Origin of the sequence: Pseudoalteromonas sp. Angola-7, assembly GCF_028599255.1 — a bacterium.
GTDB lineage: Bacteria > Pseudomonadota > Gammaproteobacteria > Enterobacterales > Alteromonadaceae > Pseudoalteromonas > Pseudoalteromonas atlantica.
In genome coordinates, this window is record NZ_JAQREL010000009.1 from 115,344 (window position 1) to 160,593 (window position 45,250).

Here is a 45,250-nt window from a genome sequence, read left to right on the forward strand (position 1 = left end):
GCCATTAGTTACGCTCAGTTAGATTGCGCACCTGTGCAATTTGCAAAAGCAATAAACGCCCTTGCCCACCCCCATTTAATAGGCATACGGGATATCACCGAAGGCGCAGACGCACAGCGATTATTAAACCCAGTGTGCTTTAGTAATTTGCAAACCCTTTGCCAGCAAGGGCTGCATTATGAAGCCCAGTTTGAGCTTGAAAATACTGCAATAGCCGCTCAGCTTGCTAGTTACGCTAAGGCGCTGCCTCAGCTAAAAATAATAATAAACCATGGCGGCCTACCTAATAATATTAATAACTGGCAGCAAAGCATTCGCATGCTAAGTGCGCACAATAATATAGCGATTAAGTTTTCGGGTTTTGAGCTTTTAGCGTTGAATTTACAACAGCAACAAGATTGTTTTGAAACTATGCTCTCGTACTTTGGCGAGCAGCGCATTATGTTTGCGAGTAACTTTCCGGTTTGCCAAATTAACGCAAGCTATAATGATGTTTGGCATAGCCATCAAGCCTTGTGTAAAACAAATAAAATATGGCACAACCTTAGCTACGCAAATGCTAAGCATTTTTATAACATACCCTAGTTAAGCTATATTAAATTTAACCACTTACGTAAATGCGGCAATGACTATGACATTACATTCGCAATTATCAGCCCTTGGCATCTTAACTATTTTAAGTGGTTGCGCATCTAACACGCAGCCTACTCCTAAGCTGCACCACGCCTTACTTACCGAGCCAAATAGCCAAGCGGTAGAGCGTGTTATAGAGCGCTTAATGCATATAAAAAACGTAACGCTTGCTGACGATATCTTTATTCACACCAGTACCTTTACTCTTAAAAACACAAACCGTAGCGATATAAAGCCCAATCACCAGCTTAACTTTCCCGATCAATTTGAGTTAATGATAAACAATAATCGCTGCTATATACGCCACCTTGATAGTAAAGCCACCGCTGAGATAAAAGGCGTTACGTGTACAATTAATCTTGCCAATTAAACTCACTAACTATTCAAATGGTATTGCTCATCGGTATTAGAGAAACACAGCTATAAAAAAGCCGGTAAGTGAGCTATCACTTACCGGTTTTTACTTTAAACAATAGTATTTAAATAACGCTCTTTAAATAAAGCTTAAATTATTTAATTTCTACACGTTGCGAGCGCATAACAATCTCATCATTTAATTCAATGCCTAAGCCTGGCTCTTCTGATACTTCAAAAAAGCCATTTTTTGGTTGTGGATCTTGTAAGCACAGCTCTCGGTTCCACTTTTTAATGGCATAAGTATGATGCTCATGAATCAAAAAGTTAGGAATGGCGGTTTCTAAATGTAACGACGCGGCAGTGGCAACTGGCCCGCCACATACATGCGCCTGAATTCGCACATCAAAAATATCGGCGTAGTCACACACTTTTTTAGTTTCAGTAAAGCCACCACATAAACCGATATCGGGTTGAAGTACATCAATGCTTTGATCTTCTAAATAAGGGCGCACACCCCAGCGGTTGTATAAACGCTCACCGCCTGCAATCGGCACTGCCACTTTATCTGCTACTTTTGCATGTAAAGAATGGTTTAAGTAGTTAACTGGCTCCTCGTAGTACATGCAATCAAACTCTTCGGCTATTTCACCAATTTGTATAGCAGAGGTTGCGCCAGGTAAGCTGTGGCATTCAAAAATAATATCCACTTCATCACCAACTGCTTCACGTATAGCTTGCATACGAGCACGGTATAGCTTCATTTCACCACGAGAAATTATTTTAGTACGGTCGTAATACGTATTGCCGTCTTTATCGTATTGGATAGGGTCCACTTTTACTGCATCATAACCTTCGCCAATCGCTTTTAACGCCGCTTCTGCGTATTCTTGCGGTTGTACTAACGCTTTAAATTCGCTGTCCCAATCAAACTGTAGCTGCGATGCGTAAGTACGCAGCTTATCGTTTACTTTACCGCCTAGTAATTGGTATACCGGTAAACCAAGTGCTTTACCTTTTATATCCCAAAGTGCTGTATCTATGGCGCTCATTGCTGCATAAACAACAGGGCCGCCACCTAAACCCCAAAAGCTTTCGCGTAACATACGCGACCATAACTTTTCGGTTTGAAACGGGTCGTGCCCAATTAAAAAAGCATCAGCCATTTCTTTTATCATTGCTGCTGCTGCGCTGTGGCCTAAATCGTAAGCCAAACCAGCCTCACCTACACCACTAATACCTTCATCGGTATGAATACGTACAAAAACCGGCGTCCAAGCTGGACGCTCTGGGCAATGAATATCAAATACTTCTACGCGATTTACTTTCATTAAAATTCCTTATTAGCCACGCAGGCTATTGTGCAAAACTGGGATCAAGTCGGTACGCTTTTCGCAGCATGGCAGGCCACGCTAATTGCCCACCTGTGCTGCCGCTATGTACCACATTAGCTTGGTTATAAATATTGTCGATAATTGGCTGCGGCACCGGAATAACCTCTTGTGAGCTGGCTTGTAATGCAAGCTGAATTTCGCAGGCACGTTGCAAGTCATAAAAACGCATAAAGGCATCGCCTACGGTTGGACCTACGGTTAAACCACCATGATTTACCAATAGCATATGATTGGTATTGCCTAAATCCTCTTGTAATACTTTGCGCTCGTCATCATTTACAGCCAGCCCTTCATAGCCATGGTACGACAGCGAAGGGAGCGAAAACATAGAGTATTGGCTTAGTGGCAATAGGCCATTTTTTTGTGTAGCAACGGCAATGGTTTCTTTTGTATGTAAGTGAATAACACAATGAGCATCTTCACGCACTTCGTGAATTGCGCTATGAATAGTAAAACCTGCTGGGTTAATGCTAAAGGGGGTGTCGTCAATAATATTGCCGTGCAAATCAACCTTTACCAGGTTTGATGCAGTTACTTCGTCAAACGTTAAGCCAAACGCATTTACAAGGTAGTGATCAGTGCCAGGTAAACGTGCCGATAAATGCGTGTATATTAAATCCCCCCAACGAAAATGCTCTACTAATCGGTAGCAAGCTGCTAAATCTACGCGCAATTGCCACTCTTGCTCCGACACTTTATTTTTTAAATCTAGTTGGGGTAAATCAATCATAATCAGCCTTTTAAAATACGTACAACAACTCAAGTACGAATAGATGTTTAGAAGTCTAAAGCAGTATTAATTTTATAGCAAACACAAACAAAACAGCCACACAATTGTGTGGCTGTTTACGCTGCGCTTTAATTTAAAACGATAATACGTTTTTAAACGCGGTGCTTTATTTTACCTTTGAAAGGTAGTCAGCAATTGCTTCAAACTCTTCGTCCGTTACCGTTGCAACCATTGCTTTCATTGCGGCAGTCATACCATTGCTACGCGCGCCCGATTTAATATCTTTCATTTGGGCCACTAAATAGTCTTTGTTTTGACCATTAATTTTAGGGTATGCGCCCATAATAGGTGCTTTACCTTCTGCACCGTGACATGTTTGACACATTTTTTGGGTGTAAAGGGCTTCGCCATCAGCAGCGGCGGCGTTAAACGAAAAACTTGCGGCTAAACTAATACCCGCGCCTACTATTAGTGCTTTCATCTTGCTCATTATATTCACTCTTCTTTTTGACGGTTAGAAAATAGTCTATTGATTGTAGTAAACAATCTAGTAAAAAGCATACGTATCAATTTACGTTAGGCGATCAAACAAACACGACTACGTTTTCAGCCATTGTTGTTAACTTTAGCAAACAATACTGAACAGACACTTACCATACTAAATCATCTGGTACTTCAAAGTCTGCATATGGGTCGTCTTCATCTTTTGGTTTGTTTTCAGGTTCAACATGAAAAACAATGTACTTTTCATCAACTTCTGCGACTTTACGCGCCGGCTCATCATCGAGTACGTAAAACTGCCCTTCCAGTACACAAATAGCTAAACGACCACCCGATAACGCTTTTTGGGTTTTCTCGTTTACGTCTATCCCTTTTACTTTGTTATCGTAAGTAAAATTAAAGGTACGCTCACCGCGGATAGAGTCTTGGTTATGGTGCTCAAGTATTTGCTTAACACGAGCAACTTGCTCACGTTGCTTAAGCTCTTCTTGGCGCGACTGGTTAAGTTCTTCAGCCTTTTTTTGCTGCTCTAATTTAGTTTGCTGTATGTGCTTTTGCAGATCGCTTGGGTTACTGGTAGCCCCTTTTTTTTGCTTTTTTTGTTGCTTACGTTTTTCTGACTTAGCAACTTTAGCTTTGTGCGATGTTGTTAACCCTGCTTGCAGCAATTGGTCTTGTAATGAACCCATGGCTTTGTTCCACTAAAAACTTATATTAGGTTTATTTTAATCACCAACGAGTACAAATAACAGTGCTATTAGCATTAATCTAGCAAAGGGCTGAATATACACTTTGATTTAGCGCAATTGTTAATGATTTAACCTATGAAATATAAGCCATTTTTCATATACTTTGGCTAACTTATCAGCTTATGTTTTAAGCCCTACAATGCGTTTTGCTCACTTACTTATTTGCTCGGTGTTTATATTTTTTGTGCTGTACGCACCTCAGCCTTTATTGAGCTTATTTGCTAGCGAATTTAACGTCTCCCCTGCGCTTGCCGGCAGCTTAATGAGCGTAACCATGCTGCCTTTAGCAATTGCACCTTTGGTTTATGGGCTATTTTTAGCCAAGCAAAACCCGCTTATTATTTTACGTATTGCTATGTTTATTTTAGGAGTGAGCTGCATACTGTTTACAGTAGCGCCAAGTTTTGAGCTATTACTTTTGGTGCGTTTTATACAAGGCTTAACCTTACCTGCCGCGCTTACCGCGATGACAAGCTTTATTGGTATACGTTACAGCGCAGATGCCTTACAAAAAAATATGACCTTATACATAGGCAGTACCATAGCTGGGGGCTACTTTGGCCGAGTATTGGCCGCTTTATTTAGTGATGTATGGCATTGGCAAAGTTTTTATTATGTTATTTCGATTGTGCTTATTGGCCTGGCTATCAGTATAAAGCCCACGGGCTTTGTGGTATCTAATCAATCAGCGCTTACGCCGTTAACATATATTAAGCAGCTAAAAGATGCGGCAGTACTAAAATTGTATGGCGCCGTTTTTTGTATGTTTTTTTGCTTTGCAGCCTTATTAAATTACCTACCGTTTATTTTGCAAAACACCTTTTTAATTACAAACACACGCGATATTGGCTTAGTGTACAGCGGCTACTTAATCGGTGCTTTAGCATCTATTGCAACACCTTGGCTTGCTAAAAAAGTGCCTTCAGCTTGGCATTTACTTGCTGCGGTTTTTATCGTGTATAACTTAAGCATTGTATTACTTTTAAGCCAGCAACTGAGTGTATTTTTAATCGCGTTTACGTTATTTTGTGCTGCTATGTTTATTATACACTCAAGCGCTGCTCCGCTTGTTAACAAGATTAGCAAAGCGCCTGCAAGTGTAACAAATGGCGGGTATGTATCGTTTTATTATAGTGGCGGGGCACTGGGCTCGTTATTGCCTGGTATTGTTTATCAACACTCAGGGCAAACTGCATTTATGCTTTGCTTACTGAGTGTGTGTTTTATTGGTTTAGTCTTAGTCACTTTAGGCTATCGAGAAGGTAAAAACATTACCCGAGGCTGATGCCCTGTATGCTCAAAAAAGGTATTTAAATCATTTTTTGAAAGCAGCCAAGTTTGGGTGTTTTCAAACGGGTGACAATGATACAGCTCGTTAAACCAAATATCTTGATCAAGCCACAAAGTAACATTGCTTTGTTTATCGTTTGCTAAAGCAAGCATAGACACACACCCGGGCGCCACTTTTAAATAACGTGCTAACCGCTCGCTAGAGGCAAACCCCAACCGAGAAAGCCCCTGTTGCTTAGATAGGGTTTTTAAATCGAGCTGTTTGTCGTGTGCGGTAATTACTAAAAAGTGCTTTTTGCCCTCGTTATCACGCAAAAACAAGTTTTTAAGTCGCGTACCTGGGCGCTCCACCATAAATGCATCAGCATCTAAACTGGTATGTAACGCAGGGTGTTCTATTACATCGTAATTTATACCTAATTGCGCTAACAACTGCGCAAGCTTTGCTTTATCGGCCAACATACTACAAACAACGCCCTCTTAGCTGCACACTTAAGTCACGCCATAGTACTTGTGTAATTTCGTGTTTATTTTCACAATAGTTATTTTCACTAAGGGTTTCGTTTAAAAACCTGACGGCTTCATCCTCAAGCTTAAGTTTTAACACACTAGAGTCTTCGAAGTGTTCTTGTTCTATGTAACGTTTTACATCAGAGCGGCTCGGTCTTTTTTCGCCTCGCCCGCCGTTATTTAAGTTTATGTTACTGCGATGCTCAGCCTTTACCGATACAACATAAGCAAATATTTTGTTACCTTGCTCATCCACGTTCTCATAAAACTGCTTGTTATTTATTTCATAAGGAGGCGCTTCATTACTTGCACACCCTGCAAGTAGCAAAGCAAGTATACAGATACTTTTTTTCATTGTTTTTGTCGTTTCGCGAGGTATTTTTCTCGAGTCTATCAAAAATAAACGATAACAGTTAAATATTGCTAAAAAATACTTGACCAAATTTATAAAAATATTTAAAGTTCACCCCGCTTGGAACTCAGCAGCCAAGTAATTACAACTATGTAATTTAGGAATGTGGGGCTATAGCTCAGCTGGGAGAGCGCCTGCCTTGCACGCAGGAGGTCAGCAGTTCGATCCTGCTTAGCTCCACCACTTTCCTACTCTTCTATTACTTCCTATTTTTCATCGTCTTATTATTCTTTTATCTTCTACAAAATAACTTTTATATTTGCCCATTCCTTGTTTGTTTAGTCTTTGTTGGCTATAAATTATCTCATCTGTAGCAATCATACTTTTGGCTTAAACAATGGATACCCCTAAACGCACCACGTTAAAAAAGCTCGCTGTCATCGGTTTAACCGCGGGTGTAGTTACACATGTACCATATGTGTTTGCCCGAAAAAAAGTAACCCTAAGAGTCTTAGGAACACATGTAACGCTACAAGAAGCCATTCGTAAACAAGCAATGCTTGATTTAGGCATAAATATAGAATTTTCCCCTGCAGGTAGTGCTGCCGTATTACAAAAAGCCTCCATGGACCCTGGCTCATTTGATTTATATGAGCAATGGTCAAACAGTATAAATGTGCTTTGGCGGGCGGGGTCTATTCAGCCCATAGAAAAAAAACGGCTAACCTACTTTAATGAAATAAATTCTCTTACCAAAACAGGGAAACTCACTCCCGATGCAAAATTAGGTGCAGGCGACGCCCCTTATAAATTACTCAACGTACAAGAGGACGGCACACTAAGCGCAAACGAAAGCGATTACATTAGCTTTTTACCTTATGTACATAATGTTGACTCTTTTGGCTATAACACCGCCAAAATAAAACCTGGTATTGCCTACGAAACTGAAAGCTGGGGCTGGTTACTTGATGATGCCCACCGAGGTAAAGTAGGTATTGTAAATGCACCCACAATTGGCTTATTTGACCTTGCCTTGGCAGCACAAAGCAAAGGGTTAATAACATTTAAAGATATTGGTGCGATTACTCGCTCCGAGCTTGACCGTTTATTTAGTATTTTAATTGACTATAAACGCCAAGGGCATTTTGCAGGTTATTGGAACTCGGTGCCAGAGTCTGTTGAATTTATGAAAAGCCAACGCGTGCACATAGAAAGTATGTTTTCCCCCGCTGTGTCCGCGCTCAATAGTCAAAATGTTAACGTGCGATTTGCCGCTCCAAAAGAGGGCTACCGTGGCTGGCATGGGGTAATGTGCTTATCGTCACAGGTTAATAATAACCAAAAAGATGCCGCATACGATTACATGAACTGGTGGCTTTCGGGTTGGGCCGGCGCATTTATTGCTCGCCAAGGGTATTACATTAGTAATCCACAGCGCTCAAAAGCAATGCTTTCACCAAGTGAATGGAATTACTGGTACTTAGGCAAGCCCACTACGGTTGACTTACTAAACACCCAAAAACAAGTCGCAGTAAAAGCCGGCGAGCAGCGAAATGGTGGTAGCTATTTAAAACGCTTAAGCAATGTAGCTGTTTGGAATAGCGTTATGCCGACTTACGATTACAGCTTGCAAAAATGGTATGAGTTAATAAGCAGATAATGATAACCCGTTCAATAAAATCAAAAATAATAATTGCTCTATGCGTATTAATTACTTTATTAATTTTGCAAAGTTACCTATTCAATTATTCGCAAAAATCACTTTTTGAGCTGCAAAATGCGCAGCACAAAGCTTTATTACAAAGCGAGTCCGTTACCCGTTTAGAAAACGATGTGATTTCTTTACAAAGCCAAGCCATTGCTTATCTAGATCATGCTAATAGCAATACCATTGAAAAGTTTAATATGCACTTAAATGCTGCAAAAATGAATTTAGACACGCTAAGTGAAAATTTAAACGAGTATGATGAAAGTTACCAAAATAAGGTAAAGCGCCTAAACGAGTACTTAAATAATTACCAAGATACATTTAAACGTGTAGTCGTTAATAGAACCAAACGAGAGCAGCTGTACATTACACAGTTCAAACAACCTATTGAAGCGCTAAAAGCACAACTTAATGAGCTTAAAAAGAACACGCTAACCAGCAAGCAAAATAAAATAGTGAATACCCTTTTAACTATTAGCAATATAGAACAAGCAACAACCAATTATTTACACAAGCCAAATTATGATGAAGCACAAAATGTGCAAGATAACCTAGCACACTTAAATACCCTACTGGCGAGTATTGAAACCGCTAATGTTAACCTACTTAATAATACTGACGAGCTTGAGCAAGCGTATAGCCAATTAGTTATTTTAACCCGCAGCTATACGTTTTCGATAAATGTAGTTTTAACAGGAATAGAAAACGAGCTGCTTTACCTAGCCGAAAAAATAAGGGATGTAGAGAAGCAAAAGCTCACCCAGACCGAGCAGCAGCTAAGAGACCACGTATTAAAAAGTACCGAAATGGCCAACCTTTTTGCCGCGCTGATCACTGTTATCATAATAGTAATTACCTTTTTTATATTTAACTCTGTCATTAAGCCCATTGCGAAATTAACTAAGCTGTTAAATGATATGAGCAATGAAAAGCAAGTAACACTAAATAGTGATGAGCATCATCAAAATGAAATTAACTCGGTTATTACCGCGGCTAATGCACTGTATTTAAAAAATAAACAAACAAAAGAGCTACTAGCAGAAACCCAAGCGCTTAATTCTAAAATGGAATTAATGAACAAAGAGCTTACACTTGCCATCACGCAAGCAAAAAATGCCAACCAAGCGAAAGGTGACTTTGTAGCTAATATGAGCCATGAGCTTCGCACTCCAATGAACGGTATTTTAGGTATGCTGCAGCTATTACAAAGCAGCGCTCTTCCAGCAAAACAAAAACACTATGCAGATAAAGCGTTTTCAAGTGCTCAAAACTTACTGCAAATACTTAATAACGTACTCGACTTTTCAAAGCTTGAGTCTGACAAAGTAAAGCTTGAATCAATCCCTTTTACTTTGCATACCGTGGTTTCTAATGTAAAAAATTTATTTTCGGTAAATGCGAAACAAAAAGGGTTGCGCCTTAATTTTGTATTGCATGTTGATTCAGGGCTTGAGCTGATGGGCGATCCACTGCACTTGAGTCAAGTTATCAATAACTGTGTAGGTAATGCCATTAAATTTACAGATCGCGGTGAAGTAACTGTAACAATTGAAGCCACAACACAAGATGAGCAGCAAATACAGTTACGCTTTGGTATTAAAGATACAGGTATAGGCATGACGCCAGAGCAAACCGCCTCAATTTTTGACTCGTTCTACCAAGGCGATTCCAGTACAACACGTAAGTATGGCGGCACCGGATTAGGTTTAACTATTTGTAAGCAACTAACCAAGTTACTAGGCGGCGAAATACAAGTACGCAGCACACCCCACGTCGGGAGTGAGTTTTATTTTACACTACCGTTTAAAATGACAAGCAAAGAAACGCTTAAAAAGCATGCCTTACTAATTACTCCCGATACTGAGCAAATAAAATCACTCACTAAGTTATTAAGTAGCGCTGATATTACTGCAGAAATTACCCAAGAGCCGCTACGTGCAATTGCAAAAATGTCTCAACCGAGTAACCCTTTTAATATTGTGATCATGACGTTGTCACACAAAGAACTAAAAGATAATTTTATTTTGCAGCAACTGTACTTACAAAAACAAAAAAATAAACACAAACTACTGCTTATTTTACTCATTAACGATCAAGAGCATCCGCAGGCAGTCCCCGATAGCGATCATATTGATATTATAACAATAGGTAATACTCACACTGATTCTCAGTTAATGCGTTTATTATTGCCCGACTCAACACAGCTTAAAGAAGGAGAGTCTTACCCACAGTTTACCGGTTACACCGCACTTGCAGTAGATGATAACCCTGTAAACCAAGAGATTCTTGAAGCACTATTAACTAAAATGAATATGACTGTTATCTCTGCAAGTAATGGCGAGGAAGCACTCATTAAAGTAGAAGAAAACACGATTGATATTATTTTTATGGATATTCAAATGCCAGTGATGGATGGCCTAGAAGCGACACGTATACTGCGTCAAAGGGGTTATACAACGCCTATTGTTGCTGTAACTGCAGCTGTATTTTCTAATGATAAAAAAGCCGCCATTCGAGCAGGCATGGATGACTATTTAGTCAAGCCGTTATTATTTGGTCTGCTTTGTGACAGCATAGAAAAGCATCTAACAAAAACCCATACGTTAAGTACATTAAACCTCGATGTAGCACGGTCTAATCTTGAAGATAATAATGAACTCATTAATTCAATATTCACTAAGTTTAATACCGATTACAGCCACTTTATGGAGGTAGCTGTAAAGCACTTGAAAAATAATGAGCATAAAACATTAGCTAGAGCGATGCATAACTTAAAAGGCTTAGCCGGCACCTTAGGGTTAGAGCTACTAGAGCAAAGCGCTAAAAAAGCAGAGTTAGAACTGAGCAGTAACGCATGCACCGATCTTAGTGTTTTTAAAGAACAATTGACCTTAGCACTTTATGCAGTAAGACAGCTACTGGTAACAAACTCTTATAATCATCAGCCAGAAGCTATGAGCTCTGGGCAAAATCCAGATACATTAATTGATGAAATCTATTCTTTAGCGTTATCTGCCCGTCCTATTCCTAGTAAATTAGTTAGAGAAATTGCGCTTCAAAAATTCGATCATTCCCATCCATTATTCAAGCTAAAAGAGGCAATAGATAACTTTAACTACGCTTTAGTGATTAAACTTATTGATAAATACAGAAATAACTATAAAAACTAGACAATTATGGCAACTATAAACTAACTTTAAGGGGTAATTAAAGAATAAGGATTTAGTGTGCATTCAACCTTTCTCGCTGGCAACAATCAACCTGCAGTAACTCAACCGCGAAAGCCTTTGATACTCATTGTTGATGATGAACCTAGCAACCTACATGTATTAGTTGAGGGCCTACTTGCAGACTACGATGTACGCATTTCAACAAGTGGTGAACAAGCGCTTGTATTTGTTGAATCCACACGCCCAGATTTAATTTTACTCGATATTATGATGCCAGGCATGGATGGCTATGAAGTATGTAAAAGATTAAAAGCAAAGCAAAATACCAAAGGCATTCCCATCATTTTTGTCACCGCACTTACTGAAGTAGAGTCTGAAGAGAAAGGCTTTGCAATGGGTGCCATTGATTATATCCATAAACCTTACAAGTTAGCTTTGGTTAGAGCGCGCATACGTACGCACATTACTGCACAAGGCATGCTAGACAGACTTATCGAAAAAAACTTTGACTTACACGACAAATTACTCGAAATAGAAGCCCTTGCAAAAGAGTTAAGCCAACGCGAGGAAGAGCTAAAGCAGCTGTCATCTAAGCAAAAGTTATTTTACCAGGCACTTACTAGTACCGCCGATGGTGTTGTAATTACTAATAGCGATGGCAAGATTATCGCTGTTAATCCATCATTTTGTAGAATTACCGGCTATTGCGAAGCTGAATCGTTGGAAATGGATTTAAAAGAGATAAAACAAAATAATCACCCAAGTATTAGCTTTGATGAAGTATGGAAGCACGCTAACGAAGCGGGCTACTGGAGCGGTGAACTTGTAACCCGAAGAAAAAATGGCGAGCTATACCCTGAGCTATTAACACTTAGCATGGTAAAAAGCGAGCAAGACACCAACATTCACTACATTGGCGTTTTTAGTGATATTTCAAGCGTAAAGGTAACGCAAGAGCGCATAGATTACCTAACTTGGCATGATGAGCTTACAAAGCTACCTAATCGTAATGGCTTTTTAAAACAGTTAGAACAACAACTACAAGATTGCAGTAGCGATAAAACATATGCCTATATTTATATTATCGACATTGATAGCTTCCACTCTATTAATGATGGCTTAGGGCTTTTAGCAGGTGATAATATTTTAAAGGAGCTTGCTCAGCGTATTCATGCCAATGTAGATAAAAAAGATATTATCGCACGCTTAGGCAGTGATGAATTTGCCGCCTTATGTAGCGTAGATAAAGGAATTGGGCGTACACGTGCGCAATCAATCGCCGAAAACAAAGCGCAAGAGCTTTTAAACGCAGTTAACCGCCCTTTTGACGTTGATGGGCAAGAGGTTAGCTTAACAATTAGTATAGGCACTTATATTTTCCCTCGAGACGATGTATGGGAAAGTGCTATTGAGACAATCAGAAATTGTGAAGCAGCCTGCTATAAAGCCAAAGAAAAAGGCGGAAACAGAGTTACATTTTTTGATACTACATTTGGCGAGCAAGCTAAACGACGCTTTGAAATTGAACAAGACTTAAGAAAAGCCATTCCGCATAATGAGCTATCCATATTTTTGCAGTCGCAATTTGATAGTAAGCAAACGTTAAAAGGCGCAGAAATACTGCTGCGCTGGGATCACCCTCAAAAAGGCTTCATAAGCCCATGTGAATTTATATCAATAGCTGAAGAATCTGATGTTATTTTTGAATTAGACTGCTGGGTTACGACTAATGCACTTAATTTACTTACCAAGCTTAAATACAGCCACCCAAGTTTGAATATTTCGGTAAATATAAGCGGTCGACATTTTCATGAACCGCGATTTTTAAACTTTATAAGCCAACAAATTAAAAGTGTTGATATTAATCCTCAGCAACTCACCATTGAGATAATAGAAGGGACGCTACTTAATCACATGGAAGCGGCCATTGAAGCCGTACACTACCTTAAAAAGCTGGGCGTACGTGTATCAATAGATGACTTTGGCACGGGCTACTCAAGTTTAACCTACTTAAAACAGTTACCTATTCATGAGCTAAAAATAGATCGCTCATTTGTGCTTGAAGCCCCCACTGATAACAACGATAAATTAATTATTGATATGATTGTCAGCCTTGGCAGGTTGTTTCAATTAGAAGTGGTAGCGGAAGGAGTCGAGAATCAATCGCACTTTGACTTATTACAAGAGTACCCTGAGGTTATCCTACAAGGGTACCATCTGCACCGACCTGAGCCATTAGAAAGCTGGTTAGAAAAACTAAACCATACTTTGCAAAATGCATAAAAAAACGCCGATTAAACAATCGGCGTTTTTTATATGTGAAGTACGTTACTTACGTACTTGGCCTTCACCGTTAACTAAATACTTTTCAGTTGTAAGTGACTCAAGCCCCATAGGACCATAAGCATGTAGCTTAGTTGTAGCTATACCAATTTCAGCACCTAACCCTAATTGCGAGCCATCTGAGAAACGCGATGATGCATTTACCATTACTACCGATGCATCAACACTGCGTTGGAAAAGCTCAGCCGCAGTATCGTTTTTAGTACAAATAACCTCAGTGTGGTTTGAACCAAATTGAGCAATATGCTCCACAGCAGCACTAAAGCTTGGTACTACACGAATAGCAATTTCTAAATCTAAATATTCTTCACCAAATTCATTATCAGCAAGTACTGTAGCATTATCGAAGTATTTTGCGGCTTGCTCATCTGCATTAATTTTCACACCTTCTTGGCGCAATACAACAGCACATAAATTTAAAAATTCATCAGCAACGTCTTGGTGAACCACTAGCCCTTCAAGCGCATTACATACGCCTGTGCGCTGTGTTTTACCATTTAATAGTAAATTAAGTGCAACCTCTAAGTCGGCATCTTTATCTACGTATAAATGACACACCCCTTTAAAGTGCTGAATAACAGGAATAGTACTGTTTTCTGTTACAAAGTTAATTAAGCCTTCGCCACCACGTGGGATGATTAAATCAATACTTTCGCGTTGCTGCATTAGCTCCATAAGCAATGCACGGTCTGGATCAGGAATAACTGAGATCAGCGCTTTAGGTAAGTTATGTTTTTCAAGTACACCGTGCATTACACTCGCAATGGCTTGCGAGCTTTTAAGGGCTTCTTTACCGCCGCGTAAAATAACACCATTACCCGATTTAAAACACAATGCGCCTGCATCCGCAGTTACATTAGGGCGCGCTTCGTAAATCATACATACAACACCTAATGGCACACGCATTTTACGTATTTTAATGCCATTTGGGCGCTCTGTAATGTCGCGCAGCTGACCGACTGGATCATCTAAACTTACAATAACTTCAATACCCTCTGCCATTGCTTCAATGCGCTCATCGTTAAGCGTTAGGCGGTCGATCATCGAAGCGGCTAAGTTATTATCCCGTGCTGCGCTTAAATCACTTTCGTTTTCTTTAATTATAAATGCTTTTTCTGCGCGTAATGCTGCCGCCATTTCGGTTAACACTTGGTTTTTGGTCTCGGTGTCGAGTAAAGCAAGTGTGTTTGCAGCTTTTGCTGCCTGGCGTGAAATATCCGTAATCAAACTCATGACTTCTCCAATAATGCGATATCTTTTTCTGAAATAACAGGACCAATAGAATCCTGCATTTTTTCGCTAAATTCACTTTGCTCGTTATCTGCAATAAAGCTTAACAAACAACTACTATAATTTGCGGTGGCTTTTGCTAAACGTGTGCCATCCTCGCTTCTAACTAAAATGGTATCGCCAATGGCAAACTCACCATGAACTTCCATTATTTCGTCGCCACGTATGCAACCGTTTTCACCTTCAAGAGACTCATCAAACGAGCCATCTACAACTACTTCACCTTGCTCATTGGCTGTATGCGTCATCCAGTGCACAGCTTCTTGCATTGGTTTTTCGTAAGGAAGGAAAACACTACCAGGGTTGTCACCTGCCAATAATCTATTAAAGGTTTCTTCTTTAAAGCCATTAATAATATAAGTAGCAATACCGTGAGACGTTGCTTTTTCAGCAGCTTCAATTTTGGTTTTCATGCCACCGGTTCCTACAGAGCTTGTAGCACATCCTGCCATAGCATAAATAGACTCATCAATTGATTTTATTTCAGGCAGTAAAACTGCATCGTCGTGCAAATTTGGGTTTTTATCATACAGACCATCCACATCAGAAAAAATCATTAATGCATCGGCATCAGCGGCCGCCGCTACCATGGCTGATAAGTTATCGTTGTCACCTACTTTTAAGTCATCCGTTGTTACAGCATCATTTTCGTTAATGATAGGCAGTACACCATGCTCTAACAAAGTAAAAATAGTTTCGCGAATACTTTCATAGCGCTCACGGTCACGTAAATCACCATGGGTTAATAATAATTGCGCTGATGGAAAATCGAAAAAGCGATCCCACATAGCCATCATTTCAGTTTGACCTGCTGCTGCCATCGCCTTTTTCATCACAACTGAACGTGGAATGTCAGATGGGAATAAGTGTGAGCCTGCAGCTACTGAGCCTGAAGATACTAAAATAACTTCAATACCACGAGCACGACAGCGAACAATAAATTGCGCAATGGTTAATAAGTAGCGTGAACGGCACCCATCTTGTTCTGGAGCAATCAATGCACTACCTACTTTTAAAACAATACGACGCCAATTTAACTTTTGCATAAAATCTCAACTTTCCATTTTATCTGCATTCACATAGTGTGAACTAAAACTAGGTAATTGCGTATAAAATACGCAATTTCGAATAGGTTGTTTGTTTATACACTTTTTAAACGCACGCAAATACACGACCTAAAATTGCTTTTAGATTTGTAAAGACATGAAACAGCACCAACCAAATTAAATGGAGGTCTATTAAATATAAAAATAAAAAGTGTTGTTTATGTATCGCTGTAAAAAGCTGTGTGCGGCCTTTTTGTTAACAACATACATAGAGCCTCTAAAGTCAGATACACCAACAGATAGGGTGATGACTTAAGGACCGAGATTTAGCCGCCACGATGGGAGCTAAACATTGAAAGTAATAGTTCAACTCAAACATTTATTTACTTAATTGCTTAAATAAACTTGTTTGAAAAAACCATACCAAGATATTCAATAATACAATAGCTACTAATTAATGGTAATAATAGCGTACAAATCTATTATTACAGGGCAAATATGACGCTAGTATTAATACTTACCGCTATTTTGCAAAATTATATTTAGATGACTAATTGTTTGAACTCTAAATATAATACGCCATTTCAAGGGGTAAGATCAAGGCTAAAAATCACTCTAATGTAGAGCTACGCCTCACTTCTAAGCGGTTAATCATTTAAAATCAAGGAGTTATATTTATTTTTGAGTTTTAATTCAATTTTTATAAATAAATCAATAAGTTTAACCTACAATTTTTGTATTAAGCGCTAAAATTTTATTAGCAAATTAAACATTTCACGTGTATACCCCTGTATTAATATTTAACAAAAGTTATACTTTTCACATTGTGATAAATAAGGAATTCTTAATTTATGTCAGCAATTTATATAGCCGGTATCGCACTTTGTTCGGTGCTTGCCCAATGGGTAGCGTGGGCGTTTAAAGTACCCGCTATTTTGTTCTTATTGCTTACCGGTTTATTGCTAGGGCCGTTTAGTGGTGTATTAGACCCTGATGCTTTACTGGGTGATTTATTATTTCCTGTTGTGTCACTGAGCGTGGCTGTCATTTTATTTGAAGGCTCCCTTACTTTGCACTTTAGAGAATTAAAAGGCATAAGTAAGGTCGTACGCAACCTGTGCTCTATCGGCATGATCACCACCTGTGTGGTAATAAGCTTAAGTGCCTATTGGTTACTTGAGCTTAACTGGCGGGTGGCTGCAGTATTAGGCGCTGTGCTAGTAGTAACAGGGCCTACGGTAATCGCCCCTTTACTTAATTCGATGCGCCCAACACAAGATATTGACCGGATATTACGATGGGAAGGCATTGTAATTGACCCAATCGGTGCTCTTTTTGCTGTGCTTGTATTTGAAGCAGTCATGCTGGTAGGCCAAGGAGAAGTGCTTAGCCACACTATTGTTGCACTTGTTAAAACAGTCGGCGTAGGGCTTTCTATCGGTGTTGTTGCGGGCTGGATCACCACACAGCTTATGCGCCGTGAATGGCTACCGTTTGAACTACATAAATTTGGCATACTTGCCTTGGTGCTTATTAGCTTTTCGGTATCTAATCACTTAAGTCACGAATCGGGATTATTAGCTGTTACCGTATTTGGTATTTGGCTTGCTAACCAAAATGATTTAGAAATCGATTCTGTACTTGAGTTTAAAGAAGACTTATCGATGATTTTAATATCATCACTGTTTATTTTACTTGCTGCACGGCTACAGCTTTCTGACTTGATGATGTTAGACAGCGACGTATTTATATTCCTTGCAGTGGTGTTATTTATAGCGCGTCCATTGTGTATTGCCATATCTACTTTTGGTACTGACTTGCCAATGAAATCGCGCTTGGTGCTATCGTGGATAGCCCCTAGAGGTATTGTTGCAGCTGCTGTTGGCTCGGTATTTGCGCTAAGTATGATGGAAGCTGGCGTAGCTGATGCAGAAAAAATGGTGCCGTTAATATTTACCGTTATTATCATCACTGTGGTATTGCAAAGCTTAACTGCTATTCCTGTTGCTAAACTATTGGGCGTGCGCCAACCTTCTCCAAATACCATACTGATTATTGGTGCAAACCATGTATCTCGCGCTATAGGTAAAGGCTTACAAGAGCAAAGCATTCCTGTTCATCTATCAGACCCCGCATGGGAGAACTGTAAAATGGCTCGTATGGACGGCCTTGCCTGTTATTATGGTAACCCACAATCAGAGCATGCTGAGCGTTATTTGCCGCTCACAACAATAAGAACGGTATTAGCACTTTCACCTAACCGCCACCATAATGCGCTTGGTGTACAATATTTTTCTCACTTGTTGAATGAAAAAAATGTATTTTCACTGCGCTCATCTACCTCGCATGCTAAAGCGAACAAAGACAGTGCAACATTCCTATCTAGACAAATTTTGTTTGGTGAAGATGGCTCTTACGCTCGCCTAAGCAGTATTATTGCTAAAGGCGGTAAAGTAAGTGCGACGCGTATTTCAGAAGAATTTGATTGGGAAAAATACCAAGAGATGAACCCTGAAGCGATCCCGTTGTTTATTTTAAAAGGTGATAAAGACAACGACGACGATACGCCAGTAAAGCTTCGCCCATTTACCAGTAATATGGAAAAGCCACCGCAGGAGGGCGAGCGTATATTTGCACTTCAACCGCCAAAAATGTCGGTATTAAAAGACCCCGCAAAATCAAAAACTAAAGAAGAGAGCTAACCTCTTTTCGTTATTGCAAAAAAGCCCTAATTAAATATTAGGGCTTTTTTATTTTATAAAAATAGCGTGCATTATCGGCACTTACATGGGTAATCGGGCGCGGGCAACAACACTATCGGGCATTTTTTGAGCGAGTAAGCTAAGCGCACGCTCAATTTTTTTATGGGTTGCTTTATCTGCCACCATGGCATTGAATAACCAGCGATACGCATCTTCAAAGTCACGTGGGCTTCCGTAGCCTGCATTAAAAAGCTTAACCAGCCTTAGCTGTGCTTTTAAGTTCCCTTGCGCTGAGGCCTCTCGTAAGTAGGTAATGGCCATAGCTTTATCTTGCTGCACTAAGCGACCCGTGTCGTAATAACGTCCAAGCTGCTCTAACGCAGCCGCTAAGCCTTGTTCAGCCGCTTTACGCATGTAGTACACACCTAATTCCACATTGCGCTCAACACACACGTTATATGCCAGCATATCGCCATATAAAAATTGGTAAGATGGCAGCGCCATTTTATTGGCCCTTGCCTCTATATCTTGTACTAATTGGCAATCGTCTGCCTTTACACGCTGTAAATGTGTATTTTTATTTATTAGTGCAATCAGCTCCGGTTCGGTATAAAGCGGCACCGCAGCGGGCGTTTCTTCAGCTAACACATTGCTACTTATAGATAAAAGTAACGGAGTGAGCAAAGACGCTAGAAAAGTGTTACAGATAGATAGGCGCATGTTTACCACGTATAAAATAAAACTTATCAAATAATATACAAAGATCGTTCCAAGGTGAATTTTAGGCATAAAAAAAGCTGCAAAAAGCAGCTTTTTTTTAAACTAATGGTGATTAAGCAAACGGGTTGCGAAGTACCATTGTTTCTACACGATCTGGGCCGGTAGAAATAATATCAACAGGTACACCTGTGATTTCTTCGATACGCTTGATGTAGTCAATCGCAGCTTTTGGTAAGCCTTCAAGGCTAGTTACACCAACTGTGTTTTCAGACCAACCTGGCATCTCTTCATATACTGGTGTTACTTTCTCGTAACCCTCAGCAGCTAATGGCGTTACATTAGTCACTGTGCCATCTTCAAGCTGGTAACCAGTACAGATTTTAAGCGTTTCTAAACCATCTAAAACATCTAACTTAGTTAAACAAAAACCAGAGATGCTGTTGATTTGAACTGCGCGGCGCATTGCTACAGCATCTAACCAACCAGTACGGCGTAAACGACCTGTTGTCGCGCCAAACTCATGACCTTTATCACCTAAGTGCTTACCCACTGGGTCTTGTTTTTCAAGGCCATCGTAAAGCTCTGTAGGGAAAGGACCAGAACCAACACGTGTAGTGTACGCTTTAATAATACCTAACACGTAATCAAGGTTTAATGGACCAAAACCAGCACCAGTCGCAACGCCACCAGCAGTGGTGTTTGAAGAGGTTACATAAGGGTAAGTACCGTGATCGATATCAAGTAATGTACCTTGTGCACCTTCAAATAAAATGTGTTCGCCCGCTAAACGTGTTTGATCTAAAAGCTCAGTTACATCAACAACCATTGCTTTTAAGATGTCTGCAACAGCCATTGCATCATCAAACGTTTTTTGGAAATCAACAGCATCTACTTTGTAGTAGTTAACTAAAGTGAAGTTATGGTATTCAAGTACTTCTTTTAGTTTAGCTGCGAATAATTCTGGATTGAATAAGTCACCTACGCGTAAACCGCGACGGGCTACTTTATCTTCGTACGCAGGACCGATACCACGGCCAGTTGTACCAATTGGCTTGTCGCCGCGAGCAGTTTCGCGAGCTACATCTAATGCAACATGGAAAGGCAGAATTAACGGACATGCTTCACTAATTAAAAGACGCTCACGTACAGGTACGCCACGCTCTTCTAACATGCCAATTTCTTTCATTAGCGCTTCTGGTGATAAAACCACACCATTACCAATCACACATTTAACATTGTCACGTAATACACCCGATGGAATAAGGTGTAGAACTGTCTTTTCACCGTCAATAACTAAAGTATGGCCCGCATTGTGGCCACCTTGGTATCGAACTACTAAAGATGCTTTGTCTGTAAGGAGATCAACAACCTTACCCTTACCTTCGTCACCCCATTGGGTGCCTAATACAACAACGTTTTTACCCATTGTAAATTCACTTCGAGAAAATTAGGACGAGATTTTACCAGAAAACTGAAGTAAAGATCACCCCTGTTCAGCTTATTTTTTCTGCGCGTATTTTTTAGGCCATCACACTTTTTAAATAACCACATATATAACAGTAATTTAAAGTTTTAAATTATACTTAACAAAAAGCCCCGCATAGGCGGGGCTTTATAAATTTTTAAATGATTAAGGCATCGCTTATTGCGCTGCAGCGCCTTTCATATATTTAAAGAAGTCACTATCTGGTGAAAGTACCATAACATCTTGTTTATCTTTAAAGGTCTTTTTATACGCCTCTAAAGAACGAACAAAACCAAAGAACTCTGGATCTTTGTTGTATGCTTTAGCATAAATAGCGGCAGCTTCTGCATCACCTTGACCACGTACTGAGCGCGCATTACGCTCTGCATCAGCAAGCATTACCGTTACACGGCGGTCAACATTTGCACGAATAGTTTCCGCTTTTTCTTGACCTTCCGAGCGGTGCTCTTTTGCAACAGCTGTACGCTCAGCGCGCATACGTTGGTAAATAGAGCTACTCACTTCTTGTGGTAAGTTAATTTGCTTAACACGCACATCAAGTACTTCAATACCTAACTCGCGCGCACTTTCAGAAGCTTGTACTAACGCCTCTTCCATTAGCTCACTACGCTCACCCGATACAATCTCGCGAATAGTACGCGTACCAAAGTTAGTACGCAGACCATTATTAACTTTTTGCTTTAGTAGTGTTTCAGCGTATTGCTTATCACCACGAGCACGAAGGTAAAATGCGCTAAAGTCGTTTACGCGCCATTTAACAAACGAATCAACAATTAAGTCTTTTTTCTCGCTTGTTACAAAGCGGTCTGGCGTGCCATCTAGCGTTTGAATACGTGCATCAATACGACGTACTTGGCTAAAAAATGGTACTTTTAAGTGAAGGCCTGGGCTGTATACAACGGCTTTGTCTTCACTGTCTTTTTCAACTTTGCTAAATAGCAACACAATCGCTTTTTGCCCTTCAGGTACTACAAATACCGCAGAGAAAGACATAACAATGGCAGCTAATAGTATGACTAAACTAAAGTTTTTCATTACGCTTATCTCCCGTTATTGTTAAAGCGATCACTGTTAAAACGGTCATTACCGCTATTCACAGTGCTATTTCGTGATGTATTTACTTTATTGCGTAAATCTTGAATATCACTTGAGCTTGGTAAAGCTACACGTGTTGCAGTGCCTTGCTTTTCCATAATTTTATCAAGTGGTAAGTACATCATGTTGTTACCGCCTTTAACATCAACAATGACTTTAGAACTGCTGCTAAGCACCTCTTCCATAGCATCAATGTATAAACGTTCGCGCGTTACTTCTTTAGCTGCTTGATACTCAGGTAATAGCTTTTCAAAACGAGCCACTTCACCTTGTGCTTCAAGTGTAATGCGTTCTTGATAACCTTCTGCTTCTTGCGTCATACGTGTTACTTGACCACGCGCGCGCGGTTCAATTTCACGTGCATACGCTTCTGCTTCACGGATGAAACGCTCTTCATCTTCTTGTGCGGCAATAGCGTCATCAAATGCATCTTTTACTTCAGTTGGTGGACGCGAATCTTTAAAGTTCACATCGGTCACAATTAAACCTAAGTTATACGGTTCGATGATTTTATTAAGCTCATCCCACGTATTTTGACGAACAACTTCACGGCCATTAGTCAGTACTTGGTCCATTTTTGCATGGCCAACAACGTAACGTAACGCGCTATCAAGTGCTTCTTCTAAGCTGTTATCAGCATTAGTTACGCTAAACTTGTAAAGGTACGGGTCAATAACACGGTATTGCACTTCAAACTCAACGCTTACTACGTTTTCATCTTCCGTTAGCATAAACCCAGATGCAGATAATGAGCGTACAGCTTCAATATCTACGGGAATAACCGTTTCAATAAAGGTCATTTTCCAGCGTAAGCCTGGCTCTGCAATACGGTCATACTTACCAAATTGCAGTACCACACCACGTTCGGCTTCTTTAACCGTATAAATACCACTTAACGCCCACACAATTGCGGCGATAATGAGGATAAATGAAATACCGGCTCCGCCAAGTCCACCGCCACTATTATTGCCGGATTTTTTACCGCCAAATATGCCGCCTAACTTGTTGCTAAACTTACGGAACACCTCGTCTAAATCAGGTGGGCCTTGATCACGTCCGCCTTTATTGTTCCACGGATCTTTGTCATTGCCATTATTACCCGGTTCATTCCAGGCCATAGCTATACTCCATTGTTATCTAAATAAATTAGGAAATTGTGTTAAATCTATCAAATCTACCGCGTTTCTCATACAAAAACCGACATTTATATGCCAATTTTTAATCGCGATTGATAAAACCCTCAATTTCAGGACCAAACTCTTTAATTAATCGGTTCCATTCAACCATAGGTAAACGTACATCCAACAACCAGTTACCATGTTCATCAAAGCGCTCTTCATGGACTGCACTTAAGCTAAATAAAGACGCTCTTAACCGGCCATATTGAGGGGCAAGTAATAACGTACCACTAAGCATTTTCTTAGCAAGCAGGTCACTTATTGCTTCGCTAAGTAGCTCACACCCTTCGCCGGTTTGTGCAGATAACCATACTCTTATAGGCTGCCCTTGGTCATCCCGATCAATTCGTGGGCTTACATCGTCAAGCGCATCAATTTTGTTATAAACTAATAATTGCGGTACTTCATCAGCTTCAATCTCTTTTAAAACCGACTGTACTTCCTCTATGTTTTCGCGTCTGCGCGGGTCTGCCACATCAATTACATGTAATTGTAGGTCGGCTTCACGCGTTTCTGTTAATGTTGCTTTAAAGGCTGCCACTAAGTCATGTGGTAAGTGGCGAATAAATCCCACTGTATCGGCCAAAATAACCGAACCAACATCACCTATATCAAGTTTACGTAGTGTTGGGTCAAGCGTGGCAAAAAGCTGATCCGCTGCGTATACATCTGAGTCTGTTATACGGTTAAACAGGGTTGATTTACCCGCATTGGTATACCCTACAAGCGACACGGTAGGAATTTCGTTACGCGTACGCGCACGTCTACCCTGCTCACGTTGTACAGCCACTTTGGCTAATCGGGCACGAATATTTTTAATGCGCGCGCGTAATAAACGTCTATCGGTTTCAAGCTGTGTTTCGCCTGGGCCTCGTAAACCTATTCCCCCTTTTTGTCGCTCAAGGTGAGTCCACCCTCGGATTAACCGAGTAGACATATGCCTAAGCTGAGCAAGCTCTACTTGTAGCTTACCTTCGTGGGTACGGGCTCTTTGGGCAAAAATATCAAGAATAAGTGTTGTTCTATCAAGTACACGACATTGGCAAACGCGCTCTAAATTGCGTTCTTGAGACGGACTTAATTGATGATTAAAGATGACAACATCTGCATTGTGGATTTTGACAATCTCAGCTATTTCTTCTGCTTTACCGGTACCGACGAATAGTTTCGGATGTGGTGCTTGGCGGCTGCCTTGCACAACCGCCAAACTACTAACACCAGCAGAAGATACCAACAACTCTAATTCATGAAGATCTTCACGATCGCCATCTTTAGGTAAGTCGATATGAACTAAGACTGCCTGTTCGCCGGATTCATAGCGGTCAAACAAGCATTACGCTCCTAATTAAATATTTCCTGGTTCTTGCTCTTCAGTGTCATCGCTCCCTTGAACACCTTGGAAGTTGACTGCACGAGCAGGTACAACTGTTGAAATTGCGTGTTTATACACCATTTGGTTTACAGTGTTTTCAAGTAAAATAACAAATTGGTCAAATGACTGAATTTTACCTTGTAATTTTATGCCATTTACCAAAAAGATTGATACTGGAATGCGCTCACGACGTAGTGCATTCAAAAATGGGTCTTGTAACGATTGGCCTTTTGCCATGTTATTGTTCCTTCGTTCTAGGTGTTATTATAATTTAAGTAGCTGAACTTATTTAATTAAATAAATAATTCGCAACTACTACTAGCTTAGCGAACTTACTACGCGATGCAAGTTTTCTTCATCGTCTGTTGTTAACCAAGTAACATCAGGCCAACTCCGTAACCACGTTAGCTGACGTTTTGCCAGTTGACGCGTTGCAGCAATGCCGCGAAAAACCATCTCATCATGGTCTACTTCACCCGCAAGATAATCCCACATTTGTCTATAACCTACACAACGAATAGAAGGCATATTGGGGTGTAAATCCTTACGTAGATATAGGGTCGAAACTTCTTTTTCAAACCCCTGTTCTATCATTATTTTAAACCTTTTTTCAATTCGCTGATGTAATTCACTGCGATCATCAGGCGCAATCGCAAATTGATGAAAAGTATAAGGTAACGTTGGCTGCTTTTGCTTTTGCAATTCAGTCATTGTTTTACCACTAATGCGGTAAACTTCCAAAGCTCGATTTATTCTTTGTGAATCATTTTCACTTATTTTGTCGGCCGCTTGCGGATCTACTTTAGCCAGCTCTTGATGTAAATGTGGCCAGCCAAATTGTTTTGCTTGCGCTTCAAGCTCTGCTCTAACGACTGGGCAGGCTTCAGGCAGTGGCGATAATCCATCAATTAAAGATTTAAAGTACATCATGGTGCCGCCCACTAATATTGGTACTTTACCTTGTTGATGGAATTCATCAATTTTTTTTATCGCATCACGTCTAAAATCGGCGACTGAATAGGTTTCGCTCGGATCGAGTAAATCAATTAAATGATGCGGAGCACGAGCAAGCTCTTCTGCATCGGGCTTTGCCGTACCTATGTCCATACCTTTATACACTAACGCTGAATCAACGCTGATTATTTCTGTATTTAAGTGCTCACACAGTGAAATTGCCAACGCCGTTTTACCAGCTGCGGTTGGGCCCATCAAAAATATGACCGGTAAATTGCTCAACACGGGTACCTTAATTTAATTGCGTTAAATAGTGTTCTAGGTCTATTTTAACTGCTTTTTCTTTTAAACGTTCAATTGTTTGCGGATTATTTTGTAAGCTAATTTGTAATTCAATAAATGCATTACTTTCATAAAAGCGTTCTGGTACACAACTAAGCTGCCATGTAAGCCACGCTTGTAACTCGTTGAGCTGTGTTTTACATGCGCCAAGCAAGCTTTCAACTGCAGCTGATACTTCAAGTAAATATAAACACGTGGGTAGCTTTTTAACCATCACAAACTGTTTTTCAATAACTAGCTCAAAGCCTAATAAAGTAAACCACGATTGCTGCTGAGCTATTAGTTCGCAGTCAGCTTTTTCAAGGTTAACCCTCACTGGTAGTAACAGGGCTTTACCCTCTAAATTACCCAGCTCTTTTATTTGTGCATGCCAGTAATCAACAAGTGCATGCTTATAGTGTGAACAAAATAACTGCTGCTGCTGAGTAAATACACACACGCCTTTATTTACATTTAATACCTGCACACTTTTTAATGCGTGTGCAGCGCTCTCATCAATAACGGGTTGCGCTAATACACTATGCTCAAAATGAGCGGCTTGTTGCTCACTCACCCCTTGATAAAATGCATTTACATCGTGATGATTTGCAACATGTTTTTGAGACGGTGAAGCATACCCCGCAGCGCCATTCCCTGACCCTGCGCGATTAGAGGGGGCACGACTAGTAAAACTACCGTTTTGTGAATCTATTGGTTGCAACTGTGACTTAGGGTAATCATACCCCTGCTGAACTGGCTGGTTATTAGCCGCATGACTTGGCTGCTCAATAAACGCTGAGGATTGGTAATCGTCTGTGGGCGCTTGATTAGTTGCAAATTCGCCTTGTAGAGGCACAACTACTTGCTTAATCGCCTGTAATATAAAGTCGTGCACTAACCGACCTTGATGAAAACGCACCTCGTGCTTTGCAGGATGAACATTTACATCCACTTGCCTTGGGTCAATATCAATATAAATAACAAAACCTGGGAGTTCTTGCGCTCCACTTACCTCTTCAAACGCCTGACGAATAGCATGTAAAATTAGCTTATCGCGCATCATGCGATTATTTACATATGTATATTGCGTGGTATTAGCTGATCCCACTGGCAATACCCAACCATGTAGCTGTAAACCACTTTCACCAGATTGAATATGCAATCCTTGCTCAGCAAAGGCTTTACCTGCAACTTGCGCAACCCGAGTAATCGCTTGATTTGGGTCGGTTTTAGCACGGTACTGCCTAACTACCTTTTGGTTATGCGTCAGTGTAATCGACACATCAAAACGACTCAGTGCAATACGCTTTATAAGCTCATCAATGTGGCTAAATTCGGTTTTTTCGGTGCGTAAAAACTTGCGCCTTGCTGGGGTGTTAAAAAATAAATCTTTAACTTCTATCGTTGTGCCATCTGGGTGGGCTACCGGCTTTACTTGCACGTCCATATCGCGCCCCTGTGCAAACGCTTGCCACGCGGCATCTTGTGCTTTGGGCTTTGAGCTAAGCGTTAAACGCGATACCGAACTAATAGATGCAAGCGCTTCCCCTCTAAAGCCTAAAGAACAAATGTTTTCTAAATCATCGAGTGATTTAAGTTTACTTGTTGCATGGCGTGAAAGCGCTAAAGTGAGCTCATTTTTGCCAATACCTGAGCCATTATCACGAATACGAATAAGCTTGTGACCGCCACGCTCTATGTCTATTTGCACACGCGTTGCGCCCGCATCTAAGCTATTTTCTACTAATTCTTTAACCACTGAAGCCGGGCGTTCAACCACTTCACCTGCCGCTATTTGGTTAGCTAATCGTGCAGGTAATATTTGAATACTCATGAGGCCCCTAATACGTGTACAGGTTTAATAAACATCAACTCTGCGGTATGTCCAGCTCTTGACCTATAAACAAGGTGTTTGAGCGTAGTTGATTAACTTGCTTTAATTTGGCTACCGAAACGCCATACCGACTCGCTAATAGACTTAGCGATTCACCTGGGCGAACTTTATGCTTAGTTGGGTACTGCGATTTAAGCTTTGCAAATAACGAATCATCAGGTGGGTTTTTTAAGTAATAATTTTTTATAGACGTAAACATCGCTTTAGCTAAGCGTTCCTGATGATTAGCGCTTTTTAACATGCGCTCTTCACGGGGGTTTGAAATAAAACCTGTCTCAACCAAAATGGAAGGGATATCTGGCGACTTTAATACGGCAAGACTTGCATGTTGTGGATCTTTTTTATGTAATTTAGCGACCTTTTTTAGCTCTTTTACTACTTCTTCGGCCACACTAAGCCCCGTTTTCATTGAGTGGTCCATCGACATATCAAGTAGCGCTTGCGCGAGGTATTTTTCGTTAGCAGCATCTTTAATTACATCAGCTGCACCACCTAAAAGCTCTGAGTGTTTTTCTTTATCTTCTATCCATTTACCAATCTCAGAATTAGCGCGACCAAGCGATAACACCCACACCGAAGCACCATTTGGCCCAGGGCTGGTAAATGCATCAGCATGAATTGACACTAAAAAGTCGGCTTTTTTCTGGCGTGCTCGGTTGGTACGGGTATTAAGCTTAACAAAGTAGTCGCCACTTCTTACCATGCGCGAAATCATGCCACGTTCGCCGTCAATCATACGCTCTAAACGTTTAGCTATTTGCAGGGTAATGGTTTTTTCATACGTACCAGAGGGGCCAATAGAACCAGGGTCTTCTCCGCCATGGCCCGCATCAATTGCAATAACAATGTCTCGCTCTTGGCTTAACTGGCGCTTTTTAGCTGCTTTTTGGGCAGGTGTAGTGCTTACTGCGGGTTCACTTTTATTATATAAATCCACAACCAGCCTGTTTTTGTACGGGCCAGTAGGTGCCAGCGCAAAAATAACCGGCTTAATAGGCGCTGTTAGCTCAAATACAAAACGTACACTTTGTTTATTTTTAGGCTTTGAATAGCGCAGCTTGCTTACAATTTTGTGCTTAGAAGGAATACTCGGTAATACTTTTAACCCTTTGGTGTTTTCAAGGTCGACCACTAAGCGACTCGGGTTTTTAAGCATAAAATAGCTGAAATCGGGCTTATCATCTAAATCAAATACCACCCGCGTGCTATCTGGCGAGGGCCATACTCGTACACTATTTATGGTATTTTTTGCCCACAACGGTAAGCTCACAGCGAAAACTATGAAACAAATAAAAAGTTTAACTACACCTCGATTCATTATAACTACCATTGCCTTAACTATTTATTATTATGAGAGCGGGCGCCTTGACCCGCTATTAGCTTATTAACCTAAACGTTGGATAGTAAATCTACCTTAAGCTGCTATTTTGTACGCCAACTAAAAAGGTAACTTTGATGCTTTTATATTTCAATGTGTTAGTAAGTATATTAACTCGGGTTTAGGTTAGTTAGCTTTTCGACAATTGCTATTCCGCGCTCGCTGGCACTATTCATAACAATTTTTCGCTCATCGCCAACGTAACTTAAGGTAATATCTAAATCGGGAACTGGTATAAATTCTCCCCCTTTTTCTGGCCACTCAACAATACAAATAGCCTGCTCAGAAAAGTAATCTCTTATACCCATGTACTCAAGCTCTTCAGGATCGCCTAACCGGTATAGGTCAAAATGATATACATTAGCACGTGTCAGTTCGTATGGCTCTACCAACGTATAGGTTGGGCTTTTTACCTTACCAGTGTGGCCAAAGCCTTGCACTACACCACGCGTAAATGTTGTTTTACCTGCACCTAAATCACCGTGTAAATAAATTACTGCACCTTGCTCTATAATAGCAGCCACTTTGTTACCCATTGCTACTGTGGCTATTTCATCATTTAGGTGAGCTTCAAAACTACGCGTCATTGTTACCTCAAAAATTTACTAAAAGCGCATCTTTGCTAATCATACCAGAATATTTCTTGAAGGCGATAAATTGGCGTTTTAGGCATAAAAAAACCGGCCTAAGCCGGTTTTAATTAACTGGGGCTTTATAGCCCTAGTTTTTTCTCAAGGTAGTGGATATTTGTACCACCACTTTGGAAGTTTTCGTCTGCAAGAATTTTCTTATGTAATGGCGTGTTTGTTTTGATGCCATCAATAACTAATTCGTTCAGCGCATTACGAGCACGGGCAATAGCAACATCACGGTTTTCACCGTAAGTAATAAGCTTACCAATCATCGAATCGTAATGTGGAGGTACTGTATAGTCAGCATAAATATGGCTATCCCAACGAATACCTAAACCACCTGCAGGGTGGAAACGTGTAATTTTACCCGGCGACGGGATAAACGTTTCTGGGTCTTCTGCGTTAATACGACATTCAATTGCATGGCCGCGGATAACAACGTCATCTTGCGTGAAAGATAGCGGTTGCCCAGCAGCAATTTTTAGCTGCTCTTTAATTAAATCAACACCGCTTACCATTTCAGTCACTGGGTGCTCAACTTGAATACGGGTATTCATTTCGATGAAGTAAAATTCGCCGTTTTCGTATAAAAACTCAAACGTACCCGCACCACGGTAACCAATTTCGATACATGCACGTGTACAGCGCTCACCAATAAATTTACGCACTTCTGCCGTTATACCTGGAGCAGGTGCTTCTTCAACTACTTTTTGGTGACGACGTTGCATAGAACAGTCACGCTCACCTAAATGAACAGCATTACCTTGTCCATCAGCAAGTACCTGAATTTCAATATGGCGAGGGTTTTCAAGGAATTTTTCCATGTAAACCATGCTATTACCAAAAAACTGTTTCGCTTCTTGTTGAGTAAGTGCGATTGAATCAATTAACTCAGATTCGCTTCGTACTACACGCATACCACGGCCACCACCGCCACCAGCGGCTTTAATAATTACCGGGTAACCAATGCGCTTTGCAATTTGCATGTTGCGTTCTTTGTCATCCGATACCGGACCGTCAGAACCAGGTACACATGGTACACCAGCTTTGCGCATTGCATTAATTGCCGATACTTTATCGCCCATAAGACGAATAGTGTCGCCTTTTGGACCAATAAATACAAAGCCGCTTTGCTCAACTTGGTCAGCAAAATCTGCATTTTCTGAAAGAAAACCATATCCTGGGTGAATCGCTACAGCGTCTGTTACTTCAGCAGCCGCAATAATGCGCGGAATATCTAAGTAACTTTCAGTGGCTGGAGGTCTACCGATACAAATGGTTTCATCTGCAAGTAATACGTGCTTAAGATCGCGATCCGCCGTTGAATGCACAGCAACCGTTTTGATCCCAAGCTCTTTGCAGGCGCGCAATACGCGAAGTGCTATTTCACCTCGGTTTGCAATGACTACTTTATCTAACATAAGAGTTGGCCTTTAGGTTACTAAATTATTCAATGATGAATAGAGGTTGATCAAATTCTACTGGTTCGCCATTTTCAACTAAAATAGCTGTAACTGTACCCGCTTTATCTGACTCAATTTGGTTCATCATTTTCATTGCTTCAACGATACATAAAGTATCACCTACTTTAACTTGAGAACCTACTTCTACGTATGCTGGCGCTTCTGGAGAAGCCGCTGAGTAAAATGAACCAACCATAGGTGATTTAACTTGATGGCCTGCAGGCGCTGCTGGTGTAGCATCGGCTTCAACGGCTGGTGCAGCTTGTGCTGGTGCCGCAGGAGCTGGAGCAGCAAATTGCTGTGGTGCGTACTGAGCGTAAGCCGGACCTGCACTCATGTTGTTACGGTTAATACGTACTGATTCTTCACCTTCAGTGATTTCTAGCTCAGCAATACCTGATTCTTCTACTAATTCGATTAGCTTTTTGATCTTGCGAATATCCATGAACGACCCGCCTATAAGTTTGTTAGTTTAAATTAATTCGAGTTTTGCAACCGGCTCACTGCAGCGTTCAATGCTGCGTGGTAACCCATTGCACCTAATCCACATACCACACCTTGCGCCACATCAGAAAAATACGAATGATGACGAAATGCTTCACGTGCATGCACATTACTTAAGTGCACCTCAAAAAAAGGAATATCAACGCTTAACAATGCATCACGTAAAGCGACGCTAGTATGCGTAAATGCAGCAGGATTAATAATTATGTAATCAACTGCCTGCCAAGCATCGTGTATTCTTTCAATAAGGGCTTGCTCACTATTACTTTGAAAATGCGTAAGCTGAACATCTAGACCCTCTGCGGCAGTCGTTAGTTCGCTCATAATTTCACCAAGAGTGTGCAAACCGTACTTTTCTGGCTCACGCTTTCCTAGCATGTTTAAATTTGGACCATTTATAACTAAAAGTTTAAATTTTGCAGCCATAATACGCGATATATCCTCTAAGTAATGAGTTAAGCCGTTGCGAGCTAATTTTGTACACTAAAGTAAGTATAAAAAACAAAAATTGCAACAAATTCTCACGTTAGCCAACTATTATAGTCAGTTCGATGTAAATAGCAGCAAAATACTGGTCTAATCTCTGGAGGTGTAATAAATATGACGTAATTGAAGGCAAGCCACTTGGTAAGCCCAAGCGGCTAAATTGCACTATTATTGTGCGCTGGCGCGCACTGCAGCTAGGTGGGTGGCAAAATCATCGGCGTTTAAAAATCCTGTAACGCGCTCTGAACTTAGCTCTTGCCCTTGTGTGTTAAAAAACAAAATACTGGGTAAACCAAACACGGTGAACTCTTCCATTAGCTCAATGGTGGTGTCATCACTTTGCGTTAAATCGATTTGAATTAACTGATAGTGACTAAACTCGCTCTGTACTTTGGCATCTGGAAATGTGTAATGCTCAAACTCTTTACATGCCACACACCAATCGGCGTATAAATCAACCATCACCAGTTTGCCTTGCTGATTAGCTTCAGCAACAGCGTTTTTTAGCTCGGTTAAATTAGCCACTTGTTTAAACTCATTAATTTGCTGACTAACCTGCTCAACCTGTTGCTGCGGCCAAATAACGTTTTTAGCTAATGTAAAACCAGTAAGTACTAAAAATGTAGCACTAAACCAAAGCGCTGTTTTAAGCTTGCTTTGTGGCTGAGCACTCTGCCAATAGTGTAAATAAATAGCCGTTGCCAGTGCTAAAATACCCGCCATAAGTAAAATAATGTCGGCGCTTATTATTCGCTCCAATAAAATAAGTGGCACAACAAGCATAATAAAACCAAATAAAGTTTTAACTTGCTCCATCCAACCGCCTGCTTTAGGAAGCAATTTGCCACCAGATGTACCGAGTAATAAAAGTGGTAGGCCCATTCCTAAACTTAATACATACAGGGTTAAACCACCGACAAGGTAGTCACCACTTTGCGCTACAAATAATAGCGCAGCAGACAACGGAGCTGTGGTACAAGGTGATGCAATTAAGCCCGACAATACCCCCATTAAAAACACACCTATGTAATTGCCGCCTTTTTGGTTATTACTGACTTGCGTTAGCTTGCTCATCATGGCGCTGGGTAACTTAATTTCGTACCAGCCAAACATCGACATTGCGAGCAGTACAAACAGTAAACTAAAACTAATAAGTACATAAGGGTGTTGTAAATACCCCTGCACTTGTCCGCCTAAGGCCGCCACTACCAACCCTAATGCAGCATAAGTAAGCGCCATACCTTGTATATATACAAACGACAACGCAAACGCTTTTTTAGTAGACAGGTTTTGCTGCCCTGCAATTAAACTCGATAAAATAGGAAACATAGGGAACACACAGGGTGTAAACGCAAGCCCCACCCCAACAGCAAAAAATATGAGTAAATTGGTTACTAAACTTTGACTTGCTAATCGCTCTGTAAAACTTAAATCTTGAGTGGTTGTATTGCTTTGGCCACGCGTTGAGTCTACAGAAGGAGTTAATGCGTTTAATGTATCAGCGGCATCAGCAGATGAGTTATTACCTTGCGCTTGCTCTGAGGCAATAACGCTTAAAGGAATACTAATAACCTCAGGCGGATAACACAGCCCAGCTTTGGCACAGCCCTGATAGCGCACCTTAACAACAGCCCCCTCTGTAACATTACTGAGCTTACTTATAACACTCACACTATTGAAAAAAACTTCGGTTTTGCCAAAAAACTCGTCTTCAATTATTTCGCCAGTACCGGCATCGCCTACCTTTATGTTGGCGCCTTTAGCGATAATTTCTATTTTCTTTTTATAAAGGTAATAATCAGGGGCTATATCCCACCCCACAAATAAAGTGCTACCTTGCTGATCAAAATCAAATACAAACGCTTGGTCTACGGGTAAAAAGGTTTGCTGTGGCGGGGCAAGTAAATCACCTAGCACATTATTGGTGTTTGCCTTTGCAGGAAGCGCCAGCAAGCTACCCAATAATAAAAAGAAAAACCGCATTAATTTAATACCTCATCCATCCAATGAAAATAAGCCAAATTACCAGTGGCCACATCAACCACTTGAATTTCGGGTACTTCGTAACTGTGTAAACTTTTGATAGTTTCAAAAACATCATTCATTTTTTCTGATTTTGTTTTAATCAGTAGCTTTGCTTCTATCTCTTGGGCAACATCGCCTTCCCACATATAAACTGAGGTCATATTTGGTAAAATATTTACACACGCCGCTAATTTTTGCGCTACAAGTGCTTTTGCTAAAGTGCGTGCTTCAGCCTCATCTTTGCACGTGGTAAATATCATTTTAAATTGCGTAGTCATAATTAACCTTTACTAATTTATAGGGAACTAATGCAATAGTATCTGATAGCTAGTGTAATGTGTAGGCGATGAATAATTGTAGATATTAAGCAATTATTAATCACTTTAAGCTCAACCTTGAAAATAGACCCTTTCACCCTCACTTATATTTCATCCACTCTTTTGAGTGCCATTATTTAGAGAGCCCTATGTTTAGATTTTTATTTGTGTTGTTTATTATCATTCCTATCATCGAAATTGCGCTACTAATACAGGTTAGCGATGTAATTGGTGGGTTTGCGACTATAGCCCTAGTGATTGTTACGGCTATTTTGGGCGCCAGAATGGTTAAACAACAAGGTATGGGTGCATTACAAAATGCACAAAGCCAAATGGCCCAAGGACAAATGCCAGCTAAAGAATTATTTACCGGTATTTGCGTGATCATTGCGGGTGTTTTATTGCTAACCCCAGGCATTATGACCGATGTATTCGGCCTACTATTATTAACCCCCTCAATACGCAATAAACTTGCTGCAGGCCTTGCAAGTCAAGCAACGGTACGCATGAGCACAGGTACACAGCAAGGCTCTTCGGCCTTTACACAACACCCACACTCGCAGCAAGAACAACAGCATGTAAATAAACCAACTACCATTGATGGCGAGTATGAGAGAAAAGATTAAAAATTTATCGATTTTTCTCTTGGAATTTTACACTCTACCCCCATTAATGAATGCAAATTAGAAAAGCTTTTTTCTGTACTGTTCAGAAACTGTTAGGAGAACTAAAAAAATGAACATTCGTCCTTTACAAGATCGCGTAATCGTTAAGCGTCTAGAAGAAGAAACCAAGTCTGCTGGCGGTATTGTATTAACTGGCTCTGCAGCTGAAAAATCAACTCGCGGAGAAGTTATTGCTGTTGGCAATGGTCGCGTTCTAGATAACGGTGACGTTAGAGCTTTAGAAGTAAAAGCCGGTGACACTGTGTTATTTGGCTCATATGTTGAAAAAACTGAAAAGATCGAAGGTCAAGAGTACCTGATCATGCGTGAAGACAACATTTTAGGCATTGTAGGCTAACCCTACTTTTCGTTTAATAAACATTTAAGAATTTAGAGGAAATTAAAGATGGCAGCAAAAGAAGTACTTTTTGCAGGTGACGCACGCGCTAAAATGCTAACAGGCGTAAATATCCTAGCAAACGCAGTAAAAGTGACCTTAGGCCCTAAAGGCCGTAACGTAGTACTAGATAAATCATTTGGCTCTCCAGTGATCACTAAAGATGGTGTATCTGTAGCAAAAGAAATCGAACTTGAAGACAAGTTTGAAAACATGGGTGCACAAATGGTGAAAGAAGTTGCATCTAAAGCAAATGATGCAGCGGGTGACGGTACTACTACCGCAACTGTACTTGCGCAATCTATTGTAAACGAAGGTCTTAAAGCGGTTGCTGCGGGTATGAACCCAATGGATCTTAAGCGCGGTATTGATAAAGCAATTATCGCTGCAGTAGAAGAGCTTAAAGCGCTATCTGTACCATGTGCTGATACTAAAGCTATTGCACAAGTAGGTACTATTTCAGCTAACTCTGATAAAGAAATTGGCGACATCATTGCACAAGCAATGGAAAAAGTAGGCCGTAACACCGGTGTTATTACTGTAGAAGAAGGTCAATCACTAGAGAACGAACTAGATGTTGTAGAAGGCATGCAGTTTGACCGTGGTTACCTATCTCCGTACTTTATCAATAACGCTGAAAAAGGCGCTGTTGAGCTAGACAACCCGTTCATTCTACTTGTAGATAAAAAAGTATCTAACATTCGTGAGTTACTACCTACATTAGAAGCCGTTGCTAAAGCAAGCAAGCCACTATTAATCATTGCTGAAGACCTAGAAGGCGAAGCACTTGCAACGCTTGTAGTTAACAACATGCGCGGTATTGTTAAAGTATCAGCAGTTAAAGCCCCTGGTTTTGGCGACCGTCGTAAAGCAATGCTACAAGATATCGCCGTATTAACTGGCGGTACTGTTATCTCTGAAGAAATTGGTTTAGAGCTTGAAAAAGCAACTATCGAAGACCTAGGTACTGCTAAGCGTGTAGTAATCACTAAAGATGATACAACTATCATTGATGGTGCGGGTGAAGAAGATGGCATTAACGGCCGTGTTGCTCAAATTAAAGCACAGATTGAAGAAGCAACGTCTGACTACGATAAAGAAAAACTACAAGAGCGTATGGCTAAACTTGCCGGCGGTGTTGCAGTAATTAAAGTAGGCGCAGCGACTGAAATTGAAATGAAAGAGAAAAAAGACCGTGTTGAAGATGCATTACATGCAACTCGTGCAGCGGTTGAAGAAGGCGTAGTACCTGGTGGTGGTGTTGCTCTTGTACGTGCTGCTAGCAAGCTAGTTGAGCTACTTGGCGACAACGAAGACCAAAACCACGGTATTAAAGTTGCACTTCGTGCGATGGAAGCACCACTTCGTCAAATCGTAACAAATGCAGGCGACGAAGCGTCAGTAGTAATAAACGCTGTTAAAGGTGGCGAAGGTAACTACGGTTACAACGCAGCCTCTGGCGAATACAACGACATGCTTGAAATGGGTATCCTAGATCCAACTAAAGTAACGCGCTCTGCACTACAATTTGCAGGTTCGATTGCGGGTCTAATGATCACTACCGAAGCAATGGTTGCTGAAATCCCTAAAGAAGAAGCTGCTGGTGCCCCTGATATGGGTGGCATGGGCGGAATGGGTGGCATGGGCGGAATGATGTAATTATTGCCCAACAACCTAACCGTTGATTTATAAGGGTTTATTCATCCTCTGTAGAGACATCTGTAGAGACATGGGTAAACCCTTTTGTATATATAGGTATACACTTACCCACTTTTCTATATCTTTTTAAGAAATATAATTACTTCTTGAGGTTCATCCTTAAGCAATTTTCTCACAAGTTAACTTACTACTGCCTTGAGTATGTTCCTACTGAGTTACAGGGGGGAGAGGTGGAGGTAGTAAAGCACCTTAGCGATTGCATCGACTCACTACGCTTAAAAAAAACGTGTTTTATATTTATCTGTTTTTTATAAATGTAGAGCAAGTATGATAAGTGCGTTAAGCTTAACTATAAAAGTCATATTCATATTGGAGCTATGGTGTATAACAAAAAGGAAGTTAAAGAAATCATATGGAAAAAATGGCTATTCCCAGACTTTTCTAACAAACTCACTTGGTTCATTGGGGGTACTGGAGCGGCAATAATTTTGACCCCAACCCCTTTTAAACACCTGTTTTACAATTGGCTGGTAGATACCTTTAATTTAAACTCTGGTATTCCTTATACCCTATCAGATTTGCAAAACAGTACAGCTGATTACTCTTTTGGGTTTGGGTTAATCTTTTTAGCCCTACTACACAATATTGTTTATCGAGTCCTCATATATAAGACTGAGCAACTATCTCAAAATAAGAAACAGGCTCAAATTGATGTAGATAAAAAATTATTTATGGAATTTGCTGCTTTATTACCTGCAGATGGCCTTGATGTATGCACATTAAAAGACCATGACTTTGGTAATGCTTATTATAGAGGTAGTTTTGATTCTTTAGAGAAGTTTGTTAATACGTGGGACAACGCTCAAAAATCCTTCTTAGATGAAGAGCTTGAGTCTAAAAGAAGTCATTTTTTAGGTAAGGTAAAGCATTTTATTTATACCCTCGCTGTTAAGTCTTACCCTATTGGTAATGGCGATGTGTTCTCTTGTATACCAGATAGATACAGAGGTTCATACGACTGGCCAGATAATGTTAGTGAGCAAATTAGTGAGCTAAATGACTTAGCAACAGAGCTATTTGAGCTACATAGAGAGTTCATACTTTCGACTAGACTTCGCTTAGCATGTTGATTTAACTTACCTGTAAACCTGTTGTGTACACCAAGGAAACCACACTGTACACATGTGTACACTAGGCTCTATTTCCTTATAAAGACTATGTGTGGTCTTCCTTTGATGGCTATACAGCGACATCTAAAAGGCGTCATATGAGCTTTCAGGTATTGATACGCCATCCCAATTATCTGGCGCTTCGTCACTCTCTAACGTTCCTGCTTGCTCAAGCCATTTATCCCTTCTGGTAATAGAAATCCCAAGGGTAGAGCCTCTAGCAGTTTTACGTAGGGCTTCCCTAAAGTTATCTTCACCTACTGATTCTATTAGGCTATCTATCTTGGCATATGCCTCTTCTATTAGATAATGCCTGTACTCTTCATTATCCATATCCTTAGGGATGTAACTTTTGCCTGAAACAATATCAGAAAGCCTTCTAACCTTTGGAAACCCCCTAGCATCCCAAGTGGAGCTTTTAGCTGCCTCTGTATATCTATTCTCGAGGTTTTTTTGCAGATGACGGGTAAAACTATCAAGAGAACTATAGTCTTCCAACTTACCTTGAATAGCTTCTTCACAAGCTCTAAGGGCTCTCATTACATGGTTTGCTTGCCCTCGACTACAGCCAATAAGCTTTGCAAGCTCACTGACACTGTAATCATATTTTCCAGCTATTACTAATGACCTAAACTTAGACTGATTGACTTCGTCTTTAGTAACTCCTACACCATGCCCTTGATTAACCTCTTGAGCCGCAAGAAAAGCCTCTGTGTATGTTCTGTTTCTAATTAACCTAGCTTTTACCCTAAAATCATCACATTTAGCTTTGTCCATGTACTCTAAGGATGCACTAATACGATGAAAACCATCTATAACAAGCTTCTTTCCAGAAACCTCAAACACAGTTATTGGTTGCTTTATTCCTACTCCATTGTGAAGGTCGTCTAAGATTTCTTTTGATTGGCTCTCTTGCTTAAGCTCTTGGGCGCGTCTTGTGTTCTTATCTCTAATTAAATTAGTATCTCGCCCTTGCATTGCAGGGTCTAAAATCACTTCTCTTGGGTTAATGTCTATAAAACTACTATCAGACATGTATTGGTTCATTAAGGCTTCTCTATCGCTTCTAGAGCTCTTTGTACTGTGGAAAGGGAAACACCAACCTCTTTAGCTATTTTACGCAAAGATATACCCTGAGAGCGTAATAGCCTGATTTGCTGGTGGTTAGTCTTATTGGTAGGACGGCCACGGTATTTACCAGCAGCCTTGGCTTTTTCGATGCCTTCCTGCCTTCTCTCTTGAATCATAGATAACTCGAATTGAGCAACTGCACCTAACATACTCAGCATTAACTCAGACATTGGGTCAGAGCCACCAGCTTTAAAGCAGAGGCCTTCCTTATGAAACTTCACTTTGACCCCTCTACCATTCCAATCAGTAACAATCTGCTTCAAGTCTAAGAGGTTACGTGCAAGTCTATCAATGCTATGGATATGTACAGTGTCACCTTCCCTGATGTATTCCTTTAGCTCATTTAAGGCTGGTCGTTGAGCAGAGCCACCACTACATTTATCAACAAACTTTTTTGTAAAACTAATCTCTACGTCTGCAAGTTGTCGTTCTGTGTTTTGGTCTGTAGAAGAGACCCTCATATAAGCTATGTGTGCCAAATCCTGTACTCGTTTAATTCTAAGAGGCGGGAAATAATAATGTGGTCTTAATTTAAAGTAAACCCTAACAGGTACTGTTTGATCGCGTTATGACCATACCTGTTTAGGTATACTCATTTGAATACAACCTTACTTGATTGAAAATAAAAAAATGAGGCTACGAGAAGTTTCAAAATCGAAGCAGGAAGTGCATGAGGTTGGGGGTATAAGGAGGGCAATCAAAAGACTGCCCTATGGTTTGCTGCGTTATCAGCAGCTAGGATGAGATCTGTAGTGAGAACATACGTATTCCGTGCGACCAAATCGTTCGCGCGTGTACTTTCTTACATACACCAAATCTACATCCCATGGATTATCATGATATAACATCAAGACTCCCTATAGAATTTATAGTTGATTTCATAGAGAGACAAGGCTAAAATCCAATTGCTTATTTTGGGGCTTTCAGTAGTTTTCTTAAAACAGACTCTGTTAGCTCTATCTCTCTTTCCTATTTTTTAATTCCTGAAAATTCATCAGTTCATAGCACTTCATACCTCTTTTTACTGTGTATAGGTACTATTATATAGGAAGATCAAATTATGGTCAAACATGGATCTACTCTCGTATGATAACACAGTAAACCCAATAAAGACATCAGACCAGTTTGAAATAAAAGTGTCATAATTAGCCATTTAACCAGTCCCTTTCTATCACTTTTGATGCTATTTCAGCATACTCGCAGAGTTTTCTTAATTCCTCCCCCTTAGAGTAGTAGCCATAAGTCATTGTTTTACCACCTTTATGACCAATTAAAAATGCAGCACTACTCTCGTCTATACCAGCCCTTTGATAGGCCGTACTCACATGAACCCTAAACGAGTGAAATGTTCGACTCTTGTCTTTGGTAACCATAGCGGATTTAAAGTTACTAAAGACTCTGGAGGCCTTTTTACCATCCATTCCAATAAGGCTTTGCCCAGCGTCAACGGACTCTAAACGCTTCCTTACGATTCCATGCACGACCCTAGGAAGAGGTACTGTCCTGCTCGCTGCCGTTGTCTTACCCTTCCTTATATACAAAGCCATTAGTTCACCTTCTATATATACATCTTCAGGGGTCACCGCACAGATCTCAGAGATTCGACAACCTGTATACAGACCCAAGTAGACAAGCGCTTTAATACTTTCACTTTCAGAGTCAGCCCAATTAATGATCTTCTTGATTTCCTCACGACTAAATAGTTGTTTTTTCTCTACAACCGTATCTTCTTCATAGTGGGTAAGTATGTGGGAGTCAAAAGGGTTATCACGTTTATCTATTTCAGCGATTCTCCAAGCATGGTCATAAATACTTTTTAATCTGCTTAAGTGGCCTTTGATTGTGCTTACTGAAACCTCCTGAATGAGTTCGTCTATGAAACTAATCACCTGCTTTCTTTCAATACCCATTAGCGGCATATCATGTACATTTAGATGCCTCAAGAAACGACTAGCGGTAGACTTCATTTTGACTATAGTATCTTGGTTTCTCTGTTTATTTTTACGCAGCCAATCATTAAGTGCTTCTCTCATGGAATAGGTATACTTTACTGGTATTATTCCAGTCCTAACTGCTTTAGCTGCTTCCTGTCGTATCTCTGGGTGTTCCTCTGTTCCAACCAAAATAGAGTCTTCAAGCTGATAATACGCTTCACATTTATCACCCCTAGCATCTCGTTTTGCTTGCTCTAAGCTATTATAGAAGCTCATAAAGGTGCTACGCCCACCATCAATAGCTTGTTCCTTCTGGACCGCTAGCTGCCCCAACAAACTATCTCTACGCAACCTAGCCGTCTTAATGCAGCTTGTTTGAAGTGACTTTACGTAAATCTCTTTACCGTCATATAAGTGCCTAACTTCCTTAGGTATTCTTATTTGAAACATCCAGACATCACGATTCTTACGTTTTTTAAGGTATTTGTTATTACTAGCTTCTGCCATTGTTGAATATACCCAAAAGTGGAGACCAATGTAGAGACAAATAATACCACAACCCTTTATTTACAGTACATACAGAGGGTTAAGGCAGATTTGGAAGGCATGATGTGATCATCCTCCTTTAAGCACCTTGCTTATATAAAAACCCAGCTTCGGCTGGGTTTTTGCTTTTTAATACAAGCCTATTGTTATTGCTTAATTTATCTCCACATCTATACCATGAGTTATTGGATTAAAGGTAAAAGGATTTGCTTAATAATAATGAAATAATCATCTTCTTTATTTTGGTATCACTTATAACAGGGTTAGTGGTATTTATTGCTTGGATTATGCTTAAGCTCGTTATATGGGGTAAGAGCATGTCTAAAGGAGCGTATTTATTTTTAGCATTTTTTCCACTAATTTCACTTATGCCTATTCCACCCCCTACTTATGAAAATGTTCAAAAGGCCAAGCAAGAGCAGCGTAAACGCAAAGAAGACTCAGGTGACGACCCTACGAATGAAGATGAGTAAGCCAGTTTAGCTACGTAAATTAAAACACTTTTTAAGGACGCTTTATGCATGCTATAGGGTTTAAAATAGAGTGAATCCTTTTACTGCTAGCGATAGATGCGAAGCCAATGTATAACGTATATCTCCCCTTAAAATAAGCTTTAATAAACATTTACCTATACTATTCAACCCTGTATTGATATGTGAAAATACACCGACATAAAACAACTTAAGGTTTTTAGGTTATGCCAAAGCAGCATATAGGTAGTATTGCTCTTGTTGTAAAAGACTATGACGAAGCAATCGCATTTTATACAAAAAAATTAAGCTTTGAATTAGTGGAAGATACGGATTTAGGTGATGGAAAACGCTGGGTGTTAATAACTCCACCCAACTCAAACGGCACACATATATTACTTGCACAAGCCACAGAGCCTGAGCAGTTTAACGCTGTTGGCAATCAAGCAGGTGGCCGTGTATGGCTATTTTTAAACACTGACAACTTTTGGCGCGACTACGAAAGCATGCTAGAAAATGGCGTAGTATTTCATGAGCAGCCTCGTAATGAGCCTTACGGTACGGTGGCCGTATTTGAAGATCTCTATGGTAACAAATGGGATCTTATTCAACAGAGCTAAATACTTAGTTGATTAACGACCTGACTATTTGAAATAAATCCGAGGGTAGCATGCCGCGCTGCCCTTGCTCTTCAGCCGCAACCTCACCTGCTCGAGCATGAAGAGTTACCCCGTATCGCGCTGCTTCATCGATACTAAGCCCTTGAGCAAGCAATGCACCAATAATACCTGTAAGTACGTCGCCACTCCCTCCCACGGCAAGTGCTGCGTTACCATTTTCACACACCCAAGTACTTTTGCCGTTATCAATTAAAGACCCAGCGCCTTTTAATATGCAAGTAGCATTATACCGTTTTGCGCATAGTCGCACGCTATCAAACCTATTTGACTCTATTTCAGAGGTATTTTTGCTAATGAGCCGAGCCGCCTCACCAGGGTGCGGAGTAAGGACACATTGAGCCAATGTATAAGCACTTGCATTTTCAGCTAATAAATTAAGTGCATCAGCATCAAGTACAAGCGGCGTATTGTGCTCTTGGCAATAGTGCATTACAGTGCAAAACGTTTTTTTAGCCCATTCATCCTGCCCAAGTCCAGGGCCAAGTACAACACAACTTGCCCACTCTAAAGCCTGTTCAAGGTTTTCACTCATGACCATTAACTCTGCCCTACCTATGCTTATTGGCATAATAGAACTTTGGTGCGTATAAACCTTCACCATCCCCGCGCCTGCTCGTAGCGCAGCTTCACTACTGAGCCTAATTGCTCCCGCAGTACCTTGGTTGCCCCCTACGCATAATAACTTGCCATGATTGCCCTTATGGCTATTTACAGCCCGAGAGCCCAAGCGTTTAAAGCTGTCTATATTTATCAAGTGAGCACAAGGTGAAGCGAGTTGACTAAAAGTATCTTCAATTGCTAATTCATCGAGAATCAACTCACCGGCATGCTGTTTACCTGTCCCTGTAGAAAGGCCCTGTTTAATCGCAATAAAAGTAACCGTTTTTGTTGCCTGAATAGCTGCGCCTAATACTTCACCTGTATTTGCATCAATCCCTGAGGGAACATCGATACTTAAAACAGGCTTTTCGCTTTGGTTGATGGCTGTAATAATCTCACAAAAATTTTCGCGAACAGGTGAATTAAGCCCAGTACCTAGTAACCCATCAATCACACAGTCGCAGCAATCTAAATCACTGTTTGCAAACTCGTTAACTATGCCACCATTATCAAGCCATAGCTGCTTCGCTTTAGCAGCGTCACCACTGAGTGTTTTTGCAGGATCTATAGCGCAAACTTTAACCTCTGCGCCAGAGTCCTTAATTAAACACGCGGCTATGTAAGCATCACCCGCATTATTGCCATTACCTACAATAATCAAAGTAAGCTTAGCGTTAAAAGACTGCCACTGCTTGTATACTGCCTCTCCCGCTCGCTGCATTAAAGTAAATAAATCTATTCCACATTGCTTAGCCGCCTCTCCCTCATAAGAGCGAATCTGCTCTTTTGTGTAAATATGCCTTTGTTTATTTAACATAGAAACTCGCCATAAATAAGTGTGTAGATGCTCTATAACTATAGCTTGGGATAAAAAAGCACTTTTCAATAGCGGATTTAGCATGCTAAACAGCTATTAAAACTGAAATTGAAGGCTTTAGTACAAAGAGTGTGAGTTCTGTGGTGGGCTCTTTCCGCGGGTTTCGTGATACTCAACCCACGCTACGGAGGTGGTGGAGATTGTGAGAATAATATCTGGAATGTATTTTTACTTTTCTGCAGACGTAAAAAAGCCCAGCTCTTTCGAGTCGGGCTTTCTTGTATTTGGAGCCTAGCGATGTCGTAGTGCCCACAGCGGTAGAGAGTCACATAGCAAATGTACATTATCATTGTCTCGGGGCGGCCTTTCGTAGGGCTCGCCTTCGAGCTGTTTCGTTTCACTACTGAGTTCGGCTATTTATTAAAACCCAGACAGCAAAAAACCCGTTACATCGCTGCAACGGGTTTCTCTTATTTGGAGCCTGGCAATGTCCTACTTTCACATAGCAAATGCTACACTATCATCGGCGCTGTTTCGTTTCACTACTGAGTTCGGCATGGGGTCAGGTGGGTCCAAAACGCTATG

40 protein-coding genes, 1 tRNA gene and 1 rRNA gene (1 of these 42 running past the window's edge) are annotated in these 45,250 nt (G+C 40.6%); 14 read left to right on the plus strand and 28 right to left on the minus strand.

The features are described from left to right. Together PSH50_RS13330 and PSH50_RS13335 are read left to right on the plus strand one after the other, a co-directional pair. Positions 1-585, plus strand: partial view of an amidohydrolase gene (locus PSH50_RS13330; protein ID WP_273587543.1) — the 3' portion only. The gene continues 258 nt to the left of window position 1, outside the view; the window shows 585 of its 843 coding nt (coding positions 259-843); its start codon lies off the left edge, out of view; the stop codon is at positions 583-585. A 46-nt stretch (positions 586-631) separates the two neighbouring features. Next, positions 632-1,003, plus strand: coding sequence for a hypothetical protein (locus PSH50_RS13335; protein ID WP_273587544.1), 372 nt, complete (start codon positions 632-634; stop codon positions 1,001-1,003). A 139-nt stretch (positions 1,004-1,142) separates the two neighbouring features. Here the strand turns inward: PSH50_RS13335 and PSH50_RS13340 are convergent, their stop codons facing one another. From PSH50_RS13340 to PSH50_RS13355, 4 genes are all read right to left on the minus strand, one after another. Beyond that, the gene (locus PSH50_RS13340) at positions 1,143-2,318 is read right to left on the minus strand and encodes a mandelate racemase/muconate lactonizing enzyme family protein (protein ID WP_004587647.1); all 1,176 of its coding nucleotides are present in this window, start codon (positions 2,316-2,318) and stop codon (positions 1,143-1,145) included. Positions 2,319-2,343: 25 nt separating this feature from the next. Continuing rightward, positions 2,344-3,111: a class II aldolase/adducin family protein gene (locus PSH50_RS13345; RefSeq protein WP_273587545.1), complete on the minus strand. Its 768-nt coding sequence runs from the start codon at positions 3,109-3,111 to the stop codon at positions 2,344-2,346. 166 nt (positions 3,112-3,277) lie between these two features. Then, on the minus strand, positions 3,278-3,601 hold the full coding sequence (locus PSH50_RS13350; protein ID WP_004587649.1) for a c-type cytochrome: 324 nt from the start codon (positions 3,599-3,601) through the stop codon (positions 3,278-3,280). A 160-nt stretch (positions 3,602-3,761) separates the two neighbouring features. Then, complete coding sequence (locus tag PSH50_RS13355; protein ID WP_004587650.1) at positions 3,762-4,301, minus strand: DUF2058 domain-containing protein; 540 nt, start codon at positions 4,299-4,301, stop codon at positions 3,762-3,764. Positions 4,302-4,500: 199 nt separating this feature from the next. On the opposite strand from PSH50_RS13355, the gene PSH50_RS13360 reads away from it, so the two are divergent. Beyond that, positions 4,501-5,646: an MFS transporter gene (locus tag PSH50_RS13360; protein ID WP_273587546.1), complete on the plus strand. Its 1,146-nt coding sequence runs from the start codon at positions 4,501-4,503 to the stop codon at positions 5,644-5,646. Here PSH50_RS13360 and PSH50_RS13365 read toward each other — a convergent pair. Both PSH50_RS13365 and PSH50_RS13370 read right to left on the minus strand, forming a co-directional pair. After that, positions 5,613-6,113 (minus strand): prolyl-tRNA synthetase associated domain-containing protein, encoded by a 501-nt coding sequence (locus PSH50_RS13365; protein ID WP_121638061.1) that lies wholly within the window; start codon positions 6,111-6,113, stop codon positions 5,613-5,615. The genes PSH50_RS13360 and PSH50_RS13365 overlap by 34 nt on opposite strands. 1 nt (position 6,114) lies before the next feature. Next, positions 6,115-6,516 (minus strand): hypothetical protein, encoded by a 402-nt coding sequence (locus PSH50_RS13370; RefSeq protein WP_024031465.1) that lies wholly within the window; start codon positions 6,514-6,516, stop codon positions 6,115-6,117. Positions 6,517-6,680: 164 nt separating this feature from the next. Here PSH50_RS13370 and PSH50_RS13375 point away from each other — a divergent pair. The 4 genes from PSH50_RS13375 (at position 6,681) to PSH50_RS13390 (ending at position 13,674) form a co-directional block, all read left to right on the plus strand. Further along, positions 6,681-6,756, plus strand: a tRNA-Ala gene (locus PSH50_RS13375). Between the two features lie 154 nt (positions 6,757-6,910). Further along, positions 6,911-8,173 carry a PotD/PotF family extracellular solute-binding protein gene (locus PSH50_RS13380; RefSeq protein WP_264390641.1) on the plus strand — a complete coding sequence of 421 codons (1,263 nt, stop codon included), beginning with the start codon at positions 6,911-6,913 and terminating at the stop codon, positions 8,171-8,173. Then, complete coding sequence (locus tag PSH50_RS13385) at positions 8,173-11,391, plus strand: ATP-binding protein (protein WP_273587547.1); 3,219 nt, start codon at positions 8,173-8,175, stop codon at positions 11,389-11,391. Before PSH50_RS13380 ends, PSH50_RS13385 begins: the two co-directional genes overlap by 1 nt. Before the next feature lie 57 nt (positions 11,392-11,448). Next, positions 11,449-13,674: an EAL domain-containing protein gene (locus PSH50_RS13390; protein ID WP_273587548.1), complete on the plus strand. Its 2,226-nt coding sequence runs from the start codon at positions 11,449-11,451 to the stop codon at positions 13,672-13,674. Positions 13,675-13,719: 45 nt separating this feature from the next. Here the strand turns inward: PSH50_RS13390 and PSH50_RS13395 are convergent, their stop codons facing one another. Together PSH50_RS13395 and proB are read right to left on the minus strand one after the other, a co-directional pair. Next, a complete protein-coding gene (locus PSH50_RS13395; RefSeq protein WP_064386646.1) occupies positions 13,720-14,967 on the minus strand; it encodes a glutamate-5-semialdehyde dehydrogenase in 1,248 nt (415 codons plus the stop codon). Beyond that, positions 14,964-16,070 carry a glutamate 5-kinase gene (gene proB, locus PSH50_RS13400; protein ID WP_054983240.1) on the minus strand — a complete coding sequence of 369 codons (1,107 nt, stop codon included), beginning with the start codon at positions 16,068-16,070 and terminating at the stop codon, positions 14,964-14,966. The genes PSH50_RS13395 and proB overlap by 4 nt, the downstream gene beginning before the upstream one ends. 851 nt (positions 16,071-16,921) lie before the next feature. Between proB and PSH50_RS13405 the strand changes: the two genes are divergently transcribed. After that, positions 16,922-18,772 (plus strand): sodium:proton antiporter, encoded by a 1,851-nt coding sequence (locus tag PSH50_RS13405; protein WP_096740241.1) that lies wholly within the window; start codon positions 16,922-16,924, stop codon positions 18,770-18,772. Between the two features lie 81 nt (positions 18,773-18,853). Here the strand turns inward: PSH50_RS13405 and PSH50_RS13410 are convergent, their stop codons facing one another. From PSH50_RS13410 to cutA, 15 genes are all read right to left on the minus strand, one after another. Next, a complete protein-coding gene (locus PSH50_RS13410; RefSeq protein WP_121638237.1) occupies positions 18,854-19,492 on the minus strand; it encodes a tetratricopeptide repeat protein in 639 nt (212 codons plus the stop codon). A gap of 112 nt (positions 19,493-19,604) precedes the next feature. Further along, complete coding sequence (locus PSH50_RS13415; protein WP_004587661.1) at positions 19,605-20,918, minus strand: adenylosuccinate synthase; 1,314 nt, start codon at positions 20,916-20,918, stop codon at positions 19,605-19,607. Between the two features lie 216 nt (positions 20,919-21,134). Continuing rightward, on the minus strand, positions 21,135-22,013 hold the full coding sequence (gene hflC / locus PSH50_RS13420) for a protease modulator HflC (RefSeq protein WP_004587662.1): 879 nt from the start codon (positions 22,011-22,013) through the stop codon (positions 21,135-21,137). Between the two features lie 5 nt (positions 22,014-22,018). Further along, complete coding sequence (gene hflK, locus PSH50_RS13425) at positions 22,019-23,191, minus strand: FtsH protease activity modulator HflK (protein ID WP_004587663.1); 1,173 nt, start codon at positions 23,189-23,191, stop codon at positions 22,019-22,021. 100 nt (positions 23,192-23,291) lie between these two features. After that, positions 23,292-24,581 (minus strand): ribosome rescue GTPase HflX, encoded by a 1,290-nt coding sequence (gene hflX, locus PSH50_RS13430; RefSeq protein WP_024031472.1) that lies wholly within the window; start codon positions 24,579-24,581, stop codon positions 23,292-23,294. A 15-nt stretch (positions 24,582-24,596) separates the two neighbouring features. Then, positions 24,597-24,860 carry an RNA chaperone Hfq gene (gene hfq, locus PSH50_RS13435; RefSeq protein ID WP_004587665.1) on the minus strand — a complete coding sequence of 88 codons (264 nt, stop codon included), beginning with the start codon at positions 24,858-24,860 and terminating at the stop codon, positions 24,597-24,599. Between the two features lie 81 nt (positions 24,861-24,941). Continuing rightward, positions 24,942-25,859, minus strand: coding sequence for a tRNA (adenosine(37)-N6)-dimethylallyltransferase MiaA (gene miaA / locus PSH50_RS13440; protein ID WP_029772607.1), 918 nt, complete (start codon positions 25,857-25,859; stop codon positions 24,942-24,944). Positions 25,860-25,869: 10 nt separating this feature from the next. Then, entirely contained in the window at positions 25,870-27,732 is a 1,863-nt protein-coding gene (mutL, locus tag PSH50_RS13445) for a DNA mismatch repair endonuclease MutL (protein ID WP_273609729.1), read from the minus strand. Positions 27,733-27,766: 34 nt separating this feature from the next. After that, positions 27,767-29,110 (minus strand): N-acetylmuramoyl-L-alanine amidase, encoded by a 1,344-nt coding sequence (locus tag PSH50_RS13450; protein WP_031289362.1) that lies wholly within the window; start codon positions 29,108-29,110, stop codon positions 27,767-27,769. Between the two features lie 170 nt (positions 29,111-29,280). Continuing rightward, the gene (gene tsaE, locus PSH50_RS13455) at positions 29,281-29,757 is read right to left on the minus strand and encodes a tRNA (adenosine(37)-N6)-threonylcarbamoyltransferase complex ATPase subunit type 1 TsaE (RefSeq protein WP_054983237.1); all 477 of its coding nucleotides are present in this window, start codon (positions 29,755-29,757) and stop codon (positions 29,281-29,283) included. 125 nt (positions 29,758-29,882) lie between these two features. Next, a complete protein-coding gene (gene accC / locus PSH50_RS13460) occupies positions 29,883-31,223 on the minus strand; it encodes an acetyl-CoA carboxylase biotin carboxylase subunit (RefSeq protein ID WP_004587670.1) in 1,341 nt (446 codons plus the stop codon). A gap of 25 nt (positions 31,224-31,248) precedes the next feature. Next, on the minus strand, positions 31,249-31,710 hold the full coding sequence (accB, locus tag PSH50_RS13465; protein ID WP_004587671.1) for an acetyl-CoA carboxylase biotin carboxyl carrier protein: 462 nt from the start codon (positions 31,708-31,710) through the stop codon (positions 31,249-31,251). Positions 31,711-31,742: 32 nt separating this feature from the next. Next, the gene (aroQ, locus tag PSH50_RS13470; protein ID WP_024031479.1) at positions 31,743-32,195 is read right to left on the minus strand and encodes a type II 3-dehydroquinate dehydratase; all 453 of its coding nucleotides are present in this window, start codon (positions 32,193-32,195) and stop codon (positions 31,743-31,745) included. Between the two features lie 228 nt (positions 32,196-32,423). After that, positions 32,424-34,238 (minus strand): protein-disulfide reductase DsbD, encoded by a 1,815-nt coding sequence (locus PSH50_RS13475; protein ID WP_273609730.1) that lies wholly within the window; start codon positions 34,236-34,238, stop codon positions 32,424-32,426. Beyond that, positions 34,238-34,558 (minus strand): divalent-cation tolerance protein CutA, encoded by a 321-nt coding sequence (gene cutA, locus PSH50_RS13480; protein ID WP_004587674.1) that lies wholly within the window; start codon positions 34,556-34,558, stop codon positions 34,238-34,240. The genes PSH50_RS13475 and cutA overlap by 1 nt, the downstream gene beginning before the upstream one ends. A 188-nt stretch (positions 34,559-34,746) precedes the next feature. On the opposite strand from cutA, the gene PSH50_RS13485 reads away from it, so the two are divergent. From PSH50_RS13485 to PSH50_RS13500, 4 genes are all read left to right on the plus strand, one after another. Further along, on the plus strand, positions 34,747-35,223 hold the full coding sequence (locus tag PSH50_RS13485; RefSeq protein ID WP_273609731.1) for an FxsA family protein: 477 nt from the start codon (positions 34,747-34,749) through the stop codon (positions 35,221-35,223). Between the two features lie 109 nt (positions 35,224-35,332). Further along, on the plus strand, positions 35,333-35,620 hold the full coding sequence (locus PSH50_RS13490; RefSeq protein WP_004587676.1) for a co-chaperone GroES: 288 nt from the start codon (positions 35,333-35,335) through the stop codon (positions 35,618-35,620). Between the two features lie 48 nt (positions 35,621-35,668). Next, positions 35,669-37,318 carry a chaperonin GroEL gene (groL, locus tag PSH50_RS13495; protein WP_004587677.1) on the plus strand — a complete coding sequence of 550 codons (1,650 nt, stop codon included), beginning with the start codon at positions 35,669-35,671 and terminating at the stop codon, positions 37,316-37,318. 488 nt (positions 37,319-37,806) lie between these two features. Further along, positions 37,807-38,448 carry a hypothetical protein gene (locus tag PSH50_RS13500; RefSeq protein ID WP_273609732.1) on the plus strand — a complete coding sequence of 214 codons (642 nt, stop codon included), beginning with the start codon at positions 37,807-37,809 and terminating at the stop codon, positions 38,446-38,448. Positions 38,449-38,571: 123 nt separating this feature from the next. Here PSH50_RS13500 and PSH50_RS13505 read toward each other — a convergent pair whose 3' ends face one another. The 3 genes from PSH50_RS13505 to PSH50_RS13515 all read right to left on the minus strand — a co-directional run bounded on the left by PSH50_RS13505 (position 38,572) and on the right by PSH50_RS13515 (position 42,059). Beyond that, entirely contained in the window at positions 38,572-39,522 is a 951-nt protein-coding gene (locus PSH50_RS13505) for a hypothetical protein (RefSeq protein WP_256719391.1), read from the minus strand. 11 nt (positions 39,523-39,533) lie between these two features. Continuing rightward, positions 39,534-40,097: a recombinase family protein gene (locus tag PSH50_RS13510; RefSeq protein ID WP_039037949.1), complete on the minus strand. Its 564-nt coding sequence runs from the start codon at positions 40,095-40,097 to the stop codon at positions 39,534-39,536. Positions 40,098-40,763: 666 nt separating this feature from the next. Next, positions 40,764-42,059: a tyrosine-type recombinase/integrase gene (locus PSH50_RS13515; RefSeq protein ID WP_075594294.1), complete on the minus strand. Its 1,296-nt coding sequence runs from the start codon at positions 42,057-42,059 to the stop codon at positions 40,764-40,766. A 326-nt stretch (positions 42,060-42,385) separates the two neighbouring features. Here PSH50_RS13515 and PSH50_RS13520 point away from each other — a divergent pair, with 326 nt between their 5' ends. Together PSH50_RS13520 and PSH50_RS13525 are read left to right on the plus strand one after the other, a co-directional pair. Next, positions 42,386-42,571 carry a hypothetical protein gene (locus PSH50_RS13520; RefSeq protein WP_052026262.1) on the plus strand — a complete coding sequence of 62 codons (186 nt, stop codon included), beginning with the start codon at positions 42,386-42,388 and terminating at the stop codon, positions 42,569-42,571. A 224-nt stretch (positions 42,572-42,795) separates the two neighbouring features. Beyond that, positions 42,796-43,188, plus strand: coding sequence for a VOC family protein (locus tag PSH50_RS13525; protein WP_004587679.1), 393 nt, complete (start codon positions 42,796-42,798; stop codon positions 43,186-43,188). A 4-nt stretch (positions 43,189-43,192) separates the two neighbouring features. On the opposite strand, the gene PSH50_RS13530 is transcribed toward PSH50_RS13525, so the two are convergent. Together PSH50_RS13530 and rrf are read right to left on the minus strand one after the other, a co-directional pair. Then, a complete protein-coding gene (locus tag PSH50_RS13530; RefSeq protein ID WP_273609733.1) occupies positions 43,193-44,665 on the minus strand; it encodes an NAD(P)H-hydrate dehydratase in 1,473 nt (490 codons plus the stop codon). A gap of 479 nt (positions 44,666-45,144) precedes the next feature. Continuing rightward, positions 45,145-45,250: ribosomal RNA gene (gene rrf, locus PSH50_RS13535) — 5S ribosomal RNA — on the minus strand; the annotation flags it as partial.

Excerpts from the sequence above, each read along its gene's own strand:
- PSH50_RS13395 (WP_064386646.1), bottom strand. The coding sequence starts at position 14,967 with ATGAGTTTGATTACGGATATTTCACGCCAGGCAGCAAAAGCTGCAAAC.
- hfq (WP_004587665.1), bottom strand. The coding sequence starts at position 24,860 with ATGGCAAAAGGCCAATCGTTACAAGACCCATTTTTGAATGCACTACGT.
- PSH50_RS13520 (WP_052026262.1), top strand. The coding sequence starts at position 42,386 with ATGCTTAAGCTCGTTATATGGGGTAAGAGCATGTCTAAAGGAGCGTAT.
- hflC (WP_004587662.1), bottom strand. The coding sequence starts at position 22,013 with ATGAAAAACTTTAGTTTAGTCATACTATTAGCTGCCATTGTTATGTCT.
- PSH50_RS13450 (WP_031289362.1), bottom strand. The coding sequence starts at position 29,110 with ATGAATCGAGGTGTAGTTAAACTTTTTATTTGTTTCATAGTTTTCGCT.
- PSH50_RS13490 (WP_004587676.1), top strand. The coding sequence starts at position 35,333 with ATGAACATTCGTCCTTTACAAGATCGCGTAATCGTTAAGCGTCTAGAA.
- PSH50_RS13350 (WP_004587649.1), bottom strand. The coding sequence starts at position 3,601 with ATGAGCAAGATGAAAGCACTAATAGTAGGCGCGGGTATTAGTTTAGCC.
- aroQ (WP_024031479.1), bottom strand. The coding sequence starts at position 32,195 with ATGGCTGCAAAATTTAAACTTTTAGTTATAAATGGTCCAAATTTAAAC.
- PSH50_RS13360 (WP_273587546.1), top strand. The coding sequence starts at position 4,501 with ATGCGTTTTGCTCACTTACTTATTTGCTCGGTGTTTATATTTTTTGTG.
- PSH50_RS13415 (WP_004587661.1), bottom strand. The coding sequence starts at position 20,918 with ATGGGTAAAAACGTTGTTGTATTAGGCACCCAATGGGGTGACGAAGGT.
- proB (WP_054983240.1), bottom strand. The coding sequence starts at position 16,070 with ATGCAAAAGTTAAATTGGCGTCGTATTGTTTTAAAAGTAGGTAGTGCA.
- accC (WP_004587670.1), bottom strand. The coding sequence starts at position 31,223 with ATGTTAGATAAAGTAGTCATTGCAAACCGAGGTGAAATAGCACTTCGC.
- PSH50_RS13345 (WP_273587545.1), bottom strand. The coding sequence starts at position 3,111 with ATGATTGATTTACCCCAACTAGATTTAAAAAATAAAGTGTCGGAGCAA.
- cutA (WP_004587674.1), bottom strand. The coding sequence starts at position 34,558 with ATGACTACGCAATTTAAAATGATATTTACCACGTGCAAAGATGAGGCT.
- PSH50_RS13525 (WP_004587679.1), top strand. The coding sequence starts at position 42,796 with ATGCCAAAGCAGCATATAGGTAGTATTGCTCTTGTTGTAAAAGACTAT.
- PSH50_RS13515 (WP_075594294.1), bottom strand. The coding sequence starts at position 42,059 with ATGGCAGAAGCTAGTAATAACAAATACCTTAAAAAACGTAAGAATCGT.
- PSH50_RS13410 (WP_121638237.1), bottom strand. The coding sequence starts at position 19,492 with ATGCGCCTATCTATCTGTAACACTTTTCTAGCGTCTTTGCTCACTCCG.
- PSH50_RS13370 (WP_024031465.1), bottom strand. The coding sequence starts at position 6,516 with ATGAAAAAAAGTATCTGTATACTTGCTTTGCTACTTGCAGGGTGTGCA.
- PSH50_RS13530 (WP_273609733.1), bottom strand. The coding sequence starts at position 44,665 with ATGTTAAATAAACAAAGGCATATTTACACAAAAGAGCAGATTCGCTCT.
- accB (WP_004587671.1), bottom strand. The coding sequence starts at position 31,710 with ATGGATATTCGCAAGATCAAAAAGCTAATCGAATTAGTAGAAGAATCA.
- hflK (WP_004587663.1), bottom strand. The coding sequence starts at position 23,191 with ATGGCCTGGAATGAACCGGGTAATAATGGCAATGACAAAGATCCGTGG.
- PSH50_RS13485 (WP_273609731.1), top strand. The coding sequence starts at position 34,747 with ATGTTTAGATTTTTATTTGTGTTGTTTATTATCATTCCTATCATCGAA.
- PSH50_RS13335 (WP_273587544.1), top strand. The coding sequence starts at position 632 with ATGACATTACATTCGCAATTATCAGCCCTTGGCATCTTAACTATTTTA.
- groL (WP_004587677.1), top strand. The coding sequence starts at position 35,669 with ATGGCAGCAAAAGAAGTACTTTTTGCAGGTGACGCACGCGCTAAAATG.
- PSH50_RS13385 (WP_273587547.1), top strand. The coding sequence starts at position 8,173 with ATGATAACCCGTTCAATAAAATCAAAAATAATAATTGCTCTATGCGTA.
- PSH50_RS13340 (WP_004587647.1), bottom strand. The coding sequence starts at position 2,318 with ATGAAAGTAAATCGCGTAGAAGTATTTGATATTCATTGCCCAGAGCGT.
- mutL (WP_273609729.1), bottom strand. The coding sequence starts at position 27,732 with ATGAGTATTCAAATATTACCTGCACGATTAGCTAACCAAATAGCGGCA.
- PSH50_RS13365 (WP_121638061.1), bottom strand. The coding sequence starts at position 6,113 with ATGTTGGCCGATAAAGCAAAGCTTGCGCAGTTGTTAGCGCAATTAGGT.
- PSH50_RS13505 (WP_256719391.1), bottom strand. The coding sequence starts at position 39,522 with ATGTCTGATAGTAGTTTTATAGACATTAACCCAAGAGAAGTGATTTTA.
- tsaE (WP_054983237.1), bottom strand. The coding sequence starts at position 29,757 with ATGACGCGTAGTTTTGAAGCTCACCTAAATGATGAAATAGCCACAGTA.
- PSH50_RS13380 (WP_264390641.1), top strand. The coding sequence starts at position 6,911 with ATGGATACCCCTAAACGCACCACGTTAAAAAAGCTCGCTGTCATCGGT.
- PSH50_RS13475 (WP_273609730.1), bottom strand. The coding sequence starts at position 34,238 with ATGCGGTTTTTCTTTTTATTATTGGGTAGCTTGCTGGCGCTTCCTGCA.
- PSH50_RS13355 (WP_004587650.1), bottom strand. The coding sequence starts at position 4,301 with ATGGGTTCATTACAAGACCAATTGCTGCAAGCAGGGTTAACAACATCG.
- PSH50_RS13405 (WP_096740241.1), top strand. The coding sequence starts at position 16,922 with ATGTCAGCAATTTATATAGCCGGTATCGCACTTTGTTCGGTGCTTGCC.